Source organism: Ruminococcus flavefaciens AE3010, assembly GCF_000526795.1.
GTDB classification, from domain to species: Bacteria; Bacillota; Clostridia; order Oscillospirales; family Ruminococcaceae; genus Ruminococcus; species Ruminococcus flavefaciens_D.
In genome coordinates this window covers 288132-345802 of record NZ_JAGT01000001.1, presented here as the reverse complement: position 1 = coordinate 345802, position 57671 = coordinate 288132, and the positions used below count along the sequence as shown (strand labels likewise).

The 57671-nt window shown below is 47.0% G+C and carries 44 protein-coding genes, 2 pseudogenes and 1 riboswitch (2 of these 47 cut by a window edge); of the genes and pseudogenes, 7 read left to right on the top strand and 39 right to left on the bottom strand.

The genetic code is table 11. The features are described 5' to 3' along the window. From N774_RS0101545 to N774_RS19685, 5 genes and pseudogenes are all read right to left on the bottom strand, one after another. Positions 1-1401, bottom strand: partial view of an ABC transporter permease gene (locus tag N774_RS0101545; RefSeq protein WP_024859544.1) — the 5' portion only. The gene continues 933 nt to the left of window position 1, outside the view; the window shows 1401 of its 2334 coding nt (coding positions 1-1401); it begins with the start codon at positions 1399-1401; its stop codon lies beyond the left edge, outside the window. Continuing rightward, the gene (locus tag N774_RS0101540) at positions 1373-2302 is read right to left on the bottom strand and encodes an ABC transporter ATP-binding protein (RefSeq protein ID WP_024859543.1); all 930 of its coding nucleotides are present in this window, start codon (positions 2300-2302) and stop codon (positions 1373-1375) included. The genes N774_RS0101545 and N774_RS0101540 overlap by 29 nt, the downstream gene beginning before the upstream one ends. Beyond that, on the bottom strand, positions 2299-2676 hold the full coding sequence (locus N774_RS0101535; protein ID WP_024859542.1) for a GntR family transcriptional regulator: 378 nt from the start codon (positions 2674-2676) through the stop codon (positions 2299-2301). The genes N774_RS0101540 and N774_RS0101535 overlap by 4 nt, the downstream gene beginning before the upstream one ends. Before the next feature lie 170 nt (positions 2677-2846). Further along, positions 2847-3485 (bottom strand): annotated as a pseudogene (bglS, locus tag N774_RS19690) (beta-glucanase); the annotation flags it as partial. Positions 3486-4619: 1134 nt separating this feature from the next. Then, positions 4620-5255, bottom strand: a pseudogene (locus tag N774_RS19685) (glycoside hydrolase family 11 protein); the annotation flags it as partial. A gap of 748 nt (positions 5256-6003) precedes the next feature. Here N774_RS19685 and N774_RS0101525 point away from each other — a divergent pair. Further along, positions 6004-7911 (top strand): class I adenylate-forming enzyme family protein, encoded by a 1908-nt coding sequence (locus N774_RS0101525; protein WP_024859540.1) that lies wholly within the window; start codon positions 6004-6006, stop codon positions 7909-7911. Then, a complete protein-coding gene (locus N774_RS0101520; RefSeq protein WP_024859539.1) occupies positions 7911-9815 on the top strand; it encodes a dockerin type I domain-containing protein in 1905 nt (634 codons plus the stop codon). Before N774_RS0101525 ends, N774_RS0101520 begins: the two co-directional genes overlap by 1 nt. Positions 9816-9932: 117 nt before the next feature. Here N774_RS0101520 and N774_RS17895 read toward each other — a convergent pair whose 3' ends face one another. Then, positions 9933-13085, bottom strand: a complete 3153-nt coding sequence (locus N774_RS17895; RefSeq protein WP_024859538.1) for a carbohydrate binding domain-containing protein — start codon at positions 13083-13085, stop codon at positions 9933-9935. 643 nt (positions 13086-13728) lie between these two features. On the opposite strand from N774_RS17895, the gene N774_RS0101510 reads away from it, so the two are divergent. The 3 genes from N774_RS0101510 (at position 13729) to N774_RS0101500 (ending at position 19680) form a co-directional block, all read left to right on the top strand. Beyond that, positions 13729-16362, top strand: a complete 2634-nt coding sequence (locus N774_RS0101510) for a CotH kinase family protein (RefSeq protein ID WP_024859537.1) — start codon at positions 13729-13731, stop codon at positions 16360-16362. Positions 16363-16571: 209 nt separating this feature from the next. Beyond that, positions 16572-17126, top strand: coding sequence for an RNA polymerase sigma factor (locus tag N774_RS0101505; protein WP_024859536.1), 555 nt, complete (start codon positions 16572-16574; stop codon positions 17124-17126). Beyond that, positions 17116-19680 carry a hypothetical protein gene (locus N774_RS0101500; RefSeq protein WP_024859535.1) on the top strand — a complete coding sequence of 855 codons (2565 nt, stop codon included), beginning with the start codon at positions 17116-17118 and terminating at the stop codon, positions 19678-19680. The genes N774_RS0101505 and N774_RS0101500 overlap by 11 nt, the downstream gene beginning before the upstream one ends. Positions 19681-19781: 101 nt before the next feature. Here N774_RS0101500 and N774_RS0101495 read toward each other — a convergent pair whose 3' ends face one another. The 4 genes from N774_RS0101495 to N774_RS0101480 form a co-directional block, all read right to left on the bottom strand. After that, positions 19782-20648 (bottom strand): sensor histidine kinase, encoded by an 867-nt coding sequence (locus N774_RS0101495; protein ID WP_024859534.1) that lies wholly within the window; start codon positions 20646-20648, stop codon positions 19782-19784. 13 nt (positions 20649-20661) lie between these two features. Further along, complete coding sequence (locus tag N774_RS0101490; protein ID WP_024859533.1) at positions 20662-21405, bottom strand: hypothetical protein; 744 nt, start codon at positions 21403-21405, stop codon at positions 20662-20664. Continuing rightward, complete coding sequence (locus N774_RS0101485; RefSeq protein WP_024859532.1) at positions 21398-22312, bottom strand: ATP-binding cassette domain-containing protein; 915 nt, start codon at positions 22310-22312, stop codon at positions 21398-21400. The genes N774_RS0101490 and N774_RS0101485 overlap by 8 nt, the downstream gene beginning before the upstream one ends. An 81-nt stretch (positions 22313-22393) precedes the next feature. After that, positions 22394-23053: a response regulator transcription factor gene (locus tag N774_RS0101480; protein ID WP_024859531.1), complete on the bottom strand. Its 660-nt coding sequence runs from the start codon at positions 23051-23053 to the stop codon at positions 22394-22396. 275 nt (positions 23054-23328) lie between these two features. Here N774_RS0101480 and N774_RS0101475 point away from each other — a divergent pair, with 275 nt between their 5' ends. Together N774_RS0101475 and N774_RS0101470 are read left to right on the top strand one after the other, a co-directional pair. After that, a complete protein-coding gene (locus tag N774_RS0101475) occupies positions 23329-23889 on the top strand; it encodes an RNA polymerase sigma factor (RefSeq protein ID WP_024859530.1) in 561 nt (186 codons plus the stop codon). Further along, positions 23876-25966: a hypothetical protein gene (locus N774_RS0101470; protein ID WP_024859529.1), complete on the top strand. Its 2091-nt coding sequence runs from the start codon at positions 23876-23878 to the stop codon at positions 25964-25966. Before N774_RS0101475 ends, N774_RS0101470 begins: the two co-directional genes overlap by 14 nt. A gap of 93 nt (positions 25967-26059) precedes the next feature. On the opposite strand, the gene N774_RS16605 is transcribed toward N774_RS0101470, so the two are convergent. From N774_RS16605 to N774_RS0101325, 29 genes are all read right to left on the bottom strand, one after another. After that, positions 26060-27283: a sensor histidine kinase gene (locus N774_RS16605; RefSeq protein ID WP_024859528.1), complete on the bottom strand. Its 1224-nt coding sequence runs from the start codon at positions 27281-27283 to the stop codon at positions 26060-26062. After that, a complete protein-coding gene (locus N774_RS0101460; RefSeq protein WP_024859527.1) occupies positions 27264-27971 on the bottom strand; it encodes a response regulator transcription factor in 708 nt (235 codons plus the stop codon). Before N774_RS0101460 ends, N774_RS16605 begins: the two co-directional genes overlap by 20 nt. 97 nt (positions 27972-28068) lie before the next feature. Next, on the bottom strand, positions 28069-29331 hold the full coding sequence (locus N774_RS0101455) for an ABC transporter permease (protein WP_024859526.1): 1263 nt from the start codon (positions 29329-29331) through the stop codon (positions 28069-28071). Continuing rightward, positions 29297-30031: an ABC transporter ATP-binding protein gene (locus tag N774_RS0101450; RefSeq protein ID WP_024859525.1), complete on the bottom strand. Its 735-nt coding sequence runs from the start codon at positions 30029-30031 to the stop codon at positions 29297-29299. Before N774_RS0101450 ends, N774_RS0101455 begins: the two co-directional genes overlap by 35 nt. A 17-nt stretch (positions 30032-30048) precedes the next feature. Next, positions 30049-31704 (bottom strand): efflux RND transporter periplasmic adaptor subunit, encoded by a 1656-nt coding sequence (locus N774_RS0101445; protein ID WP_196231513.1) that lies wholly within the window; start codon positions 31702-31704, stop codon positions 30049-30051. A 202-nt stretch (positions 31705-31906) separates the two neighbouring features. After that, positions 31907-35035, bottom strand: a complete 3129-nt coding sequence (locus N774_RS19680; protein WP_024859523.1) for a family 43 glycosylhydrolase — start codon at positions 35033-35035, stop codon at positions 31907-31909. A gap of 237 nt (positions 35036-35272) precedes the next feature. Further along, the gene (locus N774_RS0101435) at positions 35273-36352 is read right to left on the bottom strand and encodes an ABC transporter ATP-binding protein (protein ID WP_024859522.1); all 1080 of its coding nucleotides are present in this window, start codon (positions 36350-36352) and stop codon (positions 35273-35275) included. Further along, a complete protein-coding gene (locus N774_RS0101430; RefSeq protein ID WP_024859521.1) occupies positions 36349-37374 on the bottom strand; it encodes a FecCD family ABC transporter permease in 1026 nt (341 codons plus the stop codon). Before N774_RS0101430 ends, N774_RS0101435 begins: the two co-directional genes overlap by 4 nt. A gap of 9 nt (positions 37375-37383) precedes the next feature. Beyond that, positions 37384-38505: an ABC transporter substrate-binding protein gene (locus N774_RS0101425; protein ID WP_051463361.1), complete on the bottom strand. Its 1122-nt coding sequence runs from the start codon at positions 38503-38505 to the stop codon at positions 37384-37386. Next, positions 38502-39431, bottom strand: a complete 930-nt coding sequence (locus N774_RS0101420; RefSeq protein WP_024859519.1) for a hypothetical protein — start codon at positions 39429-39431, stop codon at positions 38502-38504. The genes N774_RS0101425 and N774_RS0101420 overlap by 4 nt, the downstream gene beginning before the upstream one ends. Positions 39432-39482: 51 nt before the next feature. Further along, positions 39483-40526, bottom strand: coding sequence for a sirohydrochlorin cobaltochelatase (locus N774_RS0101415; protein ID WP_024859518.1), 1044 nt, complete (start codon positions 40524-40526; stop codon positions 39483-39485). Between the two features lie 269 nt (positions 40527-40795). Then, positions 40796-41012: riboswitch (cobalamin riboswitch) on the bottom strand. An 81-nt stretch (positions 41013-41093) separates the two neighbouring features. Further along, positions 41094-41735, bottom strand: coding sequence for a precorrin-8X methylmutase (locus tag N774_RS0101410; RefSeq protein WP_024859517.1), 642 nt, complete (start codon positions 41733-41735; stop codon positions 41094-41096). Next, positions 41732-43201, bottom strand: a complete 1470-nt coding sequence (locus tag N774_RS0101405) for a cobyric acid synthase (RefSeq protein ID WP_024859516.1) — start codon at positions 43199-43201, stop codon at positions 41732-41734. The genes N774_RS0101410 and N774_RS0101405 overlap by 4 nt, the downstream gene beginning before the upstream one ends. Then, positions 43194-44228: a pyridoxal phosphate-dependent aminotransferase gene (locus N774_RS0101400; RefSeq protein ID WP_024859515.1), complete on the bottom strand. Its 1035-nt coding sequence runs from the start codon at positions 44226-44228 to the stop codon at positions 43194-43196. The genes N774_RS0101405 and N774_RS0101400 overlap by 8 nt, the downstream gene beginning before the upstream one ends. After that, positions 44225-45190 carry an adenosylcobinamide-phosphate synthase CbiB gene (gene cbiB / locus N774_RS0101395; RefSeq protein ID WP_024859514.1) on the bottom strand — a complete coding sequence of 322 codons (966 nt, stop codon included), beginning with the start codon at positions 45188-45190 and terminating at the stop codon, positions 44225-44227. Before cbiB ends, N774_RS0101400 begins: the two co-directional genes overlap by 4 nt. Next, entirely contained in the window at positions 45187-45747 is a 561-nt protein-coding gene (locus N774_RS0101390; RefSeq protein ID WP_024859513.1) for a histidine phosphatase family protein, read from the bottom strand. The genes cbiB and N774_RS0101390 overlap by 4 nt, the downstream gene beginning before the upstream one ends. After that, positions 45744-46508 (bottom strand): adenosylcobinamide-GDP ribazoletransferase, encoded by a 765-nt coding sequence (locus tag N774_RS0101385; protein ID WP_024859512.1) that lies wholly within the window; start codon positions 46506-46508, stop codon positions 45744-45746. Before N774_RS0101385 ends, N774_RS0101390 begins: the two co-directional genes overlap by 4 nt. Next, positions 46502-47023 (bottom strand): bifunctional adenosylcobinamide kinase/adenosylcobinamide-phosphate guanylyltransferase, encoded by a 522-nt coding sequence (locus N774_RS0101380; protein WP_024859511.1) that lies wholly within the window; start codon positions 47021-47023, stop codon positions 46502-46504. Before N774_RS0101380 ends, N774_RS0101385 begins: the two co-directional genes overlap by 7 nt. After that, a complete protein-coding gene (cobT, locus tag N774_RS0101375) occupies positions 47020-48069 on the bottom strand; it encodes a nicotinate-nucleotide--dimethylbenzimidazole phosphoribosyltransferase (RefSeq protein ID WP_024859510.1) in 1050 nt (349 codons plus the stop codon). The genes N774_RS0101380 and cobT overlap by 4 nt, the downstream gene beginning before the upstream one ends. Continuing rightward, positions 48066-49391, bottom strand: a complete 1326-nt coding sequence (locus tag N774_RS0101370) for a cobyrinate a,c-diamide synthase (RefSeq protein WP_024859509.1) — start codon at positions 49389-49391, stop codon at positions 48066-48068. Before N774_RS0101370 ends, cobT begins: the two co-directional genes overlap by 4 nt. Then, a complete protein-coding gene (cbiT, locus tag N774_RS0101365; RefSeq protein WP_024859508.1) occupies positions 49388-50578 on the bottom strand; it encodes a precorrin-6Y C5,15-methyltransferase (decarboxylating) subunit CbiT in 1191 nt (396 codons plus the stop codon). The genes N774_RS0101370 and cbiT overlap by 4 nt, the downstream gene beginning before the upstream one ends. Further along, entirely contained in the window at positions 50575-51318 is a 744-nt protein-coding gene (gene cobK, locus N774_RS0101360) for a precorrin-6A reductase (RefSeq protein WP_024859507.1), read from the bottom strand. The genes cbiT and cobK overlap by 4 nt, the downstream gene beginning before the upstream one ends. Continuing rightward, entirely contained in the window at positions 51311-52033 is a 723-nt protein-coding gene (gene cobJ / locus N774_RS0101355) for a precorrin-3B C(17)-methyltransferase (RefSeq protein ID WP_024859506.1), read from the bottom strand. The genes cobK and cobJ overlap by 8 nt, the downstream gene beginning before the upstream one ends. Next, complete coding sequence (locus N774_RS0101350) at positions 52033-53064, bottom strand: cobalt-precorrin 5A hydrolase (RefSeq protein WP_024859505.1); 1032 nt, start codon at positions 53062-53064, stop codon at positions 52033-52035. The genes cobJ and N774_RS0101350 overlap by 1 nt, the downstream gene beginning before the upstream one ends. Further along, positions 53064-53819: a precorrin-4 C(11)-methyltransferase gene (gene cobM, locus N774_RS0101345; RefSeq protein ID WP_024859504.1), complete on the bottom strand. Its 756-nt coding sequence runs from the start codon at positions 53817-53819 to the stop codon at positions 53064-53066. The genes N774_RS0101350 and cobM overlap by 1 nt, the downstream gene beginning before the upstream one ends. Position 53820: 1 nt before the next feature. Then, entirely contained in the window at positions 53821-54948 is a 1128-nt protein-coding gene (gene cbiD, locus N774_RS0101340; protein ID WP_024859503.1) for a cobalt-precorrin-5B (C(1))-methyltransferase CbiD, read from the bottom strand. Positions 54949-55114: 166 nt separating this feature from the next. After that, positions 55115-56470, bottom strand: a complete 1356-nt coding sequence (locus tag N774_RS0101335; protein ID WP_024859502.1) for a hypothetical protein — start codon at positions 56468-56470, stop codon at positions 55115-55117. A 12-nt stretch (positions 56471-56482) separates the two neighbouring features. Further along, positions 56483-57049 (bottom strand): RNA polymerase sigma factor, encoded by a 567-nt coding sequence (locus tag N774_RS0101330; protein WP_024859501.1) that lies wholly within the window; start codon positions 57047-57049, stop codon positions 56483-56485. A 300-nt stretch (positions 57050-57349) separates the two neighbouring features. Beyond that, on the bottom strand, positions 57350-57671 hold the 3' portion of the coding sequence (locus N774_RS0101325; protein WP_024859500.1) for a hypothetical protein. It continues 515 nt past the right edge of the window; only the last 322 of its 837 coding nucleotides appear in the window; the start codon falls outside the window, past its right edge; the stop codon is at positions 57350-57352.

Genomic DNA, 57671 nt, shown 5'->3' with positions numbered 1-57671 from the left:
ATTGTTTAGATGAGGATATCGGTGGTTGTAATCAGATAACTCATACTCATATTTATCAGAGTTGAAATAGCGGTCAACAAGCTCAGTGTTTATATCTATGACGTCACTGATGACCTTAGGGTCACAATAACGGATCCGATCATTATTGAATATTGACGAATAATTATTCATTATTTCTATCTCTATATCTGTGACAGATGAAGCTGACGGAACATACTGAGCTCTTCCAAGTCCGCGTGTGCTGTCTATGACTTTTATGACCCCTATCACAACTGCACTTGCTGCGGCAAAGCTTAAAAGAGCAGTCCAGAACCGCTTGAAGCCGCGGCGTCTGATAACTTCCATGGTGAACCATATTATACCGCTGATGATAAGAGCTGCTATAAGTCCGCTGTCAAGAGACGTCATCTTCATTAAGGTAACAATACTGTAAATAACGGCAGACATTATAATATAATAGAATGCATTGTAAACATAGGGCTTGGAAACGTCCTCAGCCTTGCGGTGCTTGTAAAGAAGATATGTAATGAACAGTATGATAACGATCACAGCTAATGTCCTTACCATAAAGTTAAAATACATATTATCCGCAATTGATCTTATTTTTTCGCCATACATCGTCTGCCGCAGCACATCGGAAGGTGACTGCGGGATAATGTCAATATATGGTATGATAAATCCGAAAACGCCTATTGGGCTCGTTGTGAAAAAGGTGTAATTTTGTACAACCGACTCTGTACAAAGTCCGAAATGGGCTGCTTCAACAATATTGGACCATGTGATGAATATAAATAAAGGTATCATTATATTCAGAGCAACTATGCTGAACAAAGCCTCAAATACGCTGCCTGCAAAGCTTATGGCAAGTACAGACATAGTATAAAGCATTATCATTCCAACAAAAGCAATAAATGCTATTTTTATGATCTCAGGAAGATATTCAAGCATGGAGCCGATCTCTATAAAGCATGAACCTATAAGCAGCTCTGCAAGTGCGATTATACCGCCGATAAGAAAAGGCGCGATATATGCTGTAAGTCCTGAGAAGTAATCCGCAAAGAATCGCTGGCGGTTGTTCAGAGGAAGTGAATAGTTCATATCCACGAGAGATTTACTGTACAGATAGCGGAAATTCATCATTGGTATTACCAAGCCCATTAATACGCTCAGAATAAATGCAATGACCGCTATGAACACAAAAGGCAAACAGTCGTCTCTGCTCCCCACTGCGTCTATACTGTCCAGATATTGCAGCCATAAATATACACCTGCAAGTATGGGCAGGCTGAGAAGCTGGAACACAAGATTGGTAATGAACAGCTTCATATCCTCCGAAAATTTGCTCTTCAGCCTTTCTTTAAAGAAGCTCTTCTTAATCTGTGATCTTGTCACTGCTGTCATAGCCGAGCACCTCCAGTTCATAAATAAATATTTCCTCAAGCGTGAGCGGTATGACTTCTGTAAGCATCGGACGCTTAGTAAGAAGTGAAGCCTTTATTGCTTCGATATCACCCTTAGCGATGATGAAGCATATACTCTGGCTCTGCTCATAATGGAGTATCTCTATGCCATCCTGAGCAAAATCCTCCTTGGAGTAAGCTGCCACCGAGCCATCCTCATTCTTGCTGAATACCACCTGTATCTTATGTACGCTGCCCTTTACATCGTCGATGTCACGGCAGAAGATGATCTTTCCGTTATGTAAGAGCGCCGCTGTATCACATACCTCGTTTATCTCCTTCAGATTATGCGAGGAGATGATCGTTGTGAGCTGACGGTCAAGCATAGCGTCAACGAGCATTTTCTTTACGATAATGCGCATTGTAGGGTCAAGTCCGTCAAAGGCTTCGTCAAGGAGCAGATAATCAGTCCTGCATGCAAGACCTATGATAACTATAGCCTGACGCTTCATGCCCTTTGAAAAGGTGTTTATCTTCTTATCAAGGGGAAGTCCCGTTTTCTTGCGCAGAGCCTCAAATATCTCCTCCGAGAAAGACGGGTAAAAGGTCTTATAGTAGTTTTTGAGCTTTTTCAGTGTGTAGCTTCCGAACTGGACAGTTTCATCGTTTATGAAGAAGACCTTCTGCTTAGCTTCTGTATTGTCAAAAACACTGTTTCCGTCAACGAGCACTTCTCCGTCCTCGGGAGAATATATGCCCGATATAAGACGAAGTATAGTGGATTTGCCCGCACCGTTGGAACCAAGCAGACCAAAGGCAGTTCCCTTTTCGATCTTCAGGCTAACACCGTCAAGAGCAGTATAACTGTCGAATTTCTTTACTGTATTTTTTAGTTCGATCATGCTTCATCATCCTTTCTGTAAGATAAATACAAGGTATCGATCCTTGCCTTCAGATCGTCGGGGGATATACCCTTTTCAAAGGCTTCATTGACTGTATTATCGAAATCAGTCAGCACTTTTTTTCTGAATTCATCGTAATTCTGAGCTGATATGAAGCTCCCCCGCCCCGGTACGGAGTATATGACGCCATTGCGTTCAAGCTCCTGATAGGCTTTGGACACAGTATTGGGATTGACTCCTGTGGATTTGGCAAGGCTTCTTACGCTCGGAAGCTGATCATTTTCTGCAAGTGTACCGTTTATAATAAGATTGACTATCTTCTGATATATCTGCTCATAAATAGGTATCCTGCTTGTCAGATCGATGGAAAACATAGGCAGCTCCTTTCTGTAGGAAGTGTACTATGTCGTATAGTACAGCTATTACACTTTGATAATAGCATATCTATTTTATTTTGTCAAGTGTTTTTTGAGTTTTTTCAAAAAAATAAAAAAGGCGGCATATAGCCGCCTTTCATTATTAAGGACCGAAATTATTTTTTGGTATATGTTACCCACTGATAACGTGCAGTAAGAGGAGTTCTTCCGTCGTAATGACCGAGCCACTCATCTACGCCTCTTCCGGGCCATGCATTCATCATGATCTTTCCGGGTGTCTTTGGAATGTTCTGGTTTGCTGTGTAAACAGCCTTGCCGTCTACATACCATGTGATGTGGTCGGGCTGCCAGTCAAATCCGTAGGTATGGAAGCCCTGTGAAGCATCGAAGCCAAGATCGTACATGAACTCGTGATTGCCCTGTCCGTTTGTATAGTAGTTGAACTGTACCTTTGTGGTATCCTTGCCAAGGAACTCGATATCGATCTCGTCCCAAGGATTGCCATCGGACTCACCTGTGTAAGTGAAGAATGAAGAGTTGACACCTGTGTTCTTGATAGGCTTCATAGATGTCTCATAATAGCCATAGCTGTAGAAATCATTGGTTCTGTACTCAGCACCTGCATAGTTGTACTTGCCTGAGTGATCCTTGTCTATGGTGAGGTTAAGAGTGCCGTCGCTGAAGCCTGTCTGTGAAGCATACCAGCCGCAATCGAATGGATCGCCGTTCTCCCAGCCGTCAGAAGCTATGAAGTAACGTGAGGAACCTGTTCTGAAATCGTCAGCCATTGTTGCAGACTTGTTCATCTCAGTACCTGCGGGAACTGCGCTGTTGTTCTGCTGCTGATTCTGATTATTCCAGTCATTGTTCTGGTTCCAGTTCTGCTGCTGATTCTGGTTGTTCCAGTCGTTATTCTGGTTCCAGTTCTGCTGCTGATTCTGGTTGTTCCAGTCGTTGTTCTGGTTCCAGTTCTGCTGCTGATTCTGGTTGTTCCAGTCGTTATTCTGGTTCCAGTTCTGCTGCTGATTCTGGTTGTTCCAGTCGTTGTTCTGGTTCCAGTTCTGCTGCTGATTCTGATTGTTCCAGTCGTTGTTCTGGTTCCAGTTCTGCTGCTGATTCTGGTTGTTCCAGTCGTTATTCTGGTTCCAGTTCTGCTGCTGATTCTGGTTGTTCCAGTCGTTGTTCTGGTTCCAGTTCTGCTGATTGTTCCACTGATTATTCCAGTTATTATCACCGTACGGCAGATTCGGGATCATGCCAAGGAAGAACATCTGCAGCGACTGTGCGTCACTGTTTGTGATTCCGCTTCCGGGATTGAATACGTCGCCGTTGTAAGCGCCCTGCTGGTTAAGATTATACTTGTCAGGATTTGCAAGGGACTGCATGATAGATACAGTATCACCCATATCTACGGAATTGTCGCCGTTTGCGTCTCCCCACTTAGTTACATTGTTTGCCCAGTCATTGTTCCAGCCGTTATTCCACTGATTGTTCCAGTCGTTATTCTGCTGCTGATTGTTCCACTGGTTATTCCAGTCGTTATTCTGCTGCTGATCATTCCACTGGTTGTTCCAGTCGTTATTCTGCTGCTGATCATTCCACTGGTTGTTCCAGTCGTTATTCTGCTGCTGATTATTCCACTGGTTGTTCCAGTCATTGTTCTGCTGCTGATTGTTCCACTGATTGTTCCAGTCGTTATTCTGCTGCTGATTATTCCACTGGTTGTTCCAGTCATTGTTCTGCTGCTGATTATTCCACTGGTTGTTCCAGTCATTGTTCTGCTGCTGATTGTTCCACTGGTTGTTCCAGTCATTGTTCTGCTGCTGATTATTCCACTGGTTGTTCCAGTCGTTGTTCTGAGCCTGCTGCTGATTATTATTGTCAGAAGCACCTGCGCCTGAACCGTCAGTGCTTACTGTTACGCTCTTTACGTTTGCAGAGCCGTTTGATCTGTAGCCCTCGATATTGAGAGATACCTCATAAAGCTTGCCCGACATATCAAGACCTGCCTGCGACCATGCGTCAAAGTGCTTTGATACGTCGATTGTTCCCTTCATATAGTTGGTCTGGTTATTTGCAGAACCGCTTGTCTGACGGACGCTCCAGTACTGTGGGAATGTAGATGTTCCCTCAAGTGACGGCTGATTATAGCGCATAGACTTGCGGATATCATATGTGTTTCCGTTGAGTGTTACTGAGCCCTTGTTCTCGCCGTCATTTCCCGGTGGACGCCAGTCGCCCCAGCCCTCAACGATATAGTACTCAACAAGCGGACTCTTTGTCCAGCCGTATACGCACATATAAGAGTTTCCTCTTGGCGTGTACTCTACATCATATGTAAGTACGATATTTCCGATCTCTTTGTAATTCTTGCCCTGACTGTCGTAATTCTTTCCCATACGAGCGAGGAAATTTTCGATGTTGCTCCACGAACAAGTAAATGAGCCTGCACCCGGCTCCATTGACACCTGTCCCTGGCCGTTCTGATTCCACATCTCGTAGTCGTAGCCCCCCACATTTCCTCTCGTCTGCTGATCCGCAGCAGAAGCCACAGCGGGTATGCTCGAGGCGATCATCAGTGCCGACACTGTTCCACTGATCGCCCTCTTCATTTTTGAAAGCTTCACTTTGATCACTCCTTTGAGTCTTTTTGTAAAATCACTGCATCGGTCACGTCTGACCTTATTTCTCCAACTGTTTTAAGATCAAGTATCCCCAAAAAGTGTACGAGCTCGTTTATCTTTTTCGTATATAATTATAATATCTCAACATTTAGTTATACAAGTCATTTTTTGTTCTCACTGTATATTCTGACCACATATTGCGTTTTTTTTGAATTTTACATTTCCCTATAAACAGCCAAATATATCGTATTACCTATAAATTAGCACAAAAATTGCACAGTAGAGCGCAATAAAAATCAAATGCAAGATTTTTACAATTATTACATGATTTTACCATAATCGCAAATTTACAGGTGCTTTTCATCCATTACTTGTCCCTTACATTATATAAAAGAAGCCTATAGCATTATTTTGCAGTTTTCGGAGATGCTGCAAGCAGTCTTTAGGTCTATAATTTAACGAACTTGAACAAATATTTAAAGTCTATCTTAAAAACTTTTTAAAGTGCATTTAAGGACTTTTTAATAATTTCCATGTTATAATAATAAACGAACAGTACAGCTATGGGTTGGGGGTCAGGAATTCACAGTCTGCTGTTCGGGATTAAAGTGGACAGATTTCTGCCATAATATAGGGGTAAACATACTTATTAGGGAGAGATATATCCGCCCATAATAAACTACGAAAGGAAAATCAAAAAATGAAAACACTAACACATATCAACACATCAACAATTGTAAGAAAATTCCCTGAATGGGCAAGGGTGGATCGTGTTATCAATGGGGTCGAGATTTACAACATGAATATCTTTGATAATATCATGACATTCAATCAGGATAATCTCGATGGTGACGCTTTCGATTACTTCGGCACAAAGATCACTTACGGCGAGATGCCTGCACTGCGTGAGGCATATGCCAAGGGACTGAAACTTGCAGGCGTCAGGGAGGGCGACGTTGTTACGCTCTGTCTGCCTGTAAGTGTTGAAAACCTTATGCTGCTTTTCGCATGCAACCTTATAAAGGCTGTAAGCAACAATGTTAATTTCCTTTTCTTAAAGGACGATTTCCAGCTCTACACAAAGGATAAAGGCTCAGAGATAATAATTACTCTCGACGCTTTCCTTCCATATTTTACAGAGCATATTTCAAACAGCAGCATTAAAAAGGTCATTCTCATGAGCCTCGATGATTTCCTTCCTCCTGAGAAAAAGGGCATGTTCCTTGACACCTCGGAGATGCCTGAAAAAATGCAGGAAGTATTCGACATCAAGAAGATCACAGATTGCCTTACCAACCTTGACAAGATCAAGGGCGTTGAATTCATACGCCTTGAAGATCTCAGGATCGCAGGCGAAAAGAGCGACATCGAGCTTGATCTCGGTCCCACTGACCTTGACCGCGATATAAGCTATTTCTATACAAGCGGTACTACAAGCAAGCCCAAGTGCGTTGTCTACAAGGAGTATTCTCTCAACGCTTACGTTGAGATGCATGCAGGACTTGATACTCAGAATTTCGTGGGTGAGCGCAACTTCCAGTGTATCCCGCTGACACACATGACAGGCGAAAGAGTATGCGCTATCATGCCTCTTGCAAGAGGAGGCACACTTGTACCAAGACCTATCTACAACAAATATACATTCGCAAGAGACCTTTCCGAGACAGGCTGCAACTGCGTAGTTGCTACAGCAAGCTTCTACCTTACAAGCGTAAGACAGGGTGTACTTTCCCCTACTGCTCTTGAAATGCTCAGACGTCCTGCTTCGGGCGGTGAAGCTGTAAATATAAACTCAGTCCGCAAGATCGACAAGTGGCTCCGCGATAACGGCTGCACAGTAAGATACTCACTGGGCGGCGGCGCAAGCGAAGAGGGCGGCGCTACTCTTGTTACATACTTCATGGACGAGGAGACAAAGACCAATGAAACAGGTAAGCCTCTTGAGCCATACGTATTTGTAAAGCTGGTCGATGACGACGGAAATATCGTTGAAGAGAACGAGGTACTTGCTAATCTTCACGCATCAAGCCCTGCTGCGGCTGACCGTTACCTCAACAATCCCGAGGCTACAGCCGAGCGCTGGTATTATGACGAGAACGGCATGAAATGGGGTGTTACAGGCGATATTGCTGTAAGACACGCTGACGGCTCATATACCATTATGGGAAGAGCCTCCGACTCTTATGTTGACAAGCACGGCAAACGCGTATACCTCTTTATGATCGAGAGCACTCTCGATGAGAACGACCCGATCAACGAATGGGAGATAAGCGCTTTCAAGAATGAGCGCGGCGGCTACGACGTTGTTGGTCAGATAATCCTCGATCCCGAGGAAGCTGAGCCGACCGCAGAGCTGGTCGAATACATATGCAGCAAGTATAACCTTGATGCAGTCAAGTTCTATAAGGAATTCGAGATAGGCGAAATTACTGCAAAGAGAGATTATATCCTCCTTGCACACGACTACAGAGGCTATATTGCACCATGCGGAAACGGACGTCTCTTACTTATAGATTATTCCGAAAACGGCAGCACAGTTATTTTCAGAACAGGCAAAAAATTCATCATTCCAATAAACGAAGAATACGGCAACAAGGAGGAAAAGTAATGAAAGCATCAAAGATTTTAGCTGCACTTGTTTCAGCAGTTACACTCACAAATACAGCAGGTATGGCTGCTTTTGCAGAAAATAATAACGAACTCACAAACGGTGATTATAACTATGTGGCACTGGGTGACAGCATTGCGGCAGGCTTCGGTCTTGCAGGGGGCGATCTCACGCAGGATCCCGCACTTGTTATTACAGACGCGCTTCTTGAATCTCCGGTTAAGGGCGCATATCCCGCAATATTCACCGAGTATCTGGAAAAACTCGGCAGCGAAAGAGGCTACAATGTAAAGGGCACGAACCTTGCATCGACTGCTTACCGCGCAGAGGACATCGAAAAGACAATAAAAACTCCTGAGTACAAGGGCGAATTTGCTACAGGCATACTCGAGTCATATGCAGGCGAGGGCGCAAGCAATGTACTTGTTCCCTACCATGATATTTACACAAAGTACCTTTCCGAAGCTGATCTTGTAAGTATTCAGCTGGGCGGAAACGACATCATCATGAGCATAGTTCCACAAATGGTATACGGCGAGAATCCTGTTCTCAGCGCCGCAGGTATGTCTCTCATGCTCACACTTTTCGGCACAGACACAGAAACCGCAATTGGCGGCGGTCTCCAGATCATCAGCGAGAATAAGGACAATATAACATCTGAGGACTTCATTGAAGCCGCTGCATTCATGTACAATGTAAGCGAAAATGCAAACGCTCTTGTAGACGAGTCCGCAAGCCATGTCAAGGGTGTTGTTGAGGCTGTAAAGGAACTCAACGGCGATGCGGATATCGCTCTCGTGGGTATGTTCAATCCTTACCGTACCGAGGAGGAGTCGGCAGCAACAGAGGAGGATATCTATGAGGTTCTCGGCAGAATTTATGCCGCAGCTGCAAATGCTGCCGCAGCAGGCGAGGACGAGCTTACTGCAAACGGCAAGCAGACCGCTGAATACATAGACAATCTTAACGATAAGGTCGAGAAGATCAACGATATCAAGGATATAACCGAAAAATACAATGACGCAGCAGAGCTTGATGAGCTTCTTGCAATGGTCGAAAAGTACGACGACATCAGCGAGGTACAGGAGCTTTCTCAGCTTGTAAGCAATTCCGAGGGACAGCCTGCAAAGGAAGAGCTTATGAATGTGCTGGTCAAGTACGATGATATCAACGAGCTCCAGTCAGTTATCGACATTATCAATAACTATGATGACCTTTCAGAGCTTACAGACCTTATGGCTGTAATGTCAAAGTACCGCACAGCTAATCAGACCGCAGCTGCAAAGGCTATTGCCGAGGAAGTGGCATCACCAATGGCTATGCAGGTGGCAGGCAAGAACGTTGACCCGCAGATCCGCCGACTCAACGAGGAGCTCAAAACCGTTGCAGAGGAAACAGGCGCAGTATATGTTGATGTTTACGACATATCTCCCGAGAAGGACTTCGATCCGCACCCCAATGCAAACGGTCACAGGGAGATCGCAGACATACTCTATAATGCAATGTCAGAGACCGTAACCAACAGAATGATTATCCCGGAAGCTCCCGAGCCTACCGAGGAGCCTCTCCCCGCAGAGGAAATTGCAGATTACAATTTCAGACCTTTGGGAGATATCAATGGCAACGGTAAAATCGATTCAACTGACTCATATATTTTAATATACCATGCTCTCGGTATGTACGATCTTTCTGATGAAGACCTTAAATATGCCGATATAGACAGAAACGGCAGAGTTGACATTTTTGACGCTTTACTTCTCAGGGCTTACACAGAACAGTCTAAATTCAATTTTGGCCGGGGCGGAAACAGATTCTACGATCCATACCGTCCGTACAATATGGGATACTTCTATCCCATGGGAAATTACGGCAGATACTTCGGACATCATCACAGAGTAAGATAAAGATAAAAAATCGGGGCTTGATGCCCCGATTTTTCTGTCTTGCTCTTCATACCGCCGCAAAAAACCTCTGCAAAATGCTTTGCAGAGGTTTTCTTTGTTAATGAGTTTTTCGGCTGTTTACTTGATAAGACCTACACCCCAGATAGTGAACTGTCCGCTTCCGCTTATGGAAACATTAAGCTCGCCTGAGGTCTCCTGATAGTAGCCAAGCTCTGCATCGGGACCGCCCCATGTGTACTGCTTGTTGCCGTTTACCTTTGTGGTCTTGCCATTTACAGTAACATCGATACTGCCCATACCTGAGCTGTTAGCCTTGAATACGATGATAAGACCCTTGCCCTCTGTCTTGAATGTCATCGGGCTGCCGCCGTTGAGTGTGTATGAGTAGTTGAGACCGGGGTTATTGTTGTAACCGCCGCCTGACTTCCATGAGCCTGCGTTGAAGTTTGTGAGGTTCTTAGGATCAACATTCACACAGTTAGCGTACTCAGCGCCGTAAACATACTTGGTAGGCTGTGTGTAGCTTGCTGACTGGTTCTCGCTCCTGAGTGCCTGACGTACATAGTATGCCATACAGTCTGCTACAAGCTGACCGCCCTTCTGATGCGGATGATACTCGTCTGAGTAGTAATCGCTTGCCTTGAGGAAGCCGCTGTTGAATGCCTTTGTAAGAGCATCGTCCATGCTTATTACAGGGATATCGAAGTTCTTGCCGATAGGATACATCTGTGACTGGCTGGAGAAGCCGCCCTTTGCACGTGTGATGATGATACCTACAGCAGGCTCGTTAGGCATATCAAGGAACTTCTTGATACAGCTCTCGAAGCACTTCTTGTACATGATGTCCTCATGATCGTTTACTGAGAATTCAAGGAAGATGATATCAGGCTTCTGCTCAACGATCTGCTTCTCGCTGCGGACAAGTCCTACAACGGAAGATGTACCTGAGAGACCTGCGTTGATCTCCTTGAACGAGCCCTTTGCAAATGTGGTCTTGAGGTAGTTGGAGAATGGTGTTGTATAGTTCTTGCCCTCTGTGATAGAGCCGCCGAGATAAGCAACTGTCAGAGGTGAACCGCTTTCAGCAGCAGCAAGCTTCTGGGTAAGTCTGTAGGTGTTGCCCATGTGCTTGATGGAGCTCTTGTAGAAGTCGATATACTGTGCGGAAGCTGTCTCCTTGTAGTTATCCCACTGAGTAGAATCGAAATCTGACTTTTCGGGAATAACGACCTCGGGAACCTTGCCTTCCCCGCCTGTTGTTACAGTTGACTTTGTGCCCTCAGCCGCAACCTGTACATTATCGATATAGAAGTCCATAAGATCACCCGAAGACTCGATAGTCTCAACGTAGAGCACCATATCGCCTGCATTGTCGGGGATAGTGAATGAAGTATTCTCTATCTTGGTCCACTCGCCGCTCTTGCAGGCCTCCTTGGCGATAGAGGTATATACAGCGCTTCCGCCGCCGTTGCCGCCCTGCTGGAGAGATATCTGGATAGTTGCGTCGCTGCCTGAGAGCTGGAGAGCTCCTAAGCTCACGCTGTATGTCTGACCGGGCTGGAAGTCCGAACCGAGGTTGATAGCTGCACCGTTCCACTCAGCGCTTCTGTCCGTAATAAAGAGGGACTTGCCCGAAGCACCGTAGTATGCAGTATCTGATGCAGCAACAGAAGCTGCGCCTCTGCCTGACCAGTCGCCGATGCCTGAATCAAAATTATCATTCAATAAGCCGCCTGCTGCGGGAGGAGCAGCTGTAGTTGTTGTTACTACATCAGGAACTGTTGTAGTTGCAACATTTGTAGTTGTAGTTGCTTCGCCGCCGTCTATCTTTATATTCTCAGAATAGCTCTCGGGAAGCTTTGTGATAAGTCCTAAGAGAAACTTCTGTATAACAAGAGCGTCGTTTGATGTGATACCGCCGCCTGCTTCGCTTACGTCCGCATTGTAGAGACCCGGCTCTGTGAGCTTATACTTGTTTGGGTTTGCAAGTGACTGCATTATAAGAACTACATCACTCATGTCAACGCCTTTATCGTTGTTGGCGTCGCCCCACTTTGTTACCTTAGAATCAAGTACAGCCTTTGGATCCTGAGTTACAGGAGCTGTAGTTGTAGTTGCAATAGTTGTTGTGCTCGTGGTAACTGTTGTGGTTGTTGTAGTGGTAGTTACCTCAGGCTCTGAGCTGCCCTTGAACACGTATCTGAAGAATGTGTAAAGGTGAGGTTTAACTGACTCAGCACCATGTCCGCCGCCGGGAATGGACTGGTAAACGTGGTTTACACCGTTCTTTGTAAGGATATTGCTGTACTGTGACGGGAAAGTACCAACAACCGAATCGTTTGTACCGCCTGTGATCATGAATACCTCAGGCTCGGGACCTACGTCTCTGAACTTCATTTCACTTTCCTGCATACAGCCGGGGTGAGACATGAATGAGTCTGTACCTGGTGTGATACCTGGTGCAGGGCAAGCACCGCCTACGTAGCCGAATACGTCGGGACGCATAAGTCCGCAGTAGATAGCCTCACGGCCGCCCATTGAGAAGCCTGTGATAGCTGTATTCTCTCTGCCTTCCTTTATCGGATAGTTCTCCTTGATAAAAGGAAGAAGGCTGTCTGTTACGTCATAGAGGAAGTTGTCGTACTCTGCGCAGGTCTGCTGGTTGATGCCGCTTGGACCGCTCATGGTCTTACTTGTGAACATGTTAGGTGTTACAACAATGAATTCCTCAGCCTTGCCGCCGGTCATAAGACCTGTCATGAGCTCCTGAACGCCCATGCCGTTTACCATATCATTTTCACTTCCCATGATGCCGTGGAGAACGAACATTACGGGATACTTCTTGCTTGGATCATAGTTAGGAGGCAGGATAACATTGCACTTCTTCTGCTTGCCTGTGAATTTACAGTTATAGGTCTTGTTCTCGACCTTGCACTGGCTCTTTGCCTCTGCACCGTTCGGTACAGTTGTGGGCATATCGTTCTTGATCTCTGCATTGAGACCTGAGGTAGCGTTTCCGCCGCTGCCTGCATCGCCTCCGATATTAGCGCCGCTGTTATCGAAGCCGCCTGCAAAGCCGCTCCAGTCCATGCCTCCGCCGTTGCCGCCCCAATTCATGCCGCCGTTATTTCCCCAGCCGCCGCCAACACTGCCTGTAAGACTGCCTAAATCCATGCTTACATTAGCTGCTGAAGCAGAGAACGGCACACTTGCCGCGATCATCATTGCGGATACAGTACCGCTGATGATCTTCTTCATTTTTGAATTCACTTCAATCACTCCTTTGTTTTTTAGTCCTTGGCAAAACTCCGCAAAAGGCGGTAAAAAGCCGTAACAGGACGGTATTTTTTGTGTTTGCGACTCGGAAACAGCCTATTTTTTATATTTTTAGAGGGTCGGCTGAGATCCGAAGTCATAAAACGTTACAGAACTCCCGCTTCTTCAAGTACACCAAAAGTTGTTTTTGTGACAAATATTTGGCATAATTGTATAATATCTTTGATGTAAATATACAATATATATAGAAAAAAGTAAAGTCATTATAAGCAACTCGACAATTTTTGGTCACAATTTAGCAACAATTGGTCAACAGAAAAGTAATATCTTGATGTTCAAAGCGGATTAATAGCAAAATCTTTACTTTTTTCCAGTCTTGTAAATAAAATTCGTCAAATTGACTCACCAAAAGTTGCTGACTGACAAATATCTTAATCATAAACAAATGTAACCGCAGACCCAAAAGTTCTCATTTGCAGGTTCGGGCATAGTACTAATGTGCTGTTATATATCAACAAACATCAAAAAATTTATACGGAAAATTACATGTGATAAGGCGATTTTATCGCTGTATCTTGCTATTTACATATCAGTGTGATATAATATTTTATTATACGATACATAGTGAGGTAATTTTATGAACTTTATTAAAAAAATTGCCAGCATTACAACGGCATTGCTAATGGTCTCGGCAATGCCCTGCGGTGCGCCCTTTGCTTCGGCTGAACAGTCTGCGGAGGGACTTTACATAAACGAAGTATGCTCCCAGAACAAAAGCTGCTTCACTGACAGTCTCGGCCGTGCCTCGGACTGGATCGAGCTTTATAACGACAGTACTGCGGACATCGACCTTTCGGGCTTCGGACTGACAGACGATGAAAGTGCTCCCATGAAGTATATTTTCCCGTCAGGTTCGGTCATAAAGCATGGAGAGTATCTTATCATTGCTGCTGCAAAGAACGGAGCTGACATGACAGATCTCAATACAGGCTTTTCTCTCAGTAAATCAGGTGAAACTCTCATTCTTTCCTCACCTGACGGAGCAGAACTGATAAAGCTTGAAATACCTGCACTTGCTGAGGACACAACATACGGACGCTTATCTGACGGAAGCTTTTCCGTAATGTCTCCCACCCCTGCTTCTGCCAATCAGTCTGTAACTATCGAGCCTGTTTTTTCTCTGGAGTCAGGCTTCTACAGCGAAAATGATGTAAAAGAGCTAACCATCAACTCGAAAGATACTATCTTCTATACCCTTGACGGTTCTGACCCTACCACATCTGATACTGTCGAGATATACAGCGGTGCGATACCCATGTACGACAGAAGTTCAGAAGACAATGTCTACAGCAAGTTCCAGCATGAGGACAACAGCCCATACTCCATCAATCTCGCTCAGTATTATGTGGCAAATCCAGAAAAATTCGACAAGGCAACTATCGTAAGAGCAGCCGCTCTGTCTGAAGACGGCACGTTCAGCAGAGTAGTTTCAAAGACCTACTTCATTATGAACGACGAAAAGCTCAGTTACTATTCTGATATACCTGTAATTTCCGTGGTAACAGACCCCGACAATCTCTTCGGCAAGGATAAGGGTATTTATGTTGCAGGTCAGAAGTACATGGACTGGCTTGAAAAAATCGAAGCCGAGCCCAACGCAAGTTATTCACTGGATGAGGTCGCCAACTTCTATTCCTCAGGTAAAAAGTGGGAGCGTGAGGCTGATATCACGTATTTTGAGGACGGTAAGCTTGGCTTCGATCAGAAAATGGGCATTCGCATAAGAGGCTCCGCCACAAGAAACAGCTCCGCAAAAAGCTTCAATCTGTATGCGAGAAGCGAATACGGCGACTCTAAGCTTGACTATAAGCTCATTGACGATAATTACTCAGTTGATGACGGCAAGATAATAAAGCGTTACGATTCATTCGGACTCAGGGCTGTCACTTGGGTGGACAGGCTGAGAGAGCATGTTGTTGATTCTTCTGTCCGTGACCTCCCGGCGCTTTCGACCTATGCCTGTGACAGATGTATGCTTTTCATTGACGGAGAGCTGTGGGGAATGTATGAGATAACCGAGAAAGCCTCCGATTATTATATACAGTCCAAATACGGCGTCCCCTCCGAAAATGTTACAATCATCAAAAACGGTGAGCTTGAAGAGGGTCCCGATGAGGAGCCCATGAATCTTCAGCTGCTTGGTGAATTCTGCCGCGATAATGATCTGACAGTTCCCGAAAACTACGAATACGTCACTTCAAAGGTCGATATAGACAGTATTATCGACTGTTACTGTACAGGTCTGTATATCTGCACATGGGACTGGCCGAACTACAATTATTTCCTATGGCGATACAACGGCGACGAGCCTACGGACAATCCTTATACTGACGGCAAATGGCGATTCGGCGCATTCGATTTTGATTACTCTGTAGGACTTTCCTATGCTGATGCTGACGATTCCGAGCTGTATAAGTATGACAGCTTCAAGAAAGTGGAAGCTGTTAAGGAAGGAATACCCACTCTGATATTCTCGGAACTCCTTAAAAATCCCGAATTCAAGCAGAAGTTTGCAGACAGGTTCTATTCATTTGCATATTCCGTATTCGAGTCATCAAAGATGTGTGCGGAGCTTGATGCTGAAGAAAGCAGATATATGGACTATTATGCAATGTCCGCATGGCGCTGGTACGACGGTAACCCCGCAGTTGACTTTGACAGCTTCATTGCAGAGCAGAAAGAATATTACCACAGTGAAATGGAGGTAATGCGTACTTTTTTCAAAAACCGTGCAGAATACGCTGTTGAGAATATGCAGAACTACCTCGGCATATCAAAGGACAGCAGTACCGTGACAGTTACCGTTCAGGGAAACGGAGACTTTTCCGTAGATTCTGCCGATGCTGCTTTTTCGGGAAATGTCTGGACAGGAACTTTTGAAAAAGGACAGGAATTGACCCTTACTGCAAAGCCCGCCGATAACTATACATTCGCAGGCTGGACGGGCGCAGTAAACTCTGATTCTCCTACCATAACCGTAACAGCAGATAAAGCTGTTTCTCTTGTATGCAATTTTAAGCTTACAGAGTACCGGCAGGGCGATCTAAACATGGACGGTACCGTAAATGTAGCTGACCTGCTCCTTATGAACAAATATCTTCTTGGCACTGAATCTATCACAAAAAAGCAGTTCAAACTTGCTGATATGAACGAGGATAGTTCAGCTGATATATTTGACATGGTTTGTCTGCGCAGGGAACTGGTGCAATAACGATATATCAAACAGGCGGCAATGCCGCCTGTTCTTTTTTATAATGGTGCTCTTCTTGACTGTCTACGCCTCACAGAGTATAATAATTATATAGATAATTCGTACTTTGTGAGTATTTAAGAAATTTTTTCGGATAAAACTGCGACATCTGCCGCTTTTCTTTCGTATAAGTTACAAATGGAAATATTTCCTGCCGAAAGGAGGAAGACATGGATAACGGTTTAAGTAGCTACAGCCGTTTCCTCTCAGGAGATAAAGACGCTATCGATGAGATAATCCGCGATTACAAGGACGGTCTTGTATATTACCTTTACAGTATAATCGGAGACATATATCAGGCAGAAGAAGCTGCCATTGATGCCTTCGTAAAGCTTTATGTAGAAAAGCCTGCCTTCAAGGGTACGGGTGCTTTCAAAACATGGCTTTATACTATAGGAAGAAACAAGGCTATCGATATAAAACGCAAGTTTTCAAGGTTTGATTCGGTATCTCTTGATAATGCGTATGATATTTCCGGTGAGGAGAATATTGAACAGAAGGTCATCGAAGATGAGCGGCGTGCCGACCTGCGCAGGCTCATCTCAAAGCTTAAACCTGAATACAGTCAGGTGCTTTACCTCATTTTCTTTGAGGATTTCAAAAATGACGAAGCGGCTAAGATAATGAACAGAAGCAGCAAGCAGATCAGGGATCTGCTTTACAGAGCTAAAAATGCTCTGAAAAAAGAAATTGAACAGGAAGGAGCAGTGTTCTATGGATTATAAGACCATGGCGGAAATAGTCAAAGCCCGCGGCGACAGGATCATTGAAGAAAAACGTATCCGCAGCATGCGTATCCGCAGGATAACAGCAGGCGTTTCTGCACTGTGCGCTGCCGCTGTTGTCGGACTTGGCATATGGCACAGCAATACTGCAAAAGAGCCTTCCTCAGTTGATTTCGGCAACAGTAATGTTATAAACACTACAGACTCCCCTGTTGCAAGCACTTCCACAACAATGGGAACCAACCGTATCAATGAGACTACAGTGACTTCTGTCGGCACCTCCGCTGTATCGTCATCAAAAACAAAAGCTGCTGTCACAACAGCTAAAAGCACCTCTGAAACGACAGCACATAGTATTTCTTCCTCCACAGTAAGAAATACCTACGTGCAGAGCACAGCTATATCAGCTTCCTCTGTTACAAATGCTGCCGTGACCACAACAACTGACGTTACGATAATCACACACAGGAGGGTATATTATATGAATAAATTATCTGGCAGCTTTGCTGCATTGTTGATAGCTTCATCGGCTGTTTCAAATCCCATTGCCAATGCTGCGCCTGAGGGCATGAGACAGATACCTTACGAGCTTTTCAATTCCAGATACAGCCTTGAAGACTATCCATACGATAAATGGCACGAAAACGAAAGTGCCTTTGACTTTGACGAGAACGGCAAATTCGACATACATGACATCTACCATTTATACTGCCTTGCAAACGGCGATGAAGCTCTGAACAACAGCGGCATAAATTATGATATCAACAATGACGGCGAGTTTGACGAACACGATGTGGGAGCTCTTATCAGCTACTTCACCTGCTACAATGAGATAACAAGAGACTATATTGACCCCAAATATTATGGAGCAGATAATGAGGTCAGCAATAACTTTGTAAAGTGCTTTACAGAAGAAACAGAGACCTTCTACGGGCTGTACGATATAGCTGCAAAAGCCATTGAAGACCGTGCAGACCTTCTGGACGTAGACGGCAGCGGCATATTCGATATGGGAGATATAATGGACATTTACTTCTTCCGTAAGATATTCGATGAACCTGCTGTGCTTTACGCTGAAATGGATCCCGAGAATCTCTCCTATGATGATAAACTAAGGATATATAATGAGCTGTCCGCAGTAAAATTCCCATCAGAGTCGGAAGCCAAGTGCCTTGAACTGCTCAGCTCCCTGAAAGATGACAAGGTGATCTCACCTGTCTTTTCAGACTATCTCATAAAGTATTATTTTGAAAATGAGCAGTTCAGACCAGAATATTCAGACAGCAATTATTATGAATATCTCTGGGACACAAGATACGACAACAGAAAAAATGATTCGCCGATCTACAAGGACATTCTCAGAGACTTTGAAACTGCGGTTGAGAACACCGAATGGGAAATGAAGCTCTCTTCTTCCGATATCAGGACAAATGTGGATATGACCAATATCGATGCAGAGTACGCTGTCTACAGGAAGAAGGTCGAACAGGGGCTTCTCCCCGAGCCTGATGTCAACCTTGACGGAAGAATAAATATGTTCGACCATACTGCATGTGAGGATATATTCAATAATTACAGGTACGCCAAAAGCGATAGGTATTCCGATGAGATGATATATAACTTCCTCAATAACTTCGATCTCAACGAAAACGGTATCAGCGGTGATGCAGCCGACTGCAGCATCGCTCAGATCTATATCTGTGAGAAGCTTGGCGTCAAGACAAGGAAGGAACAGGAATACGACAGCTTCAGAGAAGCATGGATAAACGGCGAGGTATCAAACTATCCGTGGGACGGCACAAACTGCCTTGACGGAACAAAATACCCCCTGACCGATCCCGACGACCTGTTCAGCCTATGCTATAACTATGTGTACGCCTTCAACTATGCTTCAAAGGAAGTCCGTCAGTTCATATACGACAGATACTACGTCAATGTTGAAGCAGGCATAATACCTGCTCCCGATGTGGATATGAACGGCATCATCGACGAAAAAGACTATATATACGCCGAAAATACTCTCTATTCACAGACACATACCTCGGAAGACATAAATACCGTTCCCGACGAGATAATGGACAATTACATCAAAAACTTTGACCTTGACGGCAGCGGAGTCAGCGGAGACGCAATGGATACCGAAATAATACTTGAATATGTTTCAAGGAAATGCGGTATCGACACCTCAGACCTCGAAACTATGGCATGGAACGCCCGCGGTCAGTACACAAATACACAGTTAGCAGAGCCAATGGGAACTACAACAGTTCCCTTTGACAGCAGAGTTACAACAGCTGTAACAGCTGCCGCACCTTACAGCAGCAAAAAAGGCGATGCCAACTGCGACAGCGACCTCGATCTTTCTGACGCCGTTATCGTAATGCAGGCTCTCGCAAATCCCAATAAGTACGATGTAGGCGGCACCGCCAAAAATCCGATCACAGAACAAGGAAAGTTAAATGCAGACGTCGATAAGTCCACAGCCGGACTCACTGTAAGTGACGCTCTGTGCATACAGCAGTATCTCCTGGGAAACAAGAGCTCTTTAGCATAAACAGCTCACACATACAAATAAAAACTGCCATGATATGATATAACAGCTCAGCCCCGAAGCATTGCCTCGGGGCTGATATTTTATATATCATGGCATATATGTCAAAGCTTTATCCTGATGGTAAGCCTTTTATTATCATATGAAGCTGTGATTGTTCCGCCCATGCGCTCCACAAGAGTTCTGGCGATCGAAAGACCCAGTCCCGTAGAGTTTCTTGCTGCCTCAACAGTATAGAATCTGTCAAAGAGCTGCTCCACCTCCACCGCAGAAAGCCTTTGGGACGTGTTTGAAAATGTGATCTCACCTGTGTCTGACAGGGTTATCTCCAGATCGCCGTCGCTGTATTTCAGGGCGTTGTTGAGAAGATTTGAAAATACTCTTTCAAGGCTTGCTTTATTCACCATTCGGACTATAGTGTTCTCGGTAATATGTACCTCGGGCACTATCCCCTTTTCGTCCAGAGCGCCGCAATAGCCCATGATACAGTCCTCCAGCACCTGATTCACCCTGACCTCCTGCATTTCGGCTTCGGTCTCATCGGACACTATAACGGAATAGCGGAATAGCTCCTCTGTAAGCTGCTTCATTGTCTCGGTACGCTCGCCGATTATCTCCAGATAGCTGTGGATAAGCTCCTTGTCGTCTGTCTTCTTTATCAGGTAAAGGTATCCGCATATAGCTGTCAGAGGAGTTCGGATATCATGGGAAATATTCGTTATGGCTGTTTTCAGCTCTGTATTGCCCAGATGATATTGAAGATGCTCCTTCCGAAGAACACGCAGCTGCTCGTTTATACTGTTTGCAAGCCGCAGCATATCCCTGTCATGGGAAGATATATCTATGAGCGTGTTGGTATCATTATCCAGTCTGTCGGCAAATTCGTCAGCTATCTCCCTTGCCGATTTTTTCAGTATTATTATCTTGACAACTGCCGCTGTGAGCAGTATCGCCAGCAGACCGTATAACATAAAGATACCTCCGTCATTTAAGATCGGTTTTTCTGAAATAAAGCATTCCGCAGATGAATACCAGAGCAGTTTCCAGCACCATTGCTCCAAGAGCAGGCAGGAAGCTGTAATCCGAAACTACACCGTTTGTAACGATACTGTCGGGAACTCCGTAATTCTTGATATTCATGCATACAAAGGTCGGCAGGAAGTAGCCCAGCTTCTCAGGGAAATTCTTGAGCGCAGCCACACCGATACTTACAAGTATCAGGAACTGATTTCCAAGATAAATGGCAAGGAAACTCTTTACGCCCTTTAATATGACACAGAACACCTGTGAGATAGTAGCAAATAATGCCACATGGCAAGTGGTGAGCACAACGCCTTCTGCTACATTCTTGGCAATAATACCGTCTGTATTGCCAAACAGTCCTGCAACTGCAAGCAGACTTAATGTCATCAGCAGATACAGTGATACCGAGAAAGCAACGGACGCTGCCCAGTCTGCGAAATAGACGCTGCTACGCTTATGTCCCACAGAGATCTGATTACGAATAGTTCCGCCTGTGAACAGCGGATAATTGAAAAGTGCAATGATTATGCCGACGTAATGCGGAAAAACAAGGAACGACGCAATGTAAGGCAGCTGGAATACCATGGGCTTTTCCCTGAGAAATAAAGCTGCTCCCACACCGCCGACAAGCATCAACAATGCAAGGACACGGAAAATAGTCCATTTACCCAGTCGGCTGAAATAAGCACGCATCAGTTTAAGCATGATCAGCACCTCCTATCAGGGAGATATAGAAGCTTTCAAGGCTCTCGTCATGCTCCTCCAGTGAAAGCACCTCGCAGCCCTCATTGGCAAGTGCAAGGGAAAGCTGTGTGATGTTGGGCTTTGCGTATATATCAGCGGAGTTTTCGTCGTTGATCTTGAAGTCGATACCCATACGGTCAAGCACTGTCGAAAGCACGGCTGTATCAGTGACCGTCAGTCTCATGCACTTTCGGCAGGAGGCTTCAAGCTCCTCTGCACTCATCTCACGGATGATCCTGCCGTTATTGATAAATCCGTAATGTGTGGCAAGCTTTGAAAGCTCGTCCAGTATATGTGAGGAGATAAGTACTGTTATCTTCCTCTCGCGGTTGAGTTTAAGTATGAGCTCACGTACCTCTACGATGCCCTCAGGGTCAAGTCCGTTCACAGGCTCGTCAAGGACAAGGAAATCGGGACTTCCGCAGAGCGCCACGGCTATACCGAGACGCTGACGCATACCGAGGGAGAAGTTCCTCACCTTTTTGCGTCCCGTATCTCCCAGACCTACCAGCTTCAGGAGCTCGGGGATACCGCTGAAATCGGGAAGCCCAAGCACCTGATACTGCTGTCTCAGATTGTCCTCTGCCGTCATATCGGTATATATAGACGGCGTCTCTATGACGGAGCCTATCCTGCGTCTTGAATTACAGATACCGCCGTCGGAATCCTTTACGCCGTAAAGCTCGAACTCTCCGCTCGTTGGCAGCTGCATACCGCATACTATACGGATAAGAGTAGTCTTACCTGCTCCGTTTCTTCCTACGAATCCGTAGATAGAGCCCTTGGGCACATTCATTGTCAGCCCGTCAAGAGCTTTGGATCTCTTATATTGCTTGCATATATTTTTTGTTTTAAGAACATATTCCATTGCAAGACCTCCTTTTGTGTTTCTGAATACAGTATAGCACAAAAAGGTCAAGAAAGCGGACAAGAGATAGTCAAGATTTTGTCAAGTTTTCAGTCTGAAGCCTATGCCGTAGACTGCTTCGATGTAATCCTTGCCGCTTACTGCCTGCAATTTGTGACGTATATTGCTGATGTGCTGCTTCAATGAGCGCTCTGTGCAATCAGGAGTGTCATAGCTTATCTTTTCAAGTATAGTGGTCTTTCCCACAGCAGTGCGGGAGTTCTGCATAAGCAGCTTTAATATGGCACATTCCGTCCTTGTGAGCCTGACCTCGGCTGAACCTGCCGTAACGGTCAGGGTATCGCACATAAGAGTAAGATCGCCTGCTTTTAAACAGCTCTCATCAGTGTCGCTCCTGTGTCGGAGCTGTACCGTTATCCTTGCAAGAAGCTCCTGCATATCAAAGGGCTTGGTTATATAGTCTGACGCTCCGCTGAGCAGAAGCTCCACCTTGTTTGTCACGTCAGCCTTTGCACTTACTACTATAACAGGTATATCCTTTATCTGTTTCAGCACATCTTCTCCCGTTATCCCGGGGAGCATAAGATCGAGAAGTATGAGATCGGGTCTGCTCTGTGACAGAAGCATCACCGCTTCGCTTCCCGAATAGGCTCTCGAAACAGTGTAGCCCTCGTCGCTCAGGACCTTTGCAAGCATGCCGTTTATATTCTGATCGTCATCGATTATCATTATTTCGGACATATATCCACCTCACTCTGCGTTTAACATTATAACATTTATTTCCAAGGATTTCAAGTGAATATTCAGAAGCTTCGGCTGTTCTTGACAGTTACTGCCGAGTATGATATGATAATGTCAAACCGTATGATAAATATGCGCGTATCAGCTTATAACCTCTGTTACAAATACAAAAAATTCTTCTAAAAAAATGTTCCGAAAAAAGCGCGTAGTTTTTTATTCTCATATCGTCTAATAAGTGAAAGCCCGTGAAAGAGCTTTCGGAAAGGAGCAGATCTATGGATAACGGTGCAAGTAGCTACCGCCGTTTTCTTGATGATGGTGATGTACAAGGATTAGATGAGATCATAATAGAATACAGCGACGGTCTGATACTGTACCTGACAAGCATTGTCGGAAACATTCAGACGGCAGAAGAGCTTGCAGAGGACACCTTTGTACTGCTTGGCACAAAAAAGCCAAAGTATAAAGAGAAAAGCTCCTTCAAGACATGGCTTTATGCTATAGGCAGGAATTTAGCCATAGATCATCTTCGCAAGTATTCCAAAAAGACCTGTATTTCTATTGAAGAAACACCTGAGATGACAGACGATGAAACTGCTGTTGAAGAGGCTTACCTCAAAAAAGAACAGCAGATCGCGATACACAAGGCAATGCGAAAGCTTTCGCCTAAATATCAGCAGGTGCTATGGCTCATTTATTTTGAGGGATTCAGCAATAAAGAAGCTGCAAAGATAATGAAAAAGAGTCTGCGCAGTCTTGAATCCATCTTATACCGTGCTCGTAAATCACTCAGATCACAACTTGAAACGGAGGGTTTTGATTATGTTGAAACATGAAGAGATGATCGAGAATGTACACCGCCGCATAGCTCAGTATGAGGAGGAGAAGAAAATGAAACATTCAAAATTTGATAAGATCATTTCAGCCATAAAGCCCGGTACAAAAAATGAAAAAACAAAAAGTAATGATGACGGATATATTGAAGTTATAAGCAGTTCGGAACGCATTGAGCCCTCACACCGCATACTTCGTATAGTAAGTACTCTTGCAGCCGGCGCTGTTCTTGTTACAGGCATAGGTGCAACAGGTATGCTTCTCCGCAAAAACAAGTCGCTCAAGCCTGCCGAAACCGACAGTGAGAGCAATCTTGATGAAGCTGAAACCACCACAATGGCTGCTGAGATAGTCGTTGGAAATCCCTTTTCGGAGCTGCTGGCTTGTAAATACGATCTGGTATTTCCAAATCTCGACTTCACTGATTCCATGCGTGAAAAGATAAAAGAGCTTTTTGATTCTCAGGAGAGCTGGAGAGCAGCTGCAAACTACAGCAGATTTCTCCATTATGATAACGGCGGCGCGTATTCACCGTTAACTCAGAGAATGATACTTGCCAATGATAATTACTACCTCCAGATATGCGACGATAACATAATCGAGTATGCTGTTCTTGAAGATCTTAACTGGAAAAAGAAGTTCTACGAATGTGACAGTCTTGCACTCATAAACGGCATAGCCGAAATAATGGAAAGTGAATTTAAAGACAACGGCGTCGATTTCGACGAAGATGTATCGGATTTCGGTTTCCTTGCAAACATGGAGCAGATAAAAGACCTCAGCGATATACAGAAAACGCTGCTCGGACTCTGCATGAAGGGCAGCAGCTGGAAAATGGAGACAATGGAGGCTAACAGGGATTTTTCAATGTTTGATCTTACATTAATAAGCCCAAGCTCCGGACATCTTTATATCAACAAAGAATATGCCTATTCTGATGAAAATACAGGAATTGCTTTATTTATCGACAAAGACGGAATAAGCTACACCTGTGATAACAATATATATTTCGGCAACAACCTGCTGTATATCATGTCCGAATACGATTATCCCGATCTGAAGACCGAGATAACTATTACTGACGGCGACGGCAAGGTATTAATATCGTCAGATGATAATAACAGGGCAAGACTTGAGAACTTCATCTATTATGATCTTCCATCACTGCTCAACACATATGATAACTATAATTATCCGAATGATTATGCAGTCAACAGCTATAATATTGATATTTCTTACAGATCCGGCGATACAATGCTCAGAAATGCAGGCTTCAGCATAAGCAATTTCGGTGAGGTCGGCAGAGTTGATTATGTACTCGATCCCGTATCGAAATGGTGTCCCGCAGGCTGTACCAATTACTATATGGACATTCTTGATTTTGATGTAAAGCTCCACGCTCTCATCAACAACAAGCAGGATGAAAAAGCTCCCGAGGATAAAAAGCCGGAGGACAAGAAGACCGAAGAAGTCCAGCCGACTACAGAGAACCGCAAAGATGCGGATAAGTCTTCAAGTGAAGAAAAGCAGCAGGATAAGCCTTCAAACAATGAGGAACATGGACAGGATCCAAACGGCAATACTGCTCCTACTCAGGTCCCTGATAATGCTCAGCAGGAAAAACTTGATCCCAAACTGTATCACGAAGATGTTGAAATACCCACACCTCACACAGCTATCTGGCTCGATGAACGTGACAGCGGATTAGATGAGACTCTTCTGGCTTCATGTATCACTCATGACAATGATGCGCTTGATAAATTCATGGCGGAAAAATTTGAACCATTGCTTGAATATGAAGATGGACTTCCGTATGAACACCAATTCAGTACCTCCACATACGGATATAGCTTATTCAGGATATATGAGACCAATAAAACATATATGTCAGATACAGAGACATATATAATGCGTGACGGCTTCTATGTAGGCAATGCAGGTTTCGGAGGAGTATGCTCATACATATACGTAAACGGTGACTGGCAGCCTGCCGGTGCAGAGAACTTCAAGATTGACTTTAAAGAATTTGAAAAATTGCTAAAGGAGTTATTAAAGGATTCAGAATTACCAAAAGAATAAAAACAGAACATGGAAAGACTATATAAAACAAGGGACGGCTGATGCCGTCCCTTATTGTTTTTATCAATCGGATATAGTATGCTGTCTGACAGCTCATACCCTGTGAAGCACTATCTCATACATGGTATTCATTTTGCCGCTTTCATCGTCTATGAGCTCTATAGTACCCTTATGAGCTTCAACTATCTTGCGGCTGATAGCCAGTCCAAGTCCTGAGCTTTTAGCACCTGTACGGGACTTGTTTCCCACAACGAAAGGCTTGAATATAGACTCCCTGAGCTCTTTGGGGATACCCTTTCCGTTGTCGCCTATCCTTATGACAATATCTGTATCAGTATCCTTTATCTCAGTGAATATAACAGTTCCAGCTTCGTTATGTCTTACGGAATTGGTGATAAGGTTATCGAAAACACGGCTGAGCTGCTTATGATCGAAGCTGAATATCATCTTCGTTTCGGGGATATCGGCTTCAAGCTCAATGCTTGCCAGTTCCAGCTCCTGATACTTCATGGCAAGATAGCTCCTGAAGTACTCGCAGATGTCTCCCTCCTCCATAGAGAAGTCAAAGTCGGGGTGCTCCAGCTTGCTGTATTCATGGAGAGTATTTACCAGCTCCGCAACCGTTTCTGTTTTTTGGCATATACTGCTGAGATATTTCTCCTTTGTCTCCTCATCGACCATATTGTCGCTTATTGCTTTTGCATAGCCCTGCACAGCGGTTATGGGAGTCCTTATATCATGGGATATGTCCGCTATCATGCGGCGCTGTTCAGATTCAAGCTGCATACGCTCGTTTTCGCTCTCTTTCAGCTTTGCAACAAGTCTGTTGTAGCTTGTACAGATATTGTTGAACTCCTTGATATCGGAATTTATCTCCGATATCTCGTTGTTTGCAGCAGCACTTCGTGAGAAATTCTCAAGTGCCGTATCCAGCTTTTTCAGCTCTTTGGATATACGCCTTATTATCTTTACTCCGAATATGAATATTATCACTATGACTACGATATAAAGGGATACAGTCGCCCACTTACTAAACTCCGCCAGATAGTAATTTATCTCCTTTTCCATTTCTTTATGGTCGGGATCGTATTCGTTCAGTCCATCAAGATATGTTTCAGCATAGTCAGCCGCCTCGGAAACAGAGCTTTCGGGATTATATTTCAGGTATATTTCTTTCAGCTTTCTGCCAGCACTAACTTCAAAGGAAATATTCAGCATATCAATGAAAAACAGTATGACTGCAAGCATCAATCCCAGATTTCCCAGTATGAAAACTTTAAGGCTGCTCTTGGGCTTTTTATTTTTTCGGATCTTCAATTTTATATCCCAGTCCTCTCACGGTTTTTATGTAGATAGGAGATTTGCTGTTGTCTCCAAGCTTTTCGCGGAGCTTGGAGATATGCACCATCATTGTGTTGTCGTCAGTCTCATAGAAATCACCGTTGATACGCTCGTATATCTGTGACTTGGTAAATACCATTCCCGGCTTTTCCATAAAAAGAGACAGTATCTTGAACTCGGTAGGAGTAAGGAATATTTCAGTTTCGTTTTTATAAAGGAGAAATTTCTTCTGATCCAGCTTCAGGTCGCCTACACAGAGCATATCACCGCTGCTGTTTGGGGAAGGCTCGGCATCAAGCTTGTATATCCTGCGCAGATTGGACTGTATTCGTGCGATTACCTCCAGAGGATTGAATGGCTTGGTTATATAATCGTCGGCTCCGATGTCAAGTCCCAGTATCTTATCGCTGTCCGCATTCATGGCAGATATGATGATAATGGGTATATTGCTTGTTTCGCGTATTTTCTTGGTAAGCTCGTAACCGTTCATCTCGGGCATCATTATATCTACAAGCGCCAGATCGGGTGATCCTGAAATAAGCATCCTGTATGCCTCGGCTCCGTCATATGCACTTATGACCTCAAAGCCCGAGTTCACCAGATAAAGCCTGAGTACCTCCTGTATATCGGAGTCGTCCTCAGCGATCAGTATTTTATAAGCCATTTAGTCTGCCTCGCTTCCATTTCAGTATGTCAGAATGAGGTCACTGTAAAAGTGATCTCTATAATTATATCATGTTAATAAAGATTTTGCAACGCAATCATTCATATCTCAGTGCGTCTATGGGATTCATTTTCGCCGCCTTGCTTGCAGGGTAGAATCCGAAGAATACTCCGAATACCATTGAGAAGCTTACGCTTGCGGCGATAGTTGCAGGTGAAGCAGTACCGTTTATCCCCATGAGTACGCTCATCAGCTTGCCAAGAAGCAGACCGAAGCCTACTCCCACAGCACTGCCTATCATACAGATTATTATCGCTTCGATAAGGAACTGTACACGGATATTGCCATTAGTAGCGCCAAGTGCTTTTCTTGTACCTATCTCCCGTGTTCTTTCGGTTATGGAAACCACCATGATGTTCATAACGCCTATGCCGCCTACTATGAGAGATATAGCTGCAATAGCCATGAGCACCAGCTTCATTATGCCTATAACACTGCCTATGGTATTAAATGTGTCCTCCAGTACCAGCACATCAGCCTTATATGCGTCATTGTCCTTGTAGAAGCTGCTGTTAAGGCTTGCCCTGATATCATCTGCCAGCTTATTAAGGTCGGTATCCCGCTTTGCGATAGCTTCAAACTGCTCAAAGCCTGTTTCATCAAGCGGTGTTACCGCAGCCTGATTGTACGGTATCAGAGCAGGCTCGCCCGTTGCACCGAATAACATTCCCTGCATCATGGATTCCTTTTCCTTATGATATACACCGATAACAGTATAGCAGCTGAGATCGTTGTTCTTTCTGCATTCCACTGTCTTTCCCAGTGCATTCTCAATGCTGCCGTATATAGCCTCTGCTTTCTTCTCGGGTATAAGAACTACAGCTTTCCCATTGCTGTATTCCTCGGAGGATATGCCTCTGCCTGCAATTACGCTGATATTGCCTTTGAGAGAAAGTGCGCACGGATTTACGCCGCATACATTAAGCTTTTCGGTGCCGACTTTCATGGCTCCCAGATCGTAATTGAGGGATATTCCCTCAAGTCTGTCAGAGAATTCCTCCTCCAGCTTGCTGAAGGTCTTTACGGAGAATTCATCAGACTTTTTTATTTCTCTCACGCTGGAATCATAGCTTGATTCGTCATATATGTCTTTCTGCCCTTTCTGTATCACAAAGCAGTAGACCTTTCTGGAGTCGGGACTGCTCATCATATCCACGGTGTAGCGCTTCATGCCATCACCCAGTATCATTATGGCTATGACTGCGGCAATGCCTATAACTATACCAAGCATTGTCAGCAGAGAACGCATTTTGTTTGATCTGAGCTCACTGAGCGCAAGGAGTATATTGTCCTTCAGCATAAGCGGAGCCCCTCCTTTCAGATATTATCCTGCCGTCCATAAGAGTGAGTATCCGTTCTGTTTCCTCTGCAAGCTCATTTGAATGTGTTATCAGGACTATAGTTATACCCTTTTCACGATGTAGCTTATGGAACAGGTCCATTATCATACGTCCCGTAGACGAGTCAAGTGCTCCTGTGGGTTCGTCCGCAAGTATAATAGAGGGCTCGTTTGCAAGGGCTCTTGCTATGGCAACGCGCTGCTTCTGACCGCCTGACAGCTCGTCGGGAGTATGCTTCATTCTGTCCCCCATGCCCACCATGTCAAGGAGCTCCTCGGACCGCTTTCTGCGTTTATTTCCGCTTATACCTGCATACATCATGGGCAGCTCAACATTTTTCAGTGCAGAGTTCCGGGGGATAAGATTGTATGTCTGGAAAACAAAACCTATCTGCCTGTTGCGTATGTGTGACAGCTCTCCGTCCTTTGCAGAGCATATATCTATACCGTTAAGAGAATAATCCCCCGATGTGGGCCTGTCAAGAGCTCCGATAATATTCATAAGGGTAGATTTACCCGAGCCCGAAGCTCCTACAATAGAGACAAATTCCCCTTTTTTCACTGTCAGGTCTATGCCGTGAAGTATCTCCAGCTCGTTTGGACTTCCCACATAAAAACGCTTGTATATGTTTCTCAGGTCAATGACCGTATTACTGTTCATAGCGTACCTCCCCATTATCAATAGAATACGCTTGTATCGCTGTTGTCTTCTTTTGGTGCTATGACCTTCATATTTTCGGATACCTCAGAGCTGATTATCTCCGTATAGTAATCATTGCATATTCCCCGTTCAACAGCTATCTTTCGCTGCGCATGGGCATCATCTTCAACAGTGATATAGCTGCTGCCGTCAACATCTGTGGAAATACAGTTATCGGGAACTGCAAGAACGCCTTTCTTTTCCCCTGTGATTATACCGAGCTTGGCTGTCATGCCTATGCGCATGCCCTCAGGCTGTTTGCTGAGATCGGCTTCAAGAGAATATTCCGTACCGCCCGCAGCTGAACCCTCCGCCGAATACGTTGGAGCATCAGGTGTAGGAGCAACAAAGCTGAGAGTTCCGTCAAGAACCTCGGAGCTAACTGCGTTTATGGTTATCTCTACATGCTGATCTTTTTCAAGCTTGCTTATATCGTACTGATCTGCAAAAGCTGATACCATAAAACTGCTGTCGTCCTGGATCACAACAATGGTACCTCCCGTATAAAGCTCACCCTCCTTGACATTAACGGCAGTGACAACACCTTCGCGGTCTGCTCTTACGGTACAGTCTGCAATACTGCGCTTTATCTGCTCTATCTGCTGCATTGGCTCACTTAACATATCCTCAGCAGATATACCTGCTGCTTTAAGGGAATCAGCCTTATTTGCCACATCACCTGCATTTGCTTCGTCAGTGTCTGTTTTTGAGTAGGAAGCAGTATTCACGTCTGACTTTGCCTGCTCCAGATACCTGCCCGCAGTGGAAAGCTCAGCTTTTGATTCCTTTTCGTCCAGTACAGCCGACGACAACTCGCTTGCATACTTTTCAGCAATGTCAGACAACGCTTTTGCCTGCTCCTTGGCTTCTGTAAGAGCTGCTTCCGCTTCTGCCGACAGCTCCGCAGCTTCGTCACATCTGTCCTTTGCAGCTTTCAGCTCATCAGCCGAGGTGGTGCTGTCAGCTTCAAGAAGATCATACTCGGCTTTAAGCCTCTTGTACTCTGACTTTGCATTATCCAGTTCCGTTTTCAGTTCAGCTGCTCTTTCTGCGGCAGCCTCTGCCTCATCGAGAGCCGCTTTAAGCTCGTCCGACTTAGCTGTCCTGCTGCTTACTGCGTCGCTGTAAGCCTTGGCTGCTTCATTCTTTTCGCTCAGAGCCTTGTCGTAGCTCTCCTTTGCCGATGAAAGTATCTTGCTGCCTCTTTCGGACTTTTCCGCCCTCTCTGCAACTGCATTGTCGTATATTCGCTTTGCAGAGCTGAGCTCGATGTCGTTTTTGGCTTTGATGTTTTCAAGCTGCTTTTCAGCAGCTGCAAGCCTGCTTTGCAGTTCGGAATCGTCAAGGATCGCGATGACATCGCCTTTTTTAACTCTGTCCCCTGTTCTGACACTGACCTTTTTCACCTTTGTATTTACAGCACCGCTGCTGAGCTCGGATGTCTCACTGCTCTTTACAGTGCCTGATACTGTGACATACTGCCTGATATCCATTCTTTCAACAGAAGCTGTATTGGTAGCCGCTGCTGTCTCTGGAGCAGAGCCAAAGGCACTGTATACTGCCATTCCTCCTACGGATACTGCCGCTATTCCACAAAGACATATCAACGCTGTTTTTCTTTTATTACTTTTCATTTCATATCCCTCCATTGGTATTTGATGTTATTATTATAAATCCCAATTCTGTATTCTGACTTTATAAAAGCTAAAGATTTCTTTATAATAACATTAAATATTCTTAAGGAGAGTATATATTTTGTACATACTTCGTTTTCGCAGAAAAAAAACGGCTGCAAAGCTAAGCCTTGCAGCCGTATATAAATATAAGTATTATTCGTTAGTTCTGGAATGCTATGCGGCAGAAATTGTAGAGGTGAGCGTGGATCGAGTTGTCACCGTGATAGCCTCCGTTTACATAGTGCCAGATATGAGGAACGCCGTTTTTCTCGAAGTTCTCATGATAAGTCTTTGGATTGTCGTAAACAACCGTGTCGTTGCTTCCGCCTGTTATCATAAGGAAGTATGGCTCCTTGCCGCTGTCCCACTTGAACGAGCCTGTAACTCCGGGAGCGGGGCAGATAGCGCCTACATAACCGAAGAGGTCGGATCTCTGCATACCAATGAGGAGAGACTCGCGTCCGCCCATTGAGAAGCCTGTAATAGCCGTATTTTCCTTGCCTGTAAGAACACTGTAGTTCTTCTCAATCTCAGGCATGAGATCCTTTATAAGCTGGTTTATGAAGTTGTCATAAGCATCGTTGTTAGCGTTATCCATGCCTGTAACTGAATCCTGAGTAGCACTTGAATATACATCAGGGAATACGCAGATCATTTCCTTAGCTGCGCCCTCAGCAATAGCATTGCCGATTATCTGACGTGTATACATTGTATCGTTGCCCTTGATCAGCATTCTGTCAGGGTTCTCGTAGTAACCGTGGAGAATGTACATTACAGGGTACTTCTTGTTCGGGTCGTAGTTTGGAGGCAGGAGAACATTGTACTTCTTATTTCTCTTGCAGACATTTGAATAGTAGCTTCCGCTCTTTATCTCGCCGTATGTAACGCCGTTCTTCTGCTGATGCGAAGAATCGGGCTCCTTTTCAGCTATAGCGGACTGCACCTTAGCTGTGAAATCCTTCATTGAAAGATGTGCAGCAGCTGCAGTAGTGGTAGTCACAGTTGTTGTAGTTGCTGCTGTAGTTGTAGTGGTAGTCGTTGTAGTTGGAACTGTCGTTGGCGCAGCTGTTGAAACTGTCTTGATATTGTCGGAATAGCTCTCGGGGAGCTTGGTTGTTATACCAAGAAGGAACTTCTGTATAACGAGAGCATCGTTTGAAGTGATTCCGCCGCCTGCTTCGCTTACGTCCGCATTGAAGATACCCGGCTCTGTAAGCTTATACTTGTCAGGGTTGGCAAGTGACTGCATTATGATAACAACGTCAGCCATATCCACGCCGTTGTCGCCGTTGGCGTCGCCCCACTTTGTTACCTTGGAATTGAGGAGCTCCTTTAAGTCCTGCACAGGAGCTGTAGTAGTCGTCGTTACCACAGGAGGAGCTGTCGTTGTAGTTGTAACTGCTGCCTTTGGACCGTCTATGACTGTGCCGTCTACTGCTGCAAAGAAATTGTCGACATAGAAGTTGGTTGCAGGAGTATCATCATCGGAATCGCCTTCAGTTTCGATATATACAAGAGGACTCTTTGCACCCTCGGGTATCTTGAAGCTTGTATTGGCAAGCTGTGTCCACTGACCCTTGGAAACTTCCTGTGTGTCTATCTTATCATAGTGTGCCTCACCGTCCGAGCCTGTGTACTGGAGGGTCAGGTGGAATGTTGTTGAGGGAGCCCCCTCATTGTACTTAACAACAGCCGAGAAGCTGTAGCTCTCTCCTGCTTTGAACTTATAGTTAAGGGTCTTGCCTACGCCCTTCCATGAAGCTGAACGATCGGAGCAGTATACAGAGCTGTCGCCCTCATATGCCTCGTCCTTGCTGACAGCAACAGTGGCACCGCCTCTGTCAGTGCAGCCGTCAAGCTTGCCCTCGAATGTGTTCTTGAATATATATGTCTGGTCAACGTCTGATGAGCTTGAACCTGCTCCGTCAAACTTCCACCAGTCAACGTTCATAAGGTATCCGTCTCCGCCGTTGAATACAAGGTAGAGATCGTGCTCACCGTCAGCACCTGCTACATCACAGGAGACCTCTTCCCATTTCTGCCAGCCTCCAGTTCCGCTGACTTTAAGATTGCCAACGACAGGACCTGTCTTGCTGTCAAGGTGGAGCTCGATATTGCCGCCGCTCTCGGCAGAAGCAACAGATGCGGTGAATTTATCGGCTCCCTCACCGAAGTCAACGCCTGCCACCTTGATATAAGCCCCCTTTTTGATGCTTCCGATGTTTACGGAATTATTTGCGTCCTTTTCAGTCTTGATGCCCTCGCTCCAGCATATAGTCTCAGCCTCAACTCTCTCGAAAGGATTCAGCGGTTCAAGCTGGTCGGGACCTGAGTTGGTGAGCTTCATAACAGGGATCGTGCCGTCGGAGTTGTATGTAAACTCCTCACAGGAAGCACTTCTGTTAAAGGATCCGCCTCCCGGGATTCCGCTCTTATGATAGAAGAAATAAGAATGGTCTTTATAATCAATGATACCGCCGTGTGTGGTGAAGCAGTTGGAGCCCTGCTGAATAACGCCGCGGTAGGTCCACGGACCTGTAACAGAGTTGCCTGTAGCATAGCACTGGCTCTCACCGCCGAAGCCGTCAACGAATGAAGCCCAAACCAGATAATAAAGCTTGTCGTGCTTGTATATCCATGGTCCCTCGCCGTAGGTCGTGCCCTTGTTGCTGGAGCCGAACTGCTGTGCGTTCATGTCAAACTGCTGTATCGGACCGTCAAGTGTTACCATGTCCTCTTTCAGCTTGACATAGTAGCATTTCGGATTTCCGAACATGAGCCATGCCTGACCGTCGTCGTCAATGAAAACAGTAGGATCGATGTAATCCCAGTTCGGACCGCAAAGGGGCTTGCCGTTAGGGTCACTGTATGGACCCTCGGGAGAGTCTGCGACACCAACGCCTATAGCTCTTCCGCCGCCGCCCTTGTTGGTAGTGGTAAAATAGAAGTAATACTTTCCATTGCGCTCGATACACTGAGAAGCCCATGCATCATTGGCATTGCACCAGCTAAAGCCTGTATCCTCAAGTATCCTGCCGTGGTCTGTCCAGTTCTTCATGTCCTTTGTGGAGAAAGCCTGCCAGCCTGTCATGTAGTAGAAGTCGTTGTTTCCCTCACGGTCACAGCCTGTGAATACCCACAGCTCGTCATCAAAAACAACGGGCGCAGGATCGGGAGTGAAGGATGTCTGCACAATGGGGTTTTCAGCGTTTGTGACGGCAGGAGCTGCTGCACACAGAGTTACAGCCGTCATCGCAGCTATAGCAGCTGCAGAAAATAGCTTTTTCATTCCAATTCTCCTTTTTATTTAATATCCCTTTAATTTGTGACCGCGGATCCTCTCCGCAGCCAGCTTACGTTATCTATATACTATTATAATAGCATGCCGATCCACAAAATACAATCAACAATTTTGCGAAATTTGTGGATAAATTATAGATATTGACAAAAAAATATCTAAGCAACAATTTGTTAACCGATTAATCAAAAAATCCCCTGCATCACTTAATTGATGTAGGGGATTTCTTCAATCATTGGAATGTTCAAGCAGTTTTTTGTTGCCTGCATTCATAGTGCCAAAATTTTCGATACAGCATATGACCTCGCCGCATTTTTTCAGGATCTTCAGTGCTTTCTCAACACTTTCATCGCTTATGGGCTCAAAGGCTTTTTCGGTCACCAGTTCTGCTGCAAGGCTTTTGGCAACACTGTATTCCACGTCATTTTCATGGATAACTCCTGCCGCAAAGGGGATTCCCTGACGCTGCAAACGTCTGTAAACAGGGATGCCGCTGCCACCGCCGCCAATTACGAATACCTGCGGCTCACCCTCTTTGCGCTTTGCCTCTGCGGTCCCGAACAGAGTATCGAAGGTACCGCAGCTTATACCGTACAGCTCGCTGATATAGCTGCCGCTGAATATCTCCTCGGGAGTGCCTGTCCTGTCGGCTCTGTTATGAGCGATACAGAGTATCTTATCGGAGAAGCGCTGTGCTAAATCGAGCTCATGGAGGGTCTGCACTACGGCGATATTTCTGCTGCGGACAAGGTCTTTCAGTATGCCGAGTAGCCGCAGCTTATTGTTGATATCGAGGAAAGAGGTGGGCTCGTCAAGTATGAGTACCTGGGGTTCCTGAGCGATAGCACGGGCAAGCATTACTGTCTGACGCTGACCGTCACTGATACAGCGTATATCCGTATCAGCAAGATGTGTAACACCTGTGAGCTCCATAGCCTCGCGGACTATCTTCCTGTCATTGTCCGAAAGTATGCCCAGCCTGCCCGTGTAGGGGTATCTGCCTGTGGAGATGATGTCCTCGCAGGTCATTTTCTCAGCTGTTATCCTGTCGGTGAAGCATACTGACAGCTTTTTAGCTATATCATTAAGGCTCATGGAAGTAATGTCTGTATCGTTTATGCAGACAGCTCCGTCAAGGAGCGGCAGCTGAGAAGCAATGCTCCTGAGCACCGTGGATTTGCCTGCTCCGTTGGGACCTATGACGGTGAGTATCTCTCCGCCACGTATCTCAATATCAAGCCCGCTTACGACCACCTTTTTGCCGTAGCCTACAGACAGCCCCTTTGCTGTAAGGATAGCACCGTTCATGATACACCTCGTTTCTGTCCGCGGCGGCTGAGCATTGCCGCAATAACTATGGGAGCTCCGAAAACTGCTGTGATAGTGCTTATGCTCAGCTCTACGGGAACAAAGAGCATACGCGCGATAAGGTCGCACATCAGGCAGAAAACAGCTCCGCCTATGAATGAAGCAGGGATTATTATGATAGGCTTTGCTGTTCCGAAGGCTGTTTTCACAAGATGAGGAACTGCTATGCCCACAAAGGACACAGGTCCCGCAAATGCCGTAACACAGGCAGAAAGTATACTTGAAAGGAGTATGAGCGCAAGCTTGAAAAGTCGCAGGTCAACTCCCATGTTTTGGGCGTAGCTCTCCCCAAGCTGATAGGCGCTCATGGGCTTTGACAGCATGAATGAAGCCGCTGCTGCCGCAAAAACTATCACGGCTATGACCTTAACATTGTCCATGCTTATGCCCGAGAAGCTTCCCATAGACCAGTTGTGGAGATTAACTATATTAGCGTCGTCGGCAAAGGTGACAGCCAGCTCCGTGACAGCGGAGCATATGTAGCCTATCATCACGCCTGCGACAATAAGCTGAGCCATATTCCTGACCTTGCCCGAAAGTAGCAGGATAGCTCCCATGGAAAGCATGGAGCCCACGAAGGCAGCTCCCACCATTGCCGCTGAGTTCAGCATTATGCCGTTTTGCAGTGAAAACATCATGGCAAGAGCAACAGTGAGCTTTGCTCCCGACGATATACCCAGTACATAGGGGCCTGCAATGGGATTACTGAAGAAGCTCTGCAATAAGAAGCCCGACACCGAAAGAGCTCCGCCCAGAAGCGCCGCTGCTATTGCCCGCGGCAGGCGTATATTGGCAACGATAGTATGGGCAGCTGTATCACTGCTGCCCGAAAGAGCTGAAAAGACCTCCGATACAGAAAGGGCTGTGGTGCCGCTGACAAGCTCCAGAATGAAAAAAACAGCAGTCAGTATCAGAAGCGCCGCAAAGCCTATAGTCCGGCGCAGGGCTCTTTTTTTAGTCATAGTACCACCTCATTGAAGCCTGTGAAGAAAGGTAAGCTCATTATCGTTATTGCTTGTGAAAACGCAGTTCATGTCGCATATCATGTCGGCTGCTCCTGTGGTCTGCTGAAACATATTCTGTCCCGTACACCACACATTGCCATTTCTGACTGCCTTAAAGTCCGCAAGTACACTGCTCTTTTCAATGAGTTGGTCAACGCTTTGGAGCTCGCCGTCAATGGTGCTGTTGTATATGAGGATATCCGCATCGTGAGCGATATCGTAAAAGGTCTCGGTCTGGATATTCATGGTGGACAGGGCGTTGTCGTCGATATTCAGGTCATCGGCAGTAAAGATATACCGTCCCCCTGCAAGGTCTATCATCTTTGAAACGTAGTCACCGGGCTTACGAATGCTGACATAGCCGTTTGAGGTAATGTAGAAGAAAGCCGCTGTTTTTCGTTCAGATTCGGGGATATCGTTTACGGAGAGCTCCTCGAAAGCCCTTGTCTTTTCAGTGAAAAGCTGCTCTGCGGAGCCGTAGTCCCCTGTGAGAAGTCCGTAGAGCTTTATCCATTCCATACGTCCGAGAGGGTGTGTCTCATAGCTTGAACGCTCCACCAGTACGGGGATGTCAAAGGATTCAAGCTGCTCCTTGACCTCGGGAGTATGGTATATCATGGTGGATTCCACAGCAAGTCCGCATTTATCGGCAACAAGGCTCTCGTAGTCGGGTGAGCTGTATTTGCCGATGTATTTAATACTGCCCGACGCAACTGCATCGCGGATATGGGGCAGGCTCCAGCCGTTTTCGGCAGTGGAGGTCATTTTGATGTCTCCGAGCTTGTCTATGCCGTCGAACAAGTCCATAGCAGAGGTAGCCGCAACGTAGATATTTTCCACGGGCTGCTTTATGACGGTCATACCCTCTGTATCCTCGGGAACTGCCGTATCCTCGGGGACTATCAGAAATTTATCGTCACCGATAGTCACAACTGAGCAGCCGTTTTCGCAGAAGTCAACGGTGAACTGCTCGGCGTATTTCAGGTCCATGCTGCCCACAATGTCGGGAGAAGCAACGTTTTTCTTTTCCTCGCAGCCTGTGATAAACAGCAGAGAAACTGCGGTCAGGAATGATACAGCGTGTTTCATTCGCATTTCTTTATGGTAGATGAATCAAAATACAGGGTATAGTCTATCATGTGTGGCTCGCTCATTGCGGTAGTCTCAGCGCCCACGGGCATTTTGTAATCGAAGCCGAGAACGTCTATAATAAATACCGAATGTCCGTCAGTAATAGTCGGCAGGTATGCAGCTCCCTGCATAACCATTTTATCGTATTTGTCGCTGCTCCATACTATCTCTGCGTCAACATTGCCGTCTTTGACGATGAGCTTTGCAGGAGATGCTACAGAAGCTCTTCCCGAGCCGCCTTCAAGTGTCACATCAGCAGTGTATTCGCCGTCCTCAAGCCCCAGCGAAGAACATTCGGTATATCCGCGTGTGAGCAGAGCGTCCATAGGGAGAGAATCAGCACGGAATACGAGGGTACGTCCGTACCACTCCTGCTTCTTTGCACTGAGTGCCGCACACTGTATCTCCTTGTCGAGAGCTTCAACAGGCACGCTGAAAACAGACTGTCCGCTGTCATTTGTTGTATAGGTGATACGCTCCGATTCATCAGCTTTTTTTGCCTCGTCCTCTGTACCCATGAACAGCGCATCGTAGGACTTGCTGTCGATGATTATATCGGCGTTCATGCTGCTGCCCTTGACGTAGAGGATACAGTCCGCTATCTTGAACATCGAGGAGCTTGAATCCACGGAGATATGGTATTCTCCCTCTTTTACAGTATTAGCCCTGACCTCGGTCATGCCCTCGAAGCCAACTTCATTCTGCGAAGCTGTAACGTGCTCGGTAGTGGGTTCTGCTGTAGTCTCCGTGGGTGCTTCCGTTGTTGTTGTCTCAGCAGCTGTAGTTTCAGGTGTGCTGCTCTGCTTTGAGCTCTGTTCCTTTGAGCTGCATGAAGCCAGCATGAGCATACTGATAAGTGAAAGTGCGATAATTCTTTTTTTCATAGTTAACCTCTTATATCAAAATCGGGCAGCCTTGACTGCCCGATGTATTTATTACTTTATGGAATCAACTGCTGCCTGAGCGTGCTCAACGTAGAGCTTTCTGATCTCCTCGTTCTCACCGAGACCTCTTAACAGGCACTTGACCTCGTAGCCCTCAGCCTCGAATACGGACTTCCATGAGTCCTCATCGTCGCCTGCCATGTCGTTGTTAGCGTGGTCACCTGCAACTACCATGAGAGGCTCAAGAACTACCTTTTCGTAGCCGCCTTCCTTGACCTTTGCAAGAACATCCTCAACAGAAGGTGAAGCCTCAACTGTACCTACGAAATAGTTTGTGTGACCGTCAGCAGTGAGAAGCTCCTGCATCTTTGCGTATACGCTGTTTGAATCAGCATCTGTACCGTGTCCCATGAAGCAGATAGCGGTCTTTCCGTCGTCGTACTCCTTTGTCCAGTCAACGATAGCGTTCTCAACGCGCTTGAAGTCGTCGTCGCTTGCGAGAAGAGGCTTGCCGATTACTACCTTGTCGAAAGCGTCGGAGTAATCTGCTATCTCGTCAACAACGTCGTTGTACTCAAGACCGTTCATAAGGTGTGTAGGCTGAACAACGAGAGTCTTGACGCCGTTCTTTACTGCTCTGTCGAGAGCTTCCTTTACGTCGTCGATGATTTCGCCGTCACGGCTCTTAACGTGATCGATGATGATGTTTGCTGTAAAGCCGCGGCGTACTGAGTAGTCGGGGAATGCCTTTTCAAGAGCTTCTTCGATAGCGCCTATTGTAAGACGGCGGCTGTCATTGAAGCTTGTACCGAAGCTGAGCACGAGAAGCTCACTCTCGCCGATATCATCCTGATTTCTTGGGTTGTCCAGTGAAGCATCGCCTGTGTCGTAGTTCTCTTCGTCCTCTTCCTCAGCAGCCTCTGTAGTTGTCTCGGCAGCTGTTGTAGCCTCAGCAGTAGTGTCGGCAGCTGTTGTTGCCTCTGTTGCAGATGTTGCGGATTCCTTGCTCTCAGATGAGCTCTTGGAACCGCCGCAGCCAGTAAATGCAGCAGCTACTACGGTGAGTCCCATTAAGAATGCGATTGTTTTTTTCATATAGATCTTCCTTTCTCCGAAAGGCATGACCGCATAACATTGATGTGCCAACTAAATCTTGAATCTGATACTTGACAAAAATGAAAACTTCTCTGCGTTGCCAAAGCTTGCAATACAACAGTATTCCTTCATTTTTGCCTTCGTCTGAACTTCAAGACTAAATTGCCACATCAATAAAAAAGCCTCTGCATTGCAGAAGGCATTGCAAACAGACTCTCGCCGAGAGCCTGCGTAACAGTACGATCAATACCTCGTGACCTGACCTTTCGGTCGTGTACCAACAAACGGCAGGTTTCCTGACTTATGCTTCAGCGCGTTATACAAGCCTTCCCGATTGCTCAGTGACTTCGCAGAAAAACTCCTGCAAAAAGTATAACGCTCCGCAATTACAGTGACGAGATCGTGCAGGAGCTTCACCTGCTTCCCTTTTACCCTTCTGCCTGCCGTGATATCGGCATAGAAGGCACCGTCTGCTTTATTAAATTTTAACTAACACTCATATTATATCAGAACGAATTTTAAAATGCAAGCAATCCGCGTATTTTATACGTTTACAACAATCAGGCTTCACTTTTTGAAGCCTTTTTTGTTGTCAAGCATATAAAGCAGAGCGTTGCATATGGCAGCCGCAACATTGCTGCCCCCTTTACGTCCTTTTGCAACTATACACGGGACTCCCGAGGCTATGAGCATCTCCTTTGACTGCACCACATTCACGAAGCCCACAGGAGCTCCTACGACCAGCTTTGGAACGAAGTCTCCCGAAGCTATATGGTCACAAAGACGTACAAGAGCTGTGGGAGCATTGCCAACGGCGTATATCACAGGTCTGTCAAGCCTTGCGGCTTTGTCAACGGAAGCCGCTGCCCGTGTAGTTCCGCAGCGCTTGGCGGTCTCCGCAATATCCTCATCAGCCATGAAGCACATGCACTCGCAGCCGTGACGTGCAAGGGCAGCCTTGTTTATGCCTGCCTTTGCCATATTCGTATCCGTGACAATGACAGCGCCGCTTTCAAGGACTTTCAGTGCAGTATCAATGACATTCTTCGAAAAATAGAGATTTTTTGTATAGTCAAAGTCCGCCGTGGTATGTATGGCACGTATAACAACGGGCTTGATAGCCTCGGGTATGGGAGCTTCAAGCTCGCTTTCGATTATTTCAAAGCTGCGCTTTTCGATGTCCGACGGCAGCACATATTCCAAGTTCATACGCCCTCCTCAATGATACGGTAAACAAGCTCCATATCGAGATTTTTTCTGACATTGTCCGCAAGCAGGTCAAGCTGAGAATTGCGGTATTCACGCCTGTCAGTGATATTGCCGCGGTATTCCGTTCCCTTGAGCTGATACAGAGCTTTTACAAGTCTGCCCGATACCTCCGCACTGTCAAAAATGCCGTGTACATAGCAGCCTGCTGCATTTCCATCAAAGCTTCCGCCGCAGGTGGTGAGCGCCCCGGTATGGCTCTCCGTAACACCCATGTGCACCTCATAGCCATAGAACTCCGCACCCGAAAGGCACGAGAAAAAGCCGCTTATATCGCCGAAGCTGCCCGTTGTCTGTGTCTGAGTTTTATCTGTGCTGAACACGGTATCGCAGCCGAGCAGACCAAGACCGCCAATGCATCCGCCGCATTCGCTTCCGTTCGGGTCAGAGATAGTTCTACCCATTATCTGATAGCCGCCGCATATGCCGAATACTGGGATATCCGCCCCCAAGCAGCTCCTTATCTCATTGGAAAGACCGCTTTCGTCAAGCCATTTCATGTCCGCAATGGTACTTTTAGTTCCCGGAATGATTATCATATCGGGCTTGCCAAGCTCTGACGCTCTTGTGACATACCTGACGGAAACACCGCTGTACTGCCCGAAAACGTCCATATCAGTGAAGTTGGATATCTTAGGCAGATGTATCACAGCAATATCGATTATCCCGTCGGCAGCCTTGGAGTTGAGCTTCTCGGACAGGCTGTCCTCGTCCTCGATATCGCAGCTGATGTAAGGAATAACTCCTGCCACCTTTTTGCGTGAACGGCTTTCAAGTATTTCTATACCGTCACGGAACAAGGATATATCACCGCGAAACTTGTTGATCACAAGTCCCTTTACATTTTCGCGCTCCCATTCTTCAAGAAGCTCCAGAGTGCCGATAAGCTGGGCGAAAACGCCGCCTCGGTCAATATCTCCCACAAGAAGAACGGGAGACTTTACAAGCTCAGCAAGTCCCATATTGACTATATCGTCGGATTTAAGGTTCAGCTCCACGGGACTGCCCGCACCCTCAATGACGATGATATCGTACTGACTTGCAAGTGCATTGTACGCCGAAACAATGTCGGGTATGAGCTCCTTTTTGTGGCGGAAATAGTCCGCCGCTCTCATATTCCCGCGGACTTTGCCGTTGACGATGACCTGTGAACCCACGTCAGTGGTGGGCTTCAGAAGTATGGGATTCATCAGAGCTGAGGGCTCAATGCCTGCTGCTTCTGCCTGCAAAGCCTGAGCTCTGCCTATCTCCGCGCCGTCGGGAGTGATAAAGGAGTTGAGAGCCATATTCTGGGACTTGAATGGCGCAACGGAATAGCCGTCCTGTCGGAATATCCTGCACAGCGCGGCAGTCAGAAAGCTCTTTCCCACATTGGACATGGTGCCCTGGAGCATTATATTCTTAGCCATTCAAACACCTCCCAAGTGCGCTGATAAGCCTTATATTTTCATCATGGGTGCGGACTGCGACACGATAAAAGCCCTCTGTCAGTCCGCTGAAACTCTGACAGTCACGGATAAGTATGCCCTCTGCGAGAAGCTCCTCCGCAAGTCCTGTACGGCTTCTGAAAAGAAATAAATTCGCAGCTCCGTCATATACCTTTACTCCGAGCCTGATAAGCTCTGCGGCAAGAAAACGCCTTTCATCTGCAATGTATTCCCTTGTTTTGCGAACATAGTCAGCTTCATAAAGAGCGGCAATGCCTGCTGCCTGAGCAGGTGCGGAAACGCTCCAGAACTGACCGCTTTTTTGTATTTTTTCTGTGAGCTCAGAACTGCCGCATAAGGCGTATCCAAGCCTTATCCCCGGTATTGCAAGGAGCTTGGTAAAGGCTTTCAAAATGATACAGCTTTCGCTGAAATATCTCCTGAGACTATAGCTTTCGCTGTCACTGACAAAGTTCAGAAAGCACTCATCGCTCACAAGGACAATGCCGTTTTCACTGCATTTTGCGGCGATCTTTGTCAATAATTCGGGGGCTATTAGCCGTCCCGTGGGATTGTTGGGCGTGCATATAAAACACATATCGAGGGCGCTGTCAAGCACATCAATAATACTCTCGGTAACGTCAAAATTGTTCTGCTCACTGAGTTTATGCTCACATATCTCACAGCCGACTTCGTAAAGAGCACGTCTGTACTCGCTGAATGTGGGGACACATATCAGCGCCTTACGAGGCTTTAATGCGTGGACCATACGAAAAATCAGGTCATCAGCGCCGTTTCCGCAGACGATATTATCAGAGCTTATGCTTTCATGCTTTGACAGCTTGCCGCGAAGCTCACGGCAGTACGGGTCGGGGTATTTTTCAATGTCAGCTATACTTCCGAGTATAGCTTTTTTTACGCTGTCGGGAACTCCGAGAGGATTGATATTTGCCGAAAAATCGAGAATACATCTCAGCTGCTCGATATTTCCCCCATGCTGTTGTATCATAGAATACCTCCCCAGATAATGCACCTTGCAGCTGCCGAGATGATAAGCATAAGCACCGAGGCAGCATACATAAGACAGTTTGCACGGCGAATATCCTGCGGCTCGACAGGTCGGTCGTTATCGCCGATATAGGGCTTTTTGTGGAGCTTACCGAAGTACCATGCGTCACCTGCCAGCCTAAGATGAAGTGCTCCTGCACAGGCTGACTCGGTCTGCGCGGAGTTGGGACTTGCATGATTGCGCCTGTCGCGTTTCCATATGCGGAAAGCATTTTTCCCGTCAAGCCTGCAGACAGGAGCTGCAACTATCATAAGCAGGGCTGTCAGACGGGAGGGTATATAGTTGAGCACGTCGTCGGTCTTAGCGGAAAAGCGCCCGATATCAGCGTATTTCTCGTCCTTGTAGCCAATCATGGAGTCCATAGTATTAACGGACTTGTAGAAAAAAGCTCCCACAGCTCCGCCCAGCCCCATGTAAAAAAGGGGCGCTGTTACGCCGTCGGAGGTATTTTCGGCGACAGTCTCCACTGCCGCGCGGACTATGCCGTCACGGTCAAGGACTGCCGTGTCACGTCCCACTATCATTGATACAGCCCTGCGTGCAGCTTCGGTATCTCCCGACTCTGCGGCGCGGCAGACCTTCATGCTCTCCTTGCAGAGACATTTCGCCGCCAGCATATAGCAGCACAATACGGACTCCGCAGCAATGCCGAGAATGAGACTGAAATGATAACAGATAATGAGCAGGGCAAGAGGAGCGGCAGTTGAAAGGATAATCACAGTCAGCCCGAGGAGCGTACCGCCCATGCGCAGGTTTTTCATTCGCTTTCGGACAAGCTTTTCAAGTCCTCCGATGAGCCGTCCGATAAGCTTTATTGGGTGCGGTATGTTATATGGATCGCCGATGATACAGTCAAGGATAAAGCCGATCATCAGCGGCAGTGCAGGTAAAAAATGCTTCATATTTTCTCCGTTATTTCAAGTTCCGAGCCGTTCCAGCGGCAGACATACCCATGACCGTTTTCGCAGTGCCAGTCAAAGTAGTCCCTGTGGGGAACTGCGTATTTTTCAAGTATGGACATTATTGTTCCGCCGTGGACCACAAAAGCTACAGAAGCTGCTCCCCCGAGGCTTTTTACAATGTCCTCAAAGGCTTTCACGCAGCGCCTGCGGAAGTCCTCAGGAGCTTCACCCTTTGGAAATGGCAATGTGCCGCCGCTGTCGATCCACTTCTGATAGTCGGCGTTATGAGAGAGCTCGTTATAATTCATGCCCTCAAAGTCGCCGAAATCACATTCGCGGAGCTCCTCAGCCGTAAGATATCCGCTGTGAGGAAAGAGTATCTCAGCGGTCTGTATACAGCGCTTCATGGGACTGCATACGATCATTTCACAGCTTGGGAGCTTCAGCTCTTGCAGCTGAGCTATGCCCTCACTGCACAGGGGTTCGTCAGTTCTTCCGATATAACGCTTTTCAATGTTCCCAGCTGTCAGTCCGTGGCGTATGAACAGTATCTTCACAGCTGACACAACCTTTCCGCAAATACGGCTGCCGCAAGCATGGCTATCTCGCAGACCTGCAGGAACCAGCCGCAGAGGTCTCCTGTGATACCGCCAAAATCACGGTACGAGGTATATCTGTGCCACAGCAGTACCAGTACAGCCGCAGCTGCCGCAGACAAGCCCTCAACAGGCATTAAAAACACCGCAGAAGCAGTGCTCAGCGTGATGAAAAAAGCTTCCATTGCCACAGTGATATTTTTGTGTGAGGGTCGTACAAAGCTCCGGAGCGTACCCTCGCTTTTTGCCGATTTAAATGTGACTGCCGTAAGTCCGCTGAGAGCTCTTGACAGCACATAGCCGCAGGCTATGACTGCCGCAGCCCTTACAGTTTTTATCTGAGTAAAAAGTGCGGTCTGCATAATAAGATAAAGGCATAGCCTGATGACTGCAAAGGAGCCGATATGTGGGTCGGACATTATTTCAAGGCGCTTTGCCTTGTCCGCGTATGAAGCTCTTGCGTCGCAGACGTCGCAAAAGCCGTCAAGATGTATGCCGCCTGTTACAAGTACTGGCAGAAAAACAGCTCCCGCCGCAAAAAGGAATTGTGCGATACCTAACCTGTCACAGAATATCCGCCACAGTATGAGAAGTCCGCCGATGACTGCGCCGATAAGTGGGAAGAAGCCCAGTGCGCAGCGGCGGTTCTCTTCCTTCCATTCAACTTTCGGAACGGGTATCCGCGAGTACATCAGAAAAGCCGAACACAGTGACTTCAACATGGTATCTCTCCTTTCAGCACCACAGGCAAGCCGTAAACGCACTCCACGACGTTATCCGCAAGCTTGGCTATGCGCCTGTTTACTTCGCCCATAAGGCGGATATACTCGGCAGTTCCCTCAGCGTAGTCTATGCCGTCGCTGCCCACCTGATTTGTGACGATGATAAGCTCCGCGGCGGTCTCAGACAGCTTTTTTATACCGCTGACTATCTTATCCGCAGGGAAGCACGTACCGCTTCCCGAGAACATCTCGTTTGCGCAGAGATTCCCCACACATTCCAGCAGCACAGCGCTGTCAGTCGGCAGCGATACTTCGTGGATATCGGTGTATTTCTCGATAGTCTCGAAGCCCTTGCTCTCACGCATTTTTCGGTGGCGCTCAATGGCTTCAAGAGCCTCCTCGCCAAAGGGCTGCATGGTGGCAATATAGAATTTTCTGCCGCGGAAGCCGTCCAGAAGCTTTTCTCCAAGCCCGGATTTTCCGCACTTTGAACCGCCTGTCACGAGAGTTGTCATTTAAGCTCAGCGTACCTTTCTATATTAGTTTCGTCAAATCTGTGAGAGTTCCTGTAAAGCGCCAGTGCTCCGTCAAGGAGTGGCAGAAGCAGCACTCCGCCTGTGCCCTCCCCCAGCCGCAGTCCTGCATTTATGGGAGCAGTAAGTCCGCAGAAAGCGAGAAGCCCCTCCCCCGCAGGCTCTCCCGAGCAATGGCTCGCCAGCATATATTCGCGGCACAGGGGCGTCATGCCGCAGGCTACAGCCGCCGCAGCTGCCGAAATAACGCCGTCTATGACGACGGGGACGCGGTAGTATGCTCCGCCGAGGAAAAGTCCTGTCATTGCGGCTATTTCAGCTCCGCCAAGCTTTTGGAGCAGCTCCAATGGCTTGTGCTTGTCGGGCTTGTTGACTTCCAGTGCACGTTTTACTGCATTTATTTTGCGTTCCAAGCCCTCGGTAGAGAGACCTGCGCCTCTGCCTGTGACCTGTTGGGGAGGCAAGTCCAGAAGCACAGAAGCTAAGGCGGCAGTGGGCGTGGTATTGCCTATGCCCATTTCGCCTGTCACGATGATCTTTGTGCCGTGCTCCCGCAGCTCTTCCACCATGTCCATGCCCGTAACTATGGCAGCTTCTGTCTCTTCGTCGGTCATGGCGCTTCCCTGTGTGATATTGCGTGTGCCATAGACGACCTTTCGCTTTATGAGCCTGCCGCAGTCCACATCTGCCGCGATACCCACGTCAACGGCTATGACCTCAGCATTGAAAGCAGCAGCCACTGCGTTAATATTGGAGCGTCCCTCTGCGATAGCCGCGGCGCACTCCGACGTGACTTCCTGTCCGCACTGAGTAACGCCCTCGCTGACAACGCCGTGGTCTCCGCACATGACGACCGCTGTCCTGGCTGATATATCCACGTCGGCAGTCCCCTGCACAGCGGCTATTTTCTGTATCATTTCTTCAAGCAAGCCGAAGCTGCCCAATGGCTTGGCAATGCTGTCCCACCGCGATTTTGCCGCCTGATATGCAGCTTTATCGGCGGGAGTGATATTTTTTATCCTGTTCATTTTTTCTCTCCGTATACTACACAAGCCTGCACGAAGCGCTCCGCGATACTTATATCCGAGTAGAAATTGATATGCGGAAAGCCTGCGTAAAGAGTATGACTGACATGGCAGCAATCCCACGTTCTGCCGTCAGACTTTTCGGCGGTGAAGCCGCTTCCGCAGTCCGAGCTGTCCCAGTAGTGGAACTCATGGGCACGGATAGTCTCTCCGCTTTTGCAGAGCAGATTATCGGACTTGGCTTTCATGGTGATATAACCGAATCGCTGTAGACTTGATGTGGGGAACACCTCACCGCTCACAGCTCCCACCATAGTATGAGATACGCCGTTTTTATCCGTAAGTCTGTTGTGGAGATACATAAAACCGCCGCACTCCGCAATAGAGGGCATTCCGCTGTTTATACAGCTCCTTATGCTTTCAAGCATTGAGCTGTTTGCGGAGAGCTCGTCGGCGTATAGCTCGGGATATCCTCCGCAGAGGATAAGACCGTCAGCCTTGGGCACAGACTTGTCTTTAATAGGCGAAAAATACTCTATCCTACAGCCCATTTTTTCAAGGAGTTCCATATTTTCACTGTATATGAAGCAGAAAGCACTGTCACGGGCGACTGCTATGGCAGGCGCTGACGCAAAATGCGGTATGCTTGGAGCTTTAAAGGCAGGCAATGGAGAACTGTTGATTCCGAGCAGCTTATCTATGGAGATGTACCTCTCCGCCAGCTCTCCCAGACGAGTCAGCTTGTCCTGTATATCGGCGATCTCGTCAGCAGTCACCAGTCCCAGGTGGCGGCTCTCCACAGTGATATCGCTCTTGGGCAGACAGCCGAAATACTCCGTGCCAAGCTCAGCGCAGAGCTTCTCCGCAAGGGGAATGAGCCTCTCGGGCAGGCGGTTGAAGATAAAGCCTGATATCCTGTTTGGACGGTAGCTGAGAAAACCGTTCATGACCGCTCCTATGGAGTCGCTCATACCCTTGCAGTCAATAACAATGACCGTAGGAGTTTCCGTGATCTCCGAGACAGAATGAGCGCTGCCCACAGCTCCGTCGTAAAAGCCCATAACGCCCTCGATAACGTCGATATCGCTGCTTTTGCCGTATTCGCCCAGCAGATATAACAGCGTATACCTGCCGCAGAAAAAGCTGTCAAGATTGTGGGAGCCAACGCCTATGACCTTGCGGTGAAACATGGGGTCGATGTAATCGGGACCGCACTTGAACGCCGAAACATTCAGTCCCCTTTTTTTCAGTGCAGAAAGAACAGCGCAGGTCACAGTAGTCTTGCCGCAGCCGCTGTTAGTGCCGCCGATAATGAAGCGCTTCATGACAGACCTCCGCTTATGATGAACACGGGATTCTGAGCTTTCAGCATGGTGTGGGAGCCCAGTTTTTCGGTGCGTGTAACAGCTATCTGTACTATTTCGGGAGCAGTTCCGTACTTCTCGAAGCAGCTGACAGTCTCGTTCAAGGTTTCAAGAGACACAGCATTAACGACCATATCTGCCTTTGGATTCTTTTCGTACACGGCTGCAAAAATGCTGTCCATATTTCCCGAGCTGCCGCCGATAAATACCTTGTTGGGAGCCTGCACATCTGCAAGGCTTTGGGGACATTCGCCCTCTATGACTTCAATGTTATCACAGCCGAAAAGACGGGCATTTTTCGCGGTGAGCTCCACAGCCTCGGCTTTTTTGTCAAAGGCGAGCACCTTGCCGTCGGGACAGCGATAGGCAGCTTCCACCGACACAGAGCCTGTGCCGCAGCCAATGTCCCACACAACAGAATCAGTGCATATATTAAGCTTTGAAACGGCAATGCAGCGCACCTCGGACTTTGTCATGGGGACCTTTTCGCGGAGGAACTCCTCATCGCTTATTGCCGAGGGGATATGCCGCAGTGCTTCACTGTTTTCGGTTATCATTACTGCAAGCCCGTCCATATGGCTTTCAGTTAGTTCAGCAGCTTTTCCAGATATTATGCGCTCAGTGGGATAACCGAAATCGGCTCCGATGTGTACTTTAACATTGCCCATGCCGTATTCGCAAAGACGGCTGCAAACGTCAGCGGCAGTCATATCTCCCCCAAGGAGAAAGAAGCAAAGCCGATTCAGCTTAACGTTTACGGCGATATTGGAGCTGTGCCCATGGAGAGTCACGAACTTCATCTGCTCATATGAGATACCAAGCCTGCTGCAAAAATATGCGGCTGAGGATATACCTGCCATGACCTTTACATCGTGTCCCGAAAGAAGCGGCAGAAGCTTTTTTGTACCGCTGAAAAATCCGCAGTCACCCGACATAAGCACAGCTCCGCAGTCATATCCGCAGCTGTTTATTTTTGCGGCAATATCCTTTGGAAGATAGCTGCAAAACAGCTCTTTTCCCAGATGCCCGAAAGGGCTGAGCATGCGCTCTGCCCCTATAAGGAGCTGTGCTTCATTTATGGCGGCTTCGGCTTCTCGTGTCAGGGTCTTATCGCCGTCCATGCCTATACCGATAATGTATACTTTCATTTACTCAGCTCCCTTTCGATGATGTCGATTATTTCTTCAAGGCTGCAGCCATCCTCGGCAGGGCGCATAAGTGTTATCATTTCAGCGCCGCAGATACGCGCCGCCTCGGATTTTTCGGAGTACCCTCCCGTTTCACCGCTCTCCTTGGTGACCAGTATCTTTGCGCAGCTTTTTTGTATATGTGCTACGTTCTGCTCTACGGTAAAGGGGCCTTTTTCCTGTATGACCTTTGCCTCATCATAGCCAAGTCTGCGGGATTGCTCCAGTATTTCTGCCGAGGGCAGCACTCTTATCCACAGCCGCTCCCTGTAGTTTCTCACATTTGTTAGTTCGGGCAGAGCCTTGCTGCCGAGAGTGCTCAGAACAGTGGCGTCAGTGCAGTTGAGAAGCGCTGTCAGCTCCTGCATATCTCTGACTGTCCTGCCCTGTGATGCAGAGCTTTTCCTGAGGAGCCGCAGAAAATGCAGACCTGTATTTTCGCAGGCGGCTTTGATGTTTTTTGTGGCTTCCACAGCATAGGGGTGAGTAGCGTCAATGACCATGGCATACTTTTTTTCGAGCATGAGTGCGGTCATCTGCTCTGTGTCGAGCCTGCCGCAGAGGACGTTGACACCCTCGGGGAGAAGTGACGCTCCGTAGTCCGTAGCTACCGAAACATCGGCGGATATTCCGCTTTCTGCACAGTGCTCGGCAAGGAGCCGTCCCTCGGTAGTTCCGCCGAATATGAGCAGCTTATACATTTCGGTAGCCTCTGGGAGTTACCATTTTTCCGTTTATCACCTTTGTTTCGGAATTGCCGATATACACGGTGGTGAACATATCCACAGCGGTGCCGCGGAGCTCCGAAAGAGTGAGCACACGGCTCTCCTGACCTTCCCTGCCGATATTTCTCACATAGCCGCAGACCGTATCGCCGGAGCGGTGCTTCAGCACGATATCGCAGGCTTTTTGCAGGTAGTCCGAACGATTCTTTGAGGACGGATTGTACAGTACGATCGTAAGGTCGCACTCCGCCGCACATTCAAGGCGCTTCTGTATCTTTTCCATGGGAGTGAGCAGGTCGGAAAGGCTTATGACCGCAAAATCGTGTGTCAGTGGCGAGCCGAGAACAGCTCCGCCGCTGAATGCCGCAGTTACGCCTGCAACGACTTCTATCTCAACGTCGGGATAGCTCTCGCTGAGCTCATATGCAAGACCTGCCATACCGTAGAGCTGAGGGTCGCCGCTGCATATGAGAGAAACAGTCTTGTCTGCGGCTTCACGGAGAGCGGTCTCCACGCGCTCACTCTCCTGCTTCATGCCTGTTGAGGCGTAAATTTTTTCGGGGAAGTGCTCTTTGAGAAGCTCCACATACTTTGTATATCCGACTATCAGCTCACTTCGTTCTATAGCCTCATGAGCCGCAATGGTCAGACCCTCACGGCTGCCTGCTCCTGTTCCCACAACGTAAAGCATTACAGTATCTTCCTTTCAAAATCAAGTATCAGCGGCTTTTCCGCAGCAGCCACAGTCACGCCGTCTGCGGCAATTTTTCGCAGTATCAACTCACCGCCGCTGCATTTCACGGCGCTTCTCTCGCAGATGTTATCAGCACCAGTGACAGCTCTCACAAAATCCGAAACGGTAAAGCTGCCCTTTACCTCCATAAGCTCCTGCGCAGTGTAAGTGTGGAGCTTTAAGCCGTATTTTTTGCAGAAGCTGAGAAGCCCCTGCTCATTGGCTTTTATATCGGCAGTTGCGGCGGCAATGACACACTCTATAGGGATATGAGCCTTTTTCAACGCAGAAACGACTGCCTTTTCTATAGTCTCGCACTCAATACCGCGTTTACAGCCGATACCGAGAACGATATTCTTCGGCAGGAGCCTTAGTGTTACGGGAAACGGCTTTATATCCTTGCTGCCAATGTACAGACCTGTGCGGCAGTCCTTATCCTCAGAGATATCCCTGTGCAGCCCCACATATCCGTACTCACTGACGATACCCGTTTTTTCACCGTCAAGAACAGCCGCTGCTATTTCCTTGGCTGCGTCCATATCTGTTATGATAAGTCCGTTTGCCGCGGCGAAGCTGTCAGGTGAGAAGTGTCCGCCGATATCCGTTGCCGTTGTAATGACAGCCTGTGCGCCGAGAAGAGACCCGAGCCGCAGTGCAAGCGCGTTTGCACCGCCGAGATGACCTGAGAGTACGGGGATAACGAAGCTGCCGCCCTCGTCTATGACTATCACAGCAGGGTCACTGGTCTTTGACTGTATATGGGGCGCAATGGAACGCACTGCGATACCGCAGGCGCATACAAAAACAAATGCGTCGTACCTGTGGAAAATATGCGAGATTAGTCCTGCCGTATCCTCAAAGCACCGAGAGCCGAAGTCCGAATGACTGCGGAGACAAAAGCGCTCCGTACTGATAAAATCGGCAGTCTGGGCTATGCGCAGTGACAGCTCCTTTCCCTTTTCCGTAAGGGAGATTAAAGCTGCTCTCATCATTGGCTTGCCTTTCTGAATCCCGTTTCAAAATCAGCGGAGTACAGTTTTGACAGTGAGCGCACATCACCGAGGAAGTCTCCCACGGTTATGAGAGCGGTCTTGGTTATGCCGTTTGCCTTTGCTGCTTCTGCAAGAGTACCTACGGTACAGCGGCAGACCTTTTCGTCTGCCCATGTTGCCTTGTACACTATGGCAGCAGGAGTTTCGGCGGAATATCCGCCTTTTAAGAGCCTTTCAGAGAGCTCCTCCAGCATGCCTGTGCTGAGGAATATGACCATGGTCGCATGGTGAGCCGCAAGGCTCTCTATGCTTTCTGCATCGGGGACGGGAGTGCGCCCTGCCATGCGAGTGAGTATCACGGTCTGAGACACGTCAGGCAGGGTGTACTCGGCTTTCAGTGCCGCCGCAGCTCCGCAGAAGGAGCTTACTCCGGGGCAGACGTCATAGACTATGCCAAGCTTGTCCAGTCTGTCCATCTGCTCACGAATAGCGCCGTATACACATGGGTCACCTGTGTGGAGCCGCACCGTAGTTTTGCCGTCTGCTTCGGCTTTCTCCATAACATTTATGACCTCGTTGAGGGCCATGACAGCGCTGTTGTGTATCTCACAGCCCCTTTGAGTATAGTCCAGCAGCTCGGGGTTCACCAGTGAGCCTGCATATATGACCACATCAGCTTCTTCGAGGAGCTTTTTTCCACGTAGAGTTATAAGGTCGGCAGCACCGCTGCCTGCTCCAACAAAGTGTACCATATCATTTCACCGCCAAATCAAGTATCTCATCTGCGTATTCCGTTTTCAGGAGCATATTGTGCTGATAGGAAAAGACCATCGCACCTATTTTGGCTTCACTCTTTGCTCTTGCCTGTAAATAGCCGTGTATGCGCTCCGTTAGGACTTTCAGCACTGCATCTGCGCAGCTGTTTTCATAAAGTATATCAAGGGCTGCGTCAGCAGTTGCACATTCGCTGAGCCTGCAAAGAATACTGCTGTCCACCCCTGCAAGAGCTCCGCAGGCGATAAGGGTCTCCATTCTGCCGTCGGCATTTGAAGAATGGGTGTTCATGATTCCCGAGCCCAGCTTCACCATTTTGCCGATATGACCGTATATGAGTATATCTCTGAAACCGAGAGTAATGCCTATATCAATGGCGTCGCCGATGAAGTTGCTGCACATGACGCACTGCTCACTGAGCTGGGGCAGATTCTCGGCTATGAATCTTTCACTGTAGTTGCCCACCGTAAGGATAAGAGCCTTTCTGCCCTCGCTGCGGCGGATATTAGCCTCAGTGCGGATAGTTTCGATTATGGCGGAATTGCTCATAGGCTCGACTATTCCCGTGGTTCCGATTATGGAGATACCTCCCACAATGCCTATACGTGGATTAAAGGTCTTTTGCGCCAGCTCCTCGCCTTGGGGGACTGATATCACTACTCGGAAGCCGCCGCGGTATTCGTTCAATTCAGCCGCTTCTTCCACAGCCTGAGCTATCATCTTGCGTGGTACGGAGTTTATAGCGGCTTCACCGACTGGCTGGTCGAGACCTGCCTTTGTAACGGTGCCAACGCCCTTGCCGCCGACTATCTCTACGCCGCTGCCGATCAGTGAGACCTCCGCACAGACCTCGATGCCGTTTGTCACATCGGGATCATCGCCGCTGTCCTTTATGACCGAGCATATAACGCTTTCGCCGCTTCGCTCACACCTGTGGACACTCAGACTGAGCTGTCCGCCCTTGGGGATAAGTATATCAACATTTTTTACCTTGCTCCCAGTAAGCAGAGCCTGTGCCGCAGCCTTAGAAGCTGCCGCCGCGCAGGTCCCCGTCGTATAACCGCACCGCATTTTCTTTGTGCCGCAGTATATGTACCTTTCTTCCATGCGATCACCCGAATCAGTTTATTTATGTTTTTATTTTATCATATTGCGCACATTTAGTCAATGATTAAATCTGTATTTATCGTAAGCAGAAAACACATATCCCCCTCATCGGGCGAAGTTATCATGCTTCACCCGATGAGGGGGATATTTTTATCAGGAGACTTTTTTAAAGCAATGGTGAGAAGTCACCGAAGTAGTACTGCTGACCTACGACTTTCCAGTTTTTGGAGGATCTTGCGCTCAGTGCCTTATCGTACTCTTCCTTGCTGACATCCTTATGGTCTATGGAATATACAACCTCTTCATAGTCTCTGTTGTTTTCGTTGTTGCCCAGTATCTGTATCTGCGTTATACTGTGGTTTTCGTACTTGCATGTGTCGAAATACTCATAGCCCATGTGGATATTGGAGACGCCCACAAGGCTTTCTTCGGGGCATATCTGCATTGCACCGTAAACACCGTACTCGTATGAATCTCCGTTAGTGTAGCGGATAGGCATGGCAGAGCCGTTTTCGTAGTAGTATACCCTTACCCCTGCAACATGGAACATAGCTCTGGATATGAGAAGCTCGGGAGTTCCGTCGTTGTCAATATCCTGAAGATCCCATCTTGAATCCTCGTTGATCTCTCCCGAATTCATGAAGCTCAGAAGTTCCTTTCTGTATGCAGACTTCCAGTTCGTTTCAACAGTTACTGTATGACCCTCACGTACCAGACGTGCAATGTTGCTGTTGCCGAAATGGAGCTCATAAGGTTTTGATTCAACATAATACGCACGGTTGAAGAGAAAATCGTTTGCCGAGAAATCGAGGCACTGCAGCTCAGTTCCGCCTATTTCTTCTGTAGCATTACTAATGGTGCCGTGTGTCACATTACCGCTGATATCGGTGTATGTGTAAGTCCCATCGCTGTTTATCTCAGCTGTGCCCATATATACTGCCGATTCGGGGATATCAAGGTTATTGATGCTTGACATCTCATATCTCCACCTGCCCACAAAGGGCTCAATGAACTTGGTATCAGCAGCTTTATCATTTTCGGCAGTGCCTGCTGAGGAGCTGACCGTTGTAGTAGTGGTTGTTGTTTTGGGGACAGTTATCGCTGAACCGTTTTTGTCAGTAGAAACTGTATTTGTGCCTGTTCCCGTTGAAGTTGTTACTGTGACAGCAGGTGTCACGATGCCGTCATCGCCTCCCGGCTTGGTGTTTCTTTTTAGCATTAAGGTGCTTCCTACAGCGATGCCTGCAATGAGCAGTATGGAAGCCGCTGTGCTCAGTGGAGTCAGCCATGCAGGTCTCTTGCTGTGCTCAACTCCCTCAACTATATCATTATTTTTCATTTTTATATTTTCGCTTCTTTCTGTTCTTTCTTTTTCTGCCTTTTGATCCCTGAACTTCTTCTCGCTCTTGGCAAATATCCTGTCGAGCTGTTCATCTGATACCTCGGGGCACTTTTCGATAAGTCTTTTCATTGAATCATTCTCCGCATCTTCAAGAATATCGAATAAATTTTTCTCTTTCATGTTTTCCCCTCCTTATCTTCCAATCCCGACTTCCGTAAGCTTACTGCGAAGCTTGTCCATAGCACGCGAGCATCTCTGTCTGACCGCAGTTGCAGTCATGGAAACACTTTCGGCTATTTCACTGGAATTTCGGTTATAGTAGAATTTCTGTATAAGTATAGTCGAATCAGGCTCTCCCAGTTCATCTATCTTATCGAGGAGCACGCGGCGGAGTTCAGATAGGTCAACGTGTTCATCAACACTGAAGTCCGAGGCAAGCTCTCTCATATCGTCCTCATCAGTTTCGGATATATGGCTTCCTCTTGCGGTAAGACTGCGGAAGCTGTCAATTGCTTTTCTTTTGGCGATAGTTCCGATAAGGTATTTAATATCATTCTCAGATGACATGTCGTATTCACACTTCATAAAAAGTGCTGCAAAAACGTCGCTGACACATTCCTCTATATCTTCATTGGTGCCGCAGCCTCTGAGCTTATTGTAAACGATAGCATAAACATATCTGCCATATTCCCTGACGAGAGCTTTATGACAGTCAACAGATGATCTCTGCATCATCTCTGTCAGTTCCCTGCTTGTCATTGTCATTCCTCCCTGCGTTTTATTTTGTAAGGCCGACCTTTCATAAACAACAATCGTAACAGAAGTATCAGGTGTTACATTGCAGAAAAGTTTTTTGAACTTTTCTGAGCGTAGTATAAAAATGCTATTAAATACTACCACTTTGCAAAGATAAAGTCAAGCTGAATATTGCGGTATAGTGCTAAAAAAAATTTCAGTCCCGAAGCACAAGACCTCGGGACTGTATTAAACTCAGTTCTGAATGGGGAACTTCAGAACGTTGTTTACGAATAAAATAGTACAGGCTGAAGCGTGTTGATATTATCCTATTGCTTCAACTCTGCTTTCAAAATCATCTGCGGAAATGCCTGATGTTCTTATCTCCATGATGTAGTCATCATCTATTCTTCTTGCATAGGTAACATGACGCACTGAAAAAGCGGTATAGCTCACTCTGACGTAGTTCTCGCCGCAAATGCTCACATTCTCGGGACCAACTATATCTGTCAGTTCGATCTCGGGATCATTATCCAGCTCATCGTTCTTCACAAACTCTTCGACTGAAATATCAGGTGTTTCGGGATATCTTTGCTTTGTATTGCAAAACCAAACATCAACGCATTTTACAGCTTCGTCATATGTG

Excerpts from the sequence above, each read along its gene's own strand:
- N774_RS0101505 (WP_024859536.1), top strand. The coding sequence starts at position 16,572 with ATGGATAACGGTTTAAGTAGCTACAGCCGTTTCCTCTCAGGAGATAAA.
- N774_RS0101420 (WP_024859519.1), bottom strand. The coding sequence starts at position 39,431 with ATGAAAAAAAGAATTATCGCACTTTCACTTATCAGTATGCTCATGCTG.
- N774_RS0101450 (WP_024859525.1), bottom strand. The coding sequence starts at position 30,031 with ATGAACAGTAATACGGTCATTGACCTGAGAAACATATACAAGCGTTTT.
- N774_RS0101350 (WP_024859505.1), bottom strand. The coding sequence starts at position 53,064 with ATGAGAGCAGCTTTAATCTCCCTTACGGAAAAGGGAAAGGAGCTGTCA.
- cobK (WP_024859507.1), bottom strand. The coding sequence starts at position 51,318 with ATGTATAAGCTGCTCATATTCGGCGGAACTACCGAGGGACGGCTCCTT.
- cobJ (WP_024859506.1), bottom strand. The coding sequence starts at position 52,033 with ATGCTTTACGTTGTGGGAACAGGAGCAGGCAGCCGTGAGGGTCTGACC.
- N774_RS0101430 (WP_024859521.1), bottom strand. The coding sequence starts at position 37,374 with ATGACTAAAAAAAGAGCCCTGCGCCGGACTATAGGCTTTGCGGCGCTT.
- N774_RS0101475 (WP_024859530.1), top strand. The coding sequence starts at position 23,329 with ATGGATAACGGTGCAAGTAGCTACCGCCGTTTTCTTGATGATGGTGAT.
- N774_RS0101485 (WP_024859532.1), bottom strand. The coding sequence starts at position 22,312 with ATGGAATATGTTCTTAAAACAAAAAATATATGCAAGCAATATAAGAGA.
- cbiB (WP_024859514.1), bottom strand. The coding sequence starts at position 45,190 with ATGAAGCATTTTTTACCTGCACTGCCGCTGATGATCGGCTTTATCCTT.
- N774_RS0101380 (WP_024859511.1), bottom strand. The coding sequence starts at position 47,023 with ATGACAACTCTCGTGACAGGCGGTTCAAAGTGCGGAAAATCCGGGCTT.
- N774_RS0101470 (WP_024859529.1), top strand. The coding sequence starts at position 23,876 with ATGTTGAAACATGAAGAGATGATCGAGAATGTACACCGCCGCATAGCT.
- N774_RS0101520 (WP_024859539.1), top strand. The coding sequence starts at position 7,911 with ATGAAAGCATCAAAGATTTTAGCTGCACTTGTTTCAGCAGTTACACTC.
- N774_RS0101335 (WP_024859502.1), bottom strand. The coding sequence starts at position 56,470 with ATGAAAGAGAAAAATTTATTCGATATTCTTGAAGATGCGGAGAATGAT.
- N774_RS0101435 (WP_024859522.1), bottom strand. The coding sequence starts at position 36,352 with ATGAACGGTGCTATCCTTACAGCAAAGGGGCTGTCTGTAGGCTACGGC.
- cobT (WP_024859510.1), bottom strand. The coding sequence starts at position 48,069 with ATGAACAGGATAAAAAATATCACTCCCGCCGATAAAGCTGCATATCAG.
- N774_RS0101425 (WP_051463361.1), bottom strand. The coding sequence starts at position 38,505 with ATGAAACACGCTGTATCATTCCTGACCGCAGTTTCTCTGCTGTTTATC.
- cbiD (WP_024859503.1), bottom strand. The coding sequence starts at position 54,948 with ATGGAAGAAAGGTACATATACTGCGGCACAAAGAAAATGCGGTGCGGT.
- N774_RS0101480 (WP_024859531.1), bottom strand. The coding sequence starts at position 23,053 with ATGTCCGAAATAATGATAATCGATGACGATCAGAATATAAACGGCATG.
- N774_RS0101385 (WP_024859512.1), bottom strand. The coding sequence starts at position 46,508 with ATGTTGAAGTCACTGTGTTCGGCTTTTCTGATGTACTCGCGGATACCC.
- N774_RS0101495 (WP_024859534.1), bottom strand. The coding sequence starts at position 20,648 with ATGTTATACGGTCTGCTGGCGATACTGCTCACAGCGGCAGTTGTCAAG.
- N774_RS0101400 (WP_024859515.1), bottom strand. The coding sequence starts at position 44,228 with ATGATACAACAGCATGGGGGAAATATCGAGCAGCTGAGATGTATTCTC.
- cbiT (WP_024859508.1), bottom strand. The coding sequence starts at position 50,578 with ATGAAAGTATACATTATCGGTATAGGCATGGACGGCGATAAGACCCTG.
- N774_RS0101535 (WP_024859542.1), bottom strand. The coding sequence starts at position 2,676 with ATGTTTTCCATCGATCTGACAAGCAGGATACCTATTTATGAGCAGATA.
- N774_RS0101460 (WP_024859527.1), bottom strand. The coding sequence starts at position 27,971 with ATGGCTTATAAAATACTGATCGCTGAGGACGACTCCGATATACAGGAG.
- N774_RS0101500 (WP_024859535.1), top strand. The coding sequence starts at position 17,116 with ATGGATTATAAGACCATGGCGGAAATAGTCAAAGCCCGCGGCGACAGG.
- N774_RS0101525 (WP_024859540.1), top strand. The coding sequence starts at position 6,004 with ATGAAAACACTAACACATATCAACACATCAACAATTGTAAGAAAATTC.
- N774_RS0101370 (WP_024859509.1), bottom strand. The coding sequence starts at position 49,391 with ATGAAGCGCTTCATTATCGGCGGCACTAACAGCGGCTGCGGCAAGACT.
- N774_RS0101330 (WP_024859501.1), bottom strand. The coding sequence starts at position 57,049 with ATGACAAGCAGGGAACTGACAGAGATGATGCAGAGATCATCTGTTGAC.
- N774_RS0101410 (WP_024859517.1), bottom strand. The coding sequence starts at position 41,735 with ATGAACTTGGAATATGTGCTGCCGTCGGACATCGAAAAGCGCAGCTTT.
- N774_RS0101490 (WP_024859533.1), bottom strand. The coding sequence starts at position 21,405 with ATGCTTAAACTGATGCGTGCTTATTTCAGCCGACTGGGTAAATGGACT.
- cobM (WP_024859504.1), bottom strand. The coding sequence starts at position 53,819 with ATGGTACACTTTGTTGGAGCAGGCAGCGGTGCTGCCGACCTTATAACT.
- N774_RS0101415 (WP_024859518.1), bottom strand. The coding sequence starts at position 40,526 with ATGAAAAAAACAATCGCATTCTTAATGGGACTCACCGTAGTAGCTGCT.
- N774_RS0101445 (WP_196231513.1), bottom strand. The coding sequence starts at position 31,704 with ATGAAAAGTAATAAAAGAAAAACAGCGTTGATATGTCTTTGTGGAATA.
- N774_RS0101405 (WP_024859516.1), bottom strand. The coding sequence starts at position 43,201 with ATGGCTAAGAATATAATGCTCCAGGGCACCATGTCCAATGTGGGAAAG.
- N774_RS0101540 (WP_024859543.1), bottom strand. The coding sequence starts at position 2,302 with ATGATCGAACTAAAAAATACAGTAAAGAAATTCGACAGTTATACTGCT.
- N774_RS19680 (WP_024859523.1), bottom strand. The coding sequence starts at position 35,035 with ATGAAAAAGCTATTTTCTGCAGCTGCTATAGCTGCGATGACGGCTGTA.
- N774_RS0101510 (WP_024859537.1), top strand. The coding sequence starts at position 13,729 with ATGAACTTTATTAAAAAAATTGCCAGCATTACAACGGCATTGCTAATG.
- N774_RS0101455 (WP_024859526.1), bottom strand. The coding sequence starts at position 29,331 with ATGCTGAAGGACAATATACTCCTTGCGCTCAGTGAGCTCAGATCAAAC.